Annotated in this window: 57 protein-coding genes (2 of these 57 only partly in view); 33 read left to right on the top strand and 24 right to left on the bottom strand. The window is 65.6% G+C overall.

Annotation, left to right across the window (positions count from 1 at the left end; all coding sequences use genetic code 11):
- On the bottom strand, positions 1–2,636 hold the 5' portion of the coding sequence (topA, locus tag HNR60_RS06330; protein ID WP_184255475.1) for a type I DNA topoisomerase. Its footprint begins 133 nt before the window's first position; the window shows 2,636 of its 2,769 coding nt (coding positions 1–2,636); it begins with the start codon at positions 2,634–2,636; its stop codon lies beyond the left edge, outside the window.
- Between the two features lie 231 nt (positions 2,637–2,867).
- Here topA and HNR60_RS06325 point away from each other — a divergent pair, with 231 nt between their 5' ends.
- Together HNR60_RS06325 and HNR60_RS06320 are read left to right on the top strand one after the other, a co-directional pair.
- Complete coding sequence (locus HNR60_RS06325) at positions 2,868–3,095, top strand: hypothetical protein (RefSeq protein WP_184255474.1); 228 nt, start codon at positions 2,868–2,870, stop codon at positions 3,093–3,095.
- Between the two features lie 247 nt (positions 3,096–3,342).
- Positions 3,343–3,501 (top strand): hypothetical protein, encoded by a 159-nt coding sequence (locus tag HNR60_RS06320; RefSeq protein WP_184255472.1) that lies wholly within the window; start codon positions 3,343–3,345, stop codon positions 3,499–3,501.
- A gap of 93 nt (positions 3,502–3,594) precedes the next feature.
- Here the strand turns inward: HNR60_RS06320 and HNR60_RS06315 are convergent, their stop codons facing one another.
- A complete protein-coding gene (locus HNR60_RS06315; protein ID WP_184255470.1) occupies positions 3,595–4,203 on the bottom strand; it encodes an FMN-dependent NADH-azoreductase in 609 nt (202 codons plus the stop codon).
- A gap of 75 nt (positions 4,204–4,278) precedes the next feature.
- Between HNR60_RS06315 and HNR60_RS06310 the strand changes: the two genes are divergently transcribed.
- Entirely contained in the window at positions 4,279–4,689 is a 411-nt protein-coding gene (locus tag HNR60_RS06310) for a winged helix-turn-helix transcriptional regulator (protein ID WP_210313285.1), read from the top strand.
- 1 nt (position 4,690) lies between these two features.
- Here HNR60_RS06310 and dprA read toward each other — a convergent pair whose 3' ends face one another.
- On the bottom strand, positions 4,691–5,812 hold the full coding sequence (gene dprA, locus HNR60_RS06305; RefSeq protein ID WP_184255466.1) for a DNA-processing protein DprA: 1,122 nt from the start codon (positions 5,810–5,812) through the stop codon (positions 4,691–4,693).
- Between the two features lie 143 nt (positions 5,813–5,955).
- Here dprA and HNR60_RS06300 point away from each other — a divergent pair, with 143 nt between their 5' ends.
- A complete protein-coding gene (locus HNR60_RS06300) occupies positions 5,956–6,492 on the top strand; it encodes a hypothetical protein (RefSeq protein ID WP_184255464.1) in 537 nt (178 codons plus the stop codon).
- Positions 6,493–6,790: 298 nt separating this feature from the next.
- Here the strand turns inward: HNR60_RS06300 and plsY are convergent, their stop codons facing one another.
- The 3 genes from plsY to HNR60_RS06285 are packed head-to-tail and all read right to left on the bottom strand — an operon-like array spanning position 6,791 to position 9,670.
- Positions 6,791–7,381, bottom strand: coding sequence for a glycerol-3-phosphate 1-O-acyltransferase PlsY (gene plsY / locus HNR60_RS06295; RefSeq protein ID WP_184255462.1), 591 nt, complete (start codon positions 7,379–7,381; stop codon positions 6,791–6,793).
- A 29-nt stretch (positions 7,382–7,410) separates the two neighbouring features.
- The gene (locus HNR60_RS06290; protein ID WP_184255460.1) at positions 7,411–8,712 is read right to left on the bottom strand and encodes a dihydroorotase; all 1,302 of its coding nucleotides are present in this window, start codon (positions 8,710–8,712) and stop codon (positions 7,411–7,413) included.
- Between the two features lie 4 nt (positions 8,713–8,716).
- Positions 8,717–9,670, bottom strand: coding sequence for an aspartate carbamoyltransferase catalytic subunit (locus HNR60_RS06285; protein WP_184255458.1), 954 nt, complete (start codon positions 9,668–9,670; stop codon positions 8,717–8,719).
- Positions 9,671–9,783: 113 nt separating this feature from the next.
- On the opposite strand from HNR60_RS06285, the gene HNR60_RS06280 reads away from it, so the two are divergent.
- The 3 genes from HNR60_RS06280 to HNR60_RS06270 all read left to right on the top strand — a co-directional run bounded on the left by HNR60_RS06280 (position 9,784) and on the right by HNR60_RS06270 (position 12,773).
- On the top strand, positions 9,784–10,563 hold the full coding sequence (locus HNR60_RS06280) for a M15 family metallopeptidase (RefSeq protein ID WP_184255456.1): 780 nt from the start codon (positions 9,784–9,786) through the stop codon (positions 10,561–10,563).
- A 64-nt stretch (positions 10,564–10,627) separates the two neighbouring features.
- Positions 10,628–12,277 carry an isovaleryl-CoA dehydrogenase gene (locus HNR60_RS06275; protein WP_184255454.1) on the top strand — a complete coding sequence of 550 codons (1,650 nt, stop codon included), beginning with the start codon at positions 10,628–10,630 and terminating at the stop codon, positions 12,275–12,277.
- A 115-nt stretch (positions 12,278–12,392) separates the two neighbouring features.
- Positions 12,393–12,773 (top strand): host attachment family protein, encoded by a 381-nt coding sequence (locus HNR60_RS06270; protein WP_347339311.1) that lies wholly within the window; start codon positions 12,393–12,395, stop codon positions 12,771–12,773.
- Between the two features lies 1 nt (position 12,774).
- Here the strand turns inward: HNR60_RS06270 and HNR60_RS06265 are convergent, their stop codons facing one another.
- Positions 12,775–13,701 (bottom strand): AEC family transporter, encoded by a 927-nt coding sequence (locus tag HNR60_RS06265; RefSeq protein WP_184255444.1) that lies wholly within the window; start codon positions 13,699–13,701, stop codon positions 12,775–12,777.
- A 2-nt stretch (positions 13,702–13,703) separates the two neighbouring features.
- Positions 13,704–14,192, bottom strand: a complete 489-nt coding sequence (gene ruvX, locus HNR60_RS06260; RefSeq protein WP_184255442.1) for a Holliday junction resolvase RuvX — start codon at positions 14,190–14,192, stop codon at positions 13,704–13,706.
- Positions 14,193–14,500: 308 nt separating this feature from the next.
- Between ruvX and HNR60_RS06255 the strand changes: the two genes are divergently transcribed.
- The 6 genes from HNR60_RS06255 to HNR60_RS06230 all read left to right on the top strand — a co-directional run bounded on the left by HNR60_RS06255 (position 14,501) and on the right by HNR60_RS06230 (position 19,289).
- A complete protein-coding gene (locus HNR60_RS06255; protein ID WP_184255440.1) occupies positions 14,501–16,480 on the top strand; it encodes an oleate hydratase in 1,980 nt (659 codons plus the stop codon).
- Positions 16,481–16,546: 66 nt separating this feature from the next.
- Positions 16,547–17,155: a TetR/AcrR family transcriptional regulator gene (locus HNR60_RS06250; RefSeq protein WP_184255438.1), complete on the top strand. Its 609-nt coding sequence runs from the start codon at positions 16,547–16,549 to the stop codon at positions 17,153–17,155.
- A gap of 133 nt (positions 17,156–17,288) precedes the next feature.
- A complete protein-coding gene (locus HNR60_RS06245) occupies positions 17,289–17,525 on the top strand; it encodes a hypothetical protein (protein WP_184255436.1) in 237 nt (78 codons plus the stop codon).
- 97 nt (positions 17,526–17,622) lie between these two features.
- Complete coding sequence (locus HNR60_RS06240) at positions 17,623–18,738, top strand: NAD(P)H-dependent flavin oxidoreductase (protein ID WP_184255434.1); 1,116 nt, start codon at positions 17,623–17,625, stop codon at positions 18,736–18,738.
- A 34-nt stretch (positions 18,739–18,772) separates the two neighbouring features.
- The gene (gatC, locus tag HNR60_RS06235; RefSeq protein ID WP_184255432.1) at positions 18,773–19,060 is read left to right on the top strand and encodes an Asp-tRNA(Asn)/Glu-tRNA(Gln) amidotransferase subunit GatC; all 288 of its coding nucleotides are present in this window, start codon (positions 18,773–18,775) and stop codon (positions 19,058–19,060) included.
- Positions 19,061–19,082: 22 nt separating this feature from the next.
- Positions 19,083–19,289: a hypothetical protein gene (locus HNR60_RS06230; protein ID WP_184255430.1), complete on the top strand. Its 207-nt coding sequence runs from the start codon at positions 19,083–19,085 to the stop codon at positions 19,287–19,289.
- Between the two features lie 49 nt (positions 19,290–19,338).
- On the opposite strand, the gene HNR60_RS06225 is transcribed toward HNR60_RS06230, so the two are convergent.
- Both HNR60_RS06225 and HNR60_RS06220 read right to left on the bottom strand, forming a co-directional pair.
- Positions 19,339–19,626, bottom strand: a complete 288-nt coding sequence (locus HNR60_RS06225) for a BrnA antitoxin family protein (protein ID WP_184255428.1) — start codon at positions 19,624–19,626, stop codon at positions 19,339–19,341.
- Positions 19,580–19,861, bottom strand: coding sequence for a BrnT family toxin (locus HNR60_RS06220; protein WP_184255426.1), 282 nt, complete (start codon positions 19,859–19,861; stop codon positions 19,580–19,582). The genes HNR60_RS06225 and HNR60_RS06220 overlap by 47 nt, the downstream gene beginning before the upstream one ends.
- 188 nt (positions 19,862–20,049) lie before the next feature.
- Here HNR60_RS06220 and gatA point away from each other — a divergent pair, with 188 nt between their 5' ends.
- The 15 genes from gatA (at position 20,050) to HNR60_RS06145 (ending at position 35,676) form a co-directional block, all read left to right on the top strand.
- A complete protein-coding gene (gatA, locus tag HNR60_RS06215; protein ID WP_184255424.1) occupies positions 20,050–21,528 on the top strand; it encodes an Asp-tRNA(Asn)/Glu-tRNA(Gln) amidotransferase subunit GatA in 1,479 nt (492 codons plus the stop codon).
- 73 nt (positions 21,529–21,601) lie between these two features.
- Entirely contained in the window at positions 21,602–22,699 is a 1,098-nt protein-coding gene (locus tag HNR60_RS06210; protein ID WP_184255422.1) for a sensor histidine kinase, read from the top strand.
- 185 nt (positions 22,700–22,884) lie between these two features.
- Positions 22,885–24,267: a patatin-like phospholipase family protein gene (locus HNR60_RS06205; RefSeq protein WP_184255420.1), complete on the top strand. Its 1,383-nt coding sequence runs from the start codon at positions 22,885–22,887 to the stop codon at positions 24,265–24,267.
- 83 nt (positions 24,268–24,350) lie between these two features.
- A complete protein-coding gene (locus HNR60_RS06200) occupies positions 24,351–24,746 on the top strand; it encodes a DUF7662 domain-containing protein (RefSeq protein ID WP_184255418.1) in 396 nt (131 codons plus the stop codon).
- Entirely contained in the window at positions 24,724–25,140 is a 417-nt protein-coding gene (locus tag HNR60_RS06195) for a PIN domain-containing protein (RefSeq protein WP_184255416.1), read from the top strand. Before HNR60_RS06200 ends, HNR60_RS06195 begins: the two co-directional genes overlap by 23 nt.
- 24 nt (positions 25,141–25,164) lie before the next feature.
- The gene (gene gatB, locus HNR60_RS06190; RefSeq protein ID WP_184255414.1) at positions 25,165–26,649 is read left to right on the top strand and encodes an Asp-tRNA(Asn)/Glu-tRNA(Gln) amidotransferase subunit GatB; all 1,485 of its coding nucleotides are present in this window, start codon (positions 25,165–25,167) and stop codon (positions 26,647–26,649) included.
- An 824-nt stretch (positions 26,650–27,473) separates the two neighbouring features.
- Entirely contained in the window at positions 27,474–27,884 is a 411-nt protein-coding gene (locus tag HNR60_RS06185) for a hypothetical protein (protein ID WP_184255412.1), read from the top strand.
- Between the two features lie 122 nt (positions 27,885–28,006).
- Positions 28,007–28,273, top strand: a complete 267-nt coding sequence (locus tag HNR60_RS06180) for a sel1 repeat family protein (RefSeq protein WP_184255410.1) — start codon at positions 28,007–28,009, stop codon at positions 28,271–28,273.
- Between the two features lie 505 nt (positions 28,274–28,778).
- Positions 28,779–29,225, top strand: a complete 447-nt coding sequence (locus HNR60_RS06175; RefSeq protein ID WP_184255408.1) for a cache domain-containing protein — start codon at positions 28,779–28,781, stop codon at positions 29,223–29,225.
- Positions 29,226–29,654: 429 nt separating this feature from the next.
- On the top strand, positions 29,655–30,242 hold the full coding sequence (locus HNR60_RS06170) for an NnrU family protein (RefSeq protein ID WP_184255406.1): 588 nt from the start codon (positions 29,655–29,657) through the stop codon (positions 30,240–30,242).
- A gap of 1 nt (position 30,243) precedes the next feature.
- A complete protein-coding gene (gene panB, locus HNR60_RS06165; RefSeq protein WP_184255404.1) occupies positions 30,244–31,068 on the top strand; it encodes a 3-methyl-2-oxobutanoate hydroxymethyltransferase in 825 nt (274 codons plus the stop codon).
- A gap of 161 nt (positions 31,069–31,229) precedes the next feature.
- Positions 31,230–31,883: a tetratricopeptide repeat protein gene (locus HNR60_RS06160; protein WP_184255402.1), complete on the top strand. Its 654-nt coding sequence runs from the start codon at positions 31,230–31,232 to the stop codon at positions 31,881–31,883.
- Between the two features lie 74 nt (positions 31,884–31,957).
- The gene (locus HNR60_RS06155) at positions 31,958–32,476 is read left to right on the top strand and encodes a hypothetical protein (protein WP_184255400.1); all 519 of its coding nucleotides are present in this window, start codon (positions 31,958–31,960) and stop codon (positions 32,474–32,476) included.
- 60 nt (positions 32,477–32,536) lie between these two features.
- Complete coding sequence (gene der / locus HNR60_RS06150; protein WP_184255515.1) at positions 32,537–33,919, top strand: ribosome biogenesis GTPase Der; 1,383 nt, start codon at positions 32,537–32,539, stop codon at positions 33,917–33,919.
- A 518-nt stretch (positions 33,920–34,437) separates the two neighbouring features.
- Positions 34,438–35,676 carry a TCR/Tet family MFS transporter gene (locus HNR60_RS06145; RefSeq protein ID WP_184255398.1) on the top strand — a complete coding sequence of 413 codons (1,239 nt, stop codon included), beginning with the start codon at positions 34,438–34,440 and terminating at the stop codon, positions 35,674–35,676.
- A gap of 214 nt (positions 35,677–35,890) precedes the next feature.
- Here HNR60_RS06145 and HNR60_RS06140 read toward each other — a convergent pair whose 3' ends face one another.
- From HNR60_RS06140 to HNR60_RS24445, 6 genes are all read right to left on the bottom strand, one after another.
- Positions 35,891–36,634: an SDR family NAD(P)-dependent oxidoreductase gene (locus HNR60_RS06140; RefSeq protein ID WP_184255396.1), complete on the bottom strand. Its 744-nt coding sequence runs from the start codon at positions 36,632–36,634 to the stop codon at positions 35,891–35,893.
- A gap of 185 nt (positions 36,635–36,819) precedes the next feature.
- Positions 36,820–38,328 (bottom strand): amidophosphoribosyltransferase, encoded by a 1,509-nt coding sequence (purF, locus tag HNR60_RS06135; RefSeq protein WP_184255394.1) that lies wholly within the window; start codon positions 38,326–38,328, stop codon positions 36,820–36,822.
- A gap of 40 nt (positions 38,329–38,368) precedes the next feature.
- Positions 38,369–39,001: a CvpA family protein gene (locus tag HNR60_RS06130; RefSeq protein ID WP_184255392.1), complete on the bottom strand. Its 633-nt coding sequence runs from the start codon at positions 38,999–39,001 to the stop codon at positions 38,369–38,371.
- Positions 39,002–39,218: 217 nt separating this feature from the next.
- A complete protein-coding gene (radA, locus tag HNR60_RS06125) occupies positions 39,219–40,682 on the bottom strand; it encodes a DNA repair protein RadA (protein ID WP_184255390.1) in 1,464 nt (487 codons plus the stop codon).
- Positions 40,683–40,915: 233 nt separating this feature from the next.
- Positions 40,916–41,797 carry a hypothetical protein gene (locus HNR60_RS06120; RefSeq protein WP_184255388.1) on the bottom strand — a complete coding sequence of 294 codons (882 nt, stop codon included), beginning with the start codon at positions 41,795–41,797 and terminating at the stop codon, positions 40,916–40,918.
- Positions 41,749–41,868, bottom strand: a complete 120-nt coding sequence (locus tag HNR60_RS24445; RefSeq protein ID WP_430694885.1) for a DUF6471 domain-containing protein — start codon at positions 41,866–41,868, stop codon at positions 41,749–41,751. The genes HNR60_RS06120 and HNR60_RS24445 overlap by 49 nt, the downstream gene beginning before the upstream one ends.
- 343 nt (positions 41,869–42,211) lie before the next feature.
- Here HNR60_RS24445 and HNR60_RS06115 point away from each other — a divergent pair, with 343 nt between their 5' ends.
- Entirely contained in the window at positions 42,212–42,469 is a 258-nt protein-coding gene (locus tag HNR60_RS06115) for a hypothetical protein (RefSeq protein ID WP_184255386.1), read from the top strand.
- Between the two features lie 182 nt (positions 42,470–42,651).
- Here the strand turns inward: HNR60_RS06115 and HNR60_RS06110 are convergent, their stop codons facing one another.
- The 3 genes from HNR60_RS06110 to HNR60_RS06100 form a co-directional block, all read right to left on the bottom strand.
- Positions 42,652–43,806 (bottom strand): sensor histidine kinase, encoded by a 1,155-nt coding sequence (locus HNR60_RS06110; RefSeq protein WP_246432827.1) that lies wholly within the window; start codon positions 43,804–43,806, stop codon positions 42,652–42,654.
- A 100-nt stretch (positions 43,807–43,906) separates the two neighbouring features.
- Positions 43,907–45,115 (bottom strand): alanine racemase, encoded by a 1,209-nt coding sequence (gene alr, locus HNR60_RS06105; protein ID WP_184255382.1) that lies wholly within the window; start codon positions 45,113–45,115, stop codon positions 43,907–43,909.
- A gap of 128 nt (positions 45,116–45,243) precedes the next feature.
- Complete coding sequence (locus tag HNR60_RS06100) at positions 45,244–46,740, bottom strand: replicative DNA helicase (protein ID WP_184255380.1); 1,497 nt, start codon at positions 46,738–46,740, stop codon at positions 45,244–45,246.
- A 386-nt stretch (positions 46,741–47,126) separates the two neighbouring features.
- Here HNR60_RS06100 and HNR60_RS06095 point away from each other — a divergent pair, with 386 nt between their 5' ends.
- Both HNR60_RS06095 and HNR60_RS06090 read left to right on the top strand, forming a co-directional pair.
- Positions 47,127–47,387: a hypothetical protein gene (locus HNR60_RS06095; RefSeq protein WP_184255378.1), complete on the top strand. Its 261-nt coding sequence runs from the start codon at positions 47,127–47,129 to the stop codon at positions 47,385–47,387.
- 241 nt (positions 47,388–47,628) lie between these two features.
- Positions 47,629–48,585, top strand: a complete 957-nt coding sequence (locus HNR60_RS06090) for a hypothetical protein (RefSeq protein WP_184255376.1) — start codon at positions 47,629–47,631, stop codon at positions 48,583–48,585.
- Between the two features lie 469 nt (positions 48,586–49,054).
- Here the strand turns inward: HNR60_RS06090 and rplI are convergent, their stop codons facing one another.
- The 4 genes from rplI to rpsF all read right to left on the bottom strand — a co-directional run bounded on the left by rplI (position 49,055) and on the right by rpsF (position 51,566).
- Positions 49,055–49,651, bottom strand: a complete 597-nt coding sequence (gene rplI, locus HNR60_RS06085) for a 50S ribosomal protein L9 (RefSeq protein WP_184255374.1) — start codon at positions 49,649–49,651, stop codon at positions 49,055–49,057.
- Between the two features lie 48 nt (positions 49,652–49,699).
- The gene (locus tag HNR60_RS06080; protein WP_184255372.1) at positions 49,700–50,668 is read right to left on the bottom strand and encodes a YybS family protein; all 969 of its coding nucleotides are present in this window, start codon (positions 50,666–50,668) and stop codon (positions 49,700–49,702) included.
- 146 nt (positions 50,669–50,814) lie between these two features.
- A complete protein-coding gene (gene rpsR / locus HNR60_RS06075; protein WP_002711478.1) occupies positions 50,815–51,054 on the bottom strand; it encodes a 30S ribosomal protein S18 in 240 nt (79 codons plus the stop codon).
- A gap of 5 nt (positions 51,055–51,059) precedes the next feature.
- Positions 51,060–51,566 (bottom strand): 30S ribosomal protein S6, encoded by a 507-nt coding sequence (gene rpsF, locus HNR60_RS06070; protein WP_184255370.1) that lies wholly within the window; start codon positions 51,564–51,566, stop codon positions 51,060–51,062.
- Positions 51,567–52,034: 468 nt separating this feature from the next.
- Here rpsF and fabD point away from each other — a divergent pair, with 468 nt between their 5' ends.
- Positions 52,035–52,994, top strand: coding sequence for an ACP S-malonyltransferase (fabD, locus tag HNR60_RS06065; RefSeq protein WP_184255368.1), 960 nt, complete (start codon positions 52,035–52,037; stop codon positions 52,992–52,994).
- A 36-nt stretch (positions 52,995–53,030) separates the two neighbouring features.
- Here the strand turns inward: fabD and eat are convergent, their stop codons facing one another.
- Complete coding sequence (gene eat, locus HNR60_RS06060; protein WP_184255366.1) at positions 53,031–54,422, bottom strand: ethanolamine permease; 1,392 nt, start codon at positions 54,420–54,422, stop codon at positions 53,031–53,033.
- 236 nt (positions 54,423–54,658) lie between these two features.
- Between eat and fabG the strand changes: the two genes are divergently transcribed.
- Positions 54,659–55,152 carry the 5' portion of a 3-oxoacyl-[acyl-carrier-protein] reductase gene (fabG, locus tag HNR60_RS06055; RefSeq protein ID WP_184255364.1) on the top strand. It continues 244 nt past the right edge of the window, so the window shows 494 of its 738 coding nt (coding positions 1–494); the start codon lies at positions 54,659–54,661; the stop codon falls past the right edge of the window.

Below are 55,152 nucleotides of genomic sequence, written 5' to 3'. Positions count from 1 at the left end.
TTGGTCACCGATTTCTTCGCCGCGGCTTTCTTGGCGGGTTTTTTCTTCTCGGCCGCTGCGTCGGTGTCGGGTTTGGCGACTTTCTTGGCGGGCGCTTTCTTCGCGGCTTTCTTCGGCTTGCCGCCGCCCTTGGCGGCGCGCTCGTCGATCAGCGCGATGGCTTCCGGCAGGGTGATGCTTTCCTGCGTCTTGTCGCTCGGAATCGTGGCGTTGACGCCGCCGGCGGTGACGTAAGCGCCATAGCGGCCGCCCTTCACCGCGACGGTGCCGAGCGAGGGATGCTCGCCGAGCGGCTTGCCGGGATCGGCGCCGAAGCGTCGCTTGCTCGGGCCTTTGAGAATCTTCTCGGCGATCAGCGTCACCGCGCGGTTCAACCCGATGTCGAACACCTCGTCGCCGGCCTCCAGGCTGGCATAGGTCTTTTCATGCTGCACATAGGGCCCGAACCGGCCGATGCCGGCCTTGATCGGCTCGCCGGTCTCCGGATGCTTGCCGACTTCGCGCGGCAGCGACAACAGCTTCAGCGCCAGCTCGAGCTCCATGTCGCCGGGCGAGGAGTTCTTCGGAATCCCGGCGCGTTTCGGCTTCTCGCCTTCGGCGTAATCCTTGGCGTCGCCGAGCTGGATATAGGGACCGAACCGGCCGGCCTTCACCGCGACTTCGAGGCCGGACACCGGGTCCTTGCCGAGAATGCGGTCGCCGTCGCCGCCGCCATCTGCGGCCAAGGGGCGGGTGTAGCGGCATTCCGGATAGTTGCTGCAGCCGACGAAGGCGCCGAATTTGCCGGCCTTGAGGTTCAATTTGCCGGTGCCGCAGCTCGGGCACTGCCGCGGATCGCCGCCGTCGTCGCGCGGCGCGTAGATGTGCGAGCCGAGCATGTCGTCGAGCGCGTCCAGCACCTGGGCGACGCGCAGATCCTTGATGTCGTTGACCGCGCCGATGAAGTCGGTCCAGAAATCGCGCAGCACCTGTTGCCAGGAAATCTCGTTGTTCGAGATCCGGTCGAGGTTTTCTTCCAGCGCCGCGGTGAAGTCGTATTCGACGTAGCGGGCGAAGAAGTTCTCCAGGAACGCGACCACGACGCGGCCCTTGTCCTCGGCATGCAGCCGCTTCTTCTCGAGCTTGACGTAGCCGCGATCCTTCAACACCTGCAGGATCGACGCGTAGGTCGAGGGCCGGCCGATGCCGAGCTCTTCCATCCGCTTCACCAAGGAGGCTTCGGAGAAACGCGGCGGCGGCTCGGTGAAATGTTGGGTGACGGCGAGGTCCTTGCGCTTGAGGTCTTCACCCTGGTTGATGATCGGCAGCCGGCGGGAATCCTCGTCGTCGCCGTCGTCGTCGCGGCCTTCCTGATAGACCGCGAGGAAGCCGTCGAACTTCACCACCTGGCCGGTGGCGCGCAGTTCCAGCACGCGCGAGCCAGCCTTGGCGGCGATTTCCACGGTGGTGCGTTCCAACTCGGCGGATTCCATTTGGCTCGCGATGGTGCGGATCCAGATCAGCTCGTAGAGCCGGATTTGGTCGTTGTCGAGCCGGGCACGCAGGGCGGACGGGCGACGCGACAGGTCGGTCGGCCGGATCGCTTCATGGGCTTCCTGGGCGTTCTTCGCCTTGGCGGTGTATTGCCGCGGCGCATCCGGAACATATTGCTTGCCGTAGTCCTCGCCGATCACCTGGCGGGCCTGGGTGATGGCGGAGGAGTCGATCTGCACGCCGTCGGTACGCATATAAGTAATGAGGCCGGTGGTCTCGCCGCCGATGTCGATGCCCTCATACAACCGTTGCGCGATCCGCATGGTGTGCGCCGGGGCGAAGCCGAGCTTGCGGCTGGCTTCCTGCTGCAGCGTGGACGTTGTGAACGGCGCGTAGGGGTTGCGCCGCGCCGGCTTGGCTTCGACGCTGGCGACGTTGAAAAGCGCCGCCTCGATCGCCTTTTTGAAATCCTCGGCTTCGGCGCCGGTGCCGATGTCGAGCCGCTGGATCTTCTTGCCGTCGGCGCCGGTGAGCCGGGCTTCGAAGCTCTCGCCGCGCGGCGTGGTCAAGGTCGCAACCAGCGACCAATATTCCCGCGGCACGAATTTCTCGATCTCGAGTTCGCGGTCGCAGACCAGCCGCAGCGCCACCGATTGCACACGGCCGGCGGAGCGGGCACCAGGCAGTTTTCGCCACAGCACCGGAGAGAGGGTGAAGCCGACCAGATAGTCCAGCGCGCGGCGCGCCATATAGGCGTCGACCAGCGCGCCGTCGATCTGGCGCGGGTTCTTCATCGCTTCGGTCACCGCCTGTTTGGTGATGGCGTTGAACACCACGCGCTCGATGGTGTGGTCCTTGATCGCGCGCTTCTCCTTCAACACCTCCAGCACGTGCCAGGAGATCGCTTCCCCCTCGCGATCAGGGTCGGTTGCGAGGATCAGCTTGTCGGCGCCCTTCAGCGCCTTGGCGATGTCGTTGAGCCGGCCGGCGGCCTTGGGATCGATCTCCCAGATCATCTGGAAATTGGCGTCGGGATCCACCGAGCCATTCTTCGCCGGAAGGTCGCGGACGTGCCCGAACGAGGCCAGCACCTCGTAGGAACTGCCCAGATATTTGTTGATCGTCTTGGCCTTCGCAGGCGACTCGACAATGACGATATTCATGTCATTCCAGGTGTTTACAGGGATTTCTGCGGTCTGATTCCGCGAGAGTCGCGCCGACCGGTTGGGGGCGAACATGGGTGCAGCGGACCGCGCTGTCAAATCGCCGCGAGCCGGGGCATGAACTTATGGGTGAATCGATCAAATTTATACACTCTAGGTTGCACACGTATAAGTAGCAGGTTTATAAGATGCTCGCGGAACCAGTGTGGCTTCCGGCAAGAGGAATGACCCATGGCCTCCAGCGGCGGAAGCGATCGCCTGCCATCTCGTCCCCGAAGCGGTGATGGCGGCCCGGACGAGGCCGCGCATTATCTGGCCACGGCGGTCGGTGAGCTGGCCCGGCTGGCGCGCCGCCACCAGCTCGACATGCTGGGGTACCTGTTGGAAATGGCGCATCTGGAGGCGACCGAACTGGTGCGGCAGCGCCGCCGGCATAATGGCGGTGAGCATCCTCGATAGCGCCGAGCGGCTGCGTTGCGATGGACGGGTGCGTGCGCCACGGACGGGTCCGGTTGGTCGCTTCGCTGCACTGCGAAATCAGAGTACAGCCGTGCTGCGCGCGCATATCCTTGTGGCTTGCACTCGGCCGGCGCCGGCGTTACCTGCGGTATTATCAGCAATCAGCCATCGAGCTGAACCAAGCGGCACAAGCGCCGCGGATTTCCATTGGGCGGAAGCGCGACCAGGACGCACAATGGAGACTGATATGTCACACACCGCTCGTCCCGCCCTGACCCGCAGCGTCGCCAAGGCGATCGCGCATGACCGCGACGAATTGCTGCCGCTGGCGCTGTTCTGCGGCAGCGGCCTGTTGATTTCGGTGATGCTGCTGATCGCCGAGAAGCTGATGTTCGCCGCCGGCTAGAACTCTACCGGCCGCCGCCGGTTTTGGCGGCGGCTTCGATAAGCCTGTATGACTCGCCGCCGCCGCCTGGCCGCGGAGGCGGCGTTTGTCAGCTCAGGCCGCCTGCAGGGTGGTGACAGCCGCCAGCGCCGATGCGATCGCCTTTTCGCGATGTTCCGGGCTGAATTTGATGCCGTCCGCCGCGATGATCTCCGGCGCGGTAATCCCGATGAACCCGAACACGAAGCGCAGATAGCTTTCCAGATGCTCGCCGACCGCCATCGGCGTGTCGGGGCCGTAGAAGCCGCCCCGCGATATTGCGATGATCACCCGCTTGCCGCCCGCCAGACCTTGTACGGCGCCGCCGCTGTAACTGAACGTCTTTCTGGCCACCAGGATGCGGTCGATCCAGGCCTTGAGCTGGGTCGGAATGGTGAAGTTGTACATCGGCGCCCCGATCACCACGATGTCGGCAGCCAGAAATTCCTCCAGCACGTGCTGTCCGGCGGCCAAATCGTCCTGCAGCTCGGGCGCAGCCGGCGCGCCCTGGGCGACGGCCAGATGCGCGCCGGACAGATGCGCGAGCGGGCTATCGTCGAGGTCGCGATAGGTGACCTCCAGCCCGGGGCTGGCCTCGCGCAGCCGGGCGACGATGGCGGCGGAGACCTGGCGGCTCACCGAATGCGGCCCGAGCACGCTGGAATCGATATGGAGCAGTTTCATCGGCGTCATCCTTGGTATAGGTTTGTAACTGACGCACTATGAGTGACTGAAAGAACCGCACAAGAAGGCACTATTTTGAAACTCGAGCACAGCGATCTGCCTGGGCACAGCGATGTAACCGCGTCGCCCGACGCGCTTCACAACGACTGCCGCGGCGTTGCCACGGTGCTGTCGCGGGTCGGCGACAAATGGAGCGTGCTGGTGATCATGATGCTGGGCGAGCGGCCGCGGCGCTTCAACGAACTGAAGCGGATGATCGGCGGCATCTCGCAACGGATGCTGACGCTGACCTTGCGCGGGCTGGAGCGCGACGGCCTGGTCACCCGCACGGTGTTTCCGACCGTGCCGCCGCGCGTCGACTACGAACTCACCGATCTGGGCCGCGGCCTCAGCACGACGGTCAAGGAGCTCGGCGAATGGGCCAAGCAGCATCTGCCCGATATCGAGGCGGCCCGGCAGAGCTTCGACCGCCGTTCGGCCGAGTAGTTCAGATCAGCGACACCAGCCCGCCGCCGTGCCGCTCCAGCCGGCCGGCAAGCTCCAATTCCAACAGCACGGTGCGCGCCACTGCCGGTGAGACGTTGGCGAGCCGCACCAGATCGTCGAGGCCGATCTGGCTCGGGCCGAGCAGAGCGGTGACGCGGGCGCGGTCGTCCCAGCCGGGCTCGTCGATCGCGGCGGGTTCGTCGGGCTCGCGGCTCGGCAATTCGATCGGCCGCTCCTGGATCGGTGCCACCGCGTTGACGATATCGGCGGCCTCGGTGATCAGCTGGGCGCCTTGCTTGATCAGGTCGTTGGTGCCGGCGGCGCGCGGATCGAGCGGCGAGCCCGGCACCGCGAACACTTCGCGGCCCTGTTCGGCGGCGATCCGGGCGGTGATCAGCGAGCCCGAGCGATACGCCGCCTCGATCACCGCGACGCCGAGCGCCACGCCGGAGATCAGCCGGTTGCGGCGCGGAAAATCCCGCGCCCGCGGCACGTGGCCGAGCGGCATTTCCGAAATTGCAGCCCCACCCTGGTCGAGGATCGCGGCCAGCAACTCATCGTGCTCAGGCGGATAGACCTTGTCGTGACCGCCGGCCAGCGCCGCCAGCGTGCCGCTGCCAAGACTGGCGCGATGCGCCGCCTGATCGATGCCGCGGGCCAGCCCCGAGGCGATCACGAAGCCGGCGTTGCCGAGCTCGCGGGCCAGTTGGCCTGCGAACTTCAACCCCGCGCCGGATGCGTTGCGGGAGCCGACGATGGCGATCATCGGCCGCATCAGGGCGTCCGCCGCGCCGCGGATGCCGAGCAGCGGCGGCGCGTCGTCGATCAGGGCGAGTCGTGGCGGATAGCCGATTTCGCCCGGCGCCACCAGGCTGACGCCCAGCCGCTTGCTGGCGGTGAGTTCGAGGTGGGCCTCATGCTCGCTGACGATGCGGCCGGGACGGGCGGCGCCGCCGCGCCGCGCCAGATCCGGCAGCCGCTCCAGCGCGGCGCGCGCCGAGCCGAAGTGATTGATCAGCGAACGAAAGGTGCGCGGCCCGACATTGTCGGAACGGATCAGCCGCAGCCAATCCAGCCGCTGCGCGTCGGTCAAGCGAGTCGTCTGGTTGTCGGCAGCGTCCACGGCAGGTCCCCCACCGGAAACATTGCGCAACTTTTAGCTGTATGCAATCTTCCGGGCAGACTTCACGATGCGTCAGTCCGGCGATGCCCCCGGGTTTCGAGTACCTATTTTGTGCTTATATGAGGGGGCATAAGGGTCGTTCCATGGTTACCGCCGCCCATAGTTTCGAACATATCTTCACCGCAGCGCCGTCGGTCGACTTTGCCGCGCTGCTTGTCGGCGACGATGTGAAGCGGCTTGAGAAGGCCGTTGATCAGTTCGAAATCGCCGCCGCTACATGGCGCGCGAACGCGATCTCGAGGCTCTCAAATCTGGAGCGGTTTCCGGTTGTCTCAGGACAAGCCGTTGGCGAACCATTAGCCCCCTCAGGAGTGGGGGCCCTCTCTGCAGCCATGAAAGCTGTGGAAGAAGGAATCGAAGCATTCAGCAAACCGCTGCACAGCAATTCAGGCGTCGCGCAGAAAATTGAACAGATTGCCAAGCTGTCGGCGAGCACCGGGAGGTTTGTGAGGAAATTATTGCGCAGAATTGAGAAGATCCGAGTGGCGCAACATGCCGCTCACGTCGATATCTATTACGGCCTACTGGCCTTGCATTCCGAGCTCGAACAAACAAAACCGACAGAGTCGTTTAGCGATCCAGAAAAACTAGGGGCATTTCTCCGCAGCCAACTTGCGTAGTGCCTATGCGCGTAAGGCCAACTGGAGCATTCCTGCGTTCGCTTAAGCGTCTCTCAAAATCGGATGCCGAAGATGCGACTTCGGCACTTGAGCGTTTCCTCGTGGACCCACAGCAGAAATCTCTCAACTTTGAGCGAGTGAAGAGCCGAAAAGGCTATTTTACCATCCGGGCAAACTACTCGATAAGGGTGCTGCTTCGGCAAGTCGCCCCGCAGGAATTCGAAATTGTTGCAGTGGGCAATCACGACTACATCTACGAACGCTATTTCTGAAGCCTGCTCGAACGGTCCTACGGCTCCTACTTCTTCTCGCCGATCTTGCCTTCCGTCCCCGCCATCAGCCGCTTGATATTGTCGCGGTGCATCCAGAACAACAGCAGAGTCAAGATCGCGAACAGCGACGCCATTTGCAGGTGGCCGAACCACCACAGGAAAATCGGGGTGATGAAGGCGGCGACCAGCGCCGACAGCGATGAGTAGCGCGCGGTGAAGGCGGTGGCGAGCCACAGCACGCAGAACACGATCGCGCCGGGCCAGAACAGCCCGAGCAGCACGCCGATATAGACCGCGACGCCTTTGCCGCCCTTGAATTTCAGCCACACCGGAAACAGGTGGCCGAGGAAGGCGCCGAGCGCGGCCAGCATCGCCGCCTCCGGACCGCCGAACGCGCCGGCGATCAGCACCGCGACGGTGCCTTTCAAGGCGTCGCCGAGCAGGGTGGCGGCGGCGAGGCCCTTGCGGCCGGTGCGCAGCACGTTGGTGGCGCCGATATTGCCGGAGCCGATCGAACGCAGATCCTGGGTGCCGGCGAGCCGGGTGAGGATCAGCCCGAACGGGATCGAGCCGAGCAGGTAGCCGATCAGCAGCGCGGCGATGTCAATCAGGATCATCGGTGTTCACCTTTGGGTGTGCGGCGCGCTCAGACGTGTTCGTACACGGTGCGGCCGGCGACGATGGTGCGGGCGACGCGTCCGGTGAATTTGGCCGCGTCGAACGGGGTGTTCTTGCACTTCGATTTCAGTTCGTTGGGATCGACCACCCAGGGCACGTCGGCGTCGATCACGATGATGTCGGCGGGGCTACCGGCGCGCAGCGTGCCGCCGGGCAGGCCGAGCAATTCCGCAGGCTTGGTCGACATCGCCCGGATCAGCGTCAGGTAATCCAGTTCGCCGGCGTGGATCAGCCGCAGGCCCGCGGGCAGCATGGTCTCGAGGCCGATGGCGCCGGCGGCGGCCTCGGCGAACGGCAGCCGCTTCACCTCGACGTCCTGCGGATTGTGGTCGGACATGATGACGTCGATAAGACCCGACGCGACCGCGGCGACCAGCGCCCGGCGGTCGTCCTCGCTGCGCAGCGGCGGCGACAGTTTCAGGAACGAGCGATAGGGGCCGATGTCGTTTTCGTTCAGCGTCAGATGGTTGATCGAGACCGAGGCGGTGACCCTGAGCCCGGCGTCGCGTGCGCGGCGCAGGATGTCGATGGATTCCACGCAAGTGATCGAGGCGGCGTGGTAGCGGCCGCCGGTCAAGGCGACGAGGCGCATGTCGCGCTCCAGCACCACCGCTTCGGCGATGTTAGGCACCCCGATCAGCCCGAGCCGCGAGGCGAGTTCGCCCTCGTTCATCACGCCTTCGCCGACCAGATTGGGGTCTTCGGTGTGATGCACGATCAGCGCGTCGAAGTCGCGCGCATAGGTCAGCGCGCGGCGCATCACCTGGGCGTCCATCACGCTTCTGACGCCATCGGTGAAGGCGACTGCGCCGGCGGCTTTCAGCAGCCCGATCTCGGTCATCTCGTGGCCGGCAAGATCCTTGGTCAGCGCCGCCATCGGATGGATGTTGACGATCGCGGTATCGCGGGCGCGCCGCAGCACGAAGTCCACGGTGGCGGAATTGTCGATCGCCGGCGAGGTGTCGGGCTGGCAGATGATGGTGGTGATGCCGCCGGCGGCGGCGGCCTGGCTCGCCGAGGCGAAGGTCTCGCGGTGGCCGGCGCCGGGCTCGCCGACGAAGGCGCGCATGTCGATCAGGCCGGGCGCCACGATCTTGCCGGCGCAATTGATGATGTCGGTGCCTTCCGGCACGCCGGCGGCGCCGATGCCGCGGCGCGCCTCGCGAATGGTGCCGTCGGCGATCAGCACGTCGCCGATGCCGTCGTGGTCGCGCGAGGGATCGATCAGGCGGGCGTTGGCGAGCAGGATCGGGCGGCGGTCTGTCAGCATGTCATTACGCATTGGGCAAATTGCGCGCGAGCGCTTCCAGCACGGCCATGCGGACCGCTACGCCCATCTCGACTTGTTCGCGGATCAGGGATTGCGCGCCGTCGGCGACGATGGAGTCGATCTCCACGCCGCGGTTCATCGGCCCCGGATGCATCACCAGCGCGTCCGGCTTGGCGTAGCCGAGCTTCTTCTGGTCGAGGCCGAAATATTGGAAATATTCCTGCGAGGAGGGCACGAACGAGCCGTTCATGCGCTCGCGCTGCAATCGCAACATCATCACGATGTCGGCGCCGTTGAGGCCCTCGCGCATGTCGCGCGCCACCTCGACGCCCATCCGCTCGATGCCGGGCGGCAGCAGCGTCGACGGCGCCACCACGCGGACCCGGGCGCCCATGAGATTCAGCAGCAGGATGTTGGAGCGGGCGACGCGCGAATGCATCACGTCGCCGCAAATCGCGATGGTCAGGCCTTCCAGCCGGCCCTTGTTGCGGCGGATGGTCAGCGCGTCGAGCAGCGCCTGCGTCGGATGTTCGTGGGCGCCATCGCCGGCGTTGACCACCGATCCGTCGACCTTGCGCGCCAACAGTTCCACCGCGCCCGAGGCGTGATGCCGCACCACCAACAGGTCGGGGTGCATCGCGTTCAGCGTCACCGCGGTGTCGACCAAAGTCTCGCCCTTGCGCATCGAGGACGACGCCACCGACATGTTCATGACGTCGGCGCCGAGCCGTTTACCGGCGATCTCGAACGAGGACTGCGTCCGGGTCGAGGCCTCGAAGAACAGATTGACCTGGGTGCGGCCGCGCAAACTGGTGCGCTTTTTGTCGATCTGGCGGTTCAGCTCGACATATTCTTCGGAAAGGTCGAGCAGGCCGGTGATATCGGCGGCGGAAAGTCCCTCGATGCCCAGCAGATGCCGGTGCGCAAGGACGAAGCTGGATTTCGGTGCAGGGGTCATTAAAGCGAGAGCTATAGGCAGAGACCCCAGAGGGGGCAAGCGCGATTTGCGCGGCTTCGAGTTTTCCCCCGGTCAGTCAGGCATCGGGATTTTGAGCCGGCCGAGCGCAATTGATGGAAAGGCGTGTCGTGAGCAAATTGACGCGGATTGGAGTGGGACTGCTTGCAGCCATCGCCGCGGTTCCGGCGGTGGCGCAGCCGCTGCCGGGCGACTTCGTCTTCTTGCGCGAGGTCGATCCCAGCATTCAGCAGGACATCCGCTATGCCGGGGCGAACAATTTCATGGGCCGGCGGATCGAGGGCTATGACGGCGCCGAATGCATCGTCAAGCGCGCGGTTGGTTTGGCGTTGCGCGAGGTGCAGCGTGGTCTGCGGGCGCAAAATCTGTCGCTGAAAATGCTGGACTGCTACCGCCCGGCGCGAGCCTCGCGCGACATGGTGGCGTGGGCGCAGGACGGCCGCGAGACAGCCGCCGAGCGTCGCTACAATCCGGGCTTCTCCAAGCAGGAGTTGTTTCGGCTGGGCTACATCGCCGAGCGTTCCGGGCACTCCACCGGCGCCGCGGTCGATCTGACGCTGGTCGATCTTGCCGCACCGCGCGGGCCGGCGTTCGATCCCGGCAAAGCCTATGCGGATTGCACCGCGCCGGCGGCGCTACGCGCGCCGGAAGCCAGCGTCGACATGGGCACCGGCTATGATTGCTCCGATGCCAAGGCGCACACCGCGTCGCGCGCGATCTCGCCGCAGCAACGCCGTTGGCGCGAGACCCTGAACGCGGCGATGTCGCGACAGGGCTTCGTCAACTACGCCAAGGAATGGTGGCATTTTTCGCGGCCCGGGATGAGCGGACTTTCGGCGTATGATTTTCCGGTGCCGCGGCATCGCGGGGACTAGACGGCCGCGCCGGGAGCGTGACAGATCAGCTTCGCTACCAATAAGAAACGCCAGGCAGGAAATGATGGCCATGACCAGCTTCGCCACCCATGACGTCTACAATCAGTCACCGCCGTTCGAGGACGTCGATCTCTACGCGCTCGACCGGCCGCTTGCCGATGCCGTGGCGGCAAATGGTGGGGCATCGGCTACTGCGGAGTTGTCGGAGTTCGGTCGCGAATGGGGCTCGGCCGAGATGGCGGCGCGCGGCCGGCTCGCCAACGAGAACACGCCGAAGCTGAAAAGCTTCGACGCCCGCGGCGTGCGGCGCGACGAGGTCGAGTTTCATCCGGCCTATCACGAGGTGATGGCGGCCAGCATGCGCGCCGGCCTGCACAACTCGACCTGGACGGCCGAGGGCAAGCCCGCCGGCGGCGCCTCCGAAGTGATCCGCGCGGCGAAGTTCTACATGGCGGCGCCGGTGGAGTCCGGGCATCTGTGCCCGATCACCATGACCCGCGCCGCGGTCGGCGCGCTCGCCGCGCAGCCCGATCTGCTGCAGCAGCTGATGCCGGTGCTCGCGACGCGTAGTTACGATGCGAGCTTCAAGCCGTGGCACGAGAAGCGCGGCATGACGCTCGGCATGGGGATGACCGAGAAGCAGGGCGGCACCGACGTGCGCTCCAACTCGACGCGCGCCGAGCGCGACGGCGACGCCTATCGGCTGGTCGGCCACAAATGGTTCATGTCGGCGCCGATGAGCGACGCCTTCCTGGTGCTGGCGCAGGCCGAGGGCGGATTGACCTGCTTCTTCACACCGCGCTTTACGCCCGACGGTTCGGTCAACGCGCTGCATTTCCAGCGGCTGAAGGACAAGCTCGGCAATCGTTCCAACGCCTCCTCCGAGGTCGAGTTCACCGGCGCTTACGCGCAGCGCGTCGGCGGCGAGGGCCGCGGCATCCGCACCATCATCGAGATGGTGCAGTTGACCCGGCAGGACTGCGCGATCTCGTCGGTCGGCTTCATGCGCGCCGGCTTGGCGCAGGCGCTGCATCACGCGCGGCATCGCAGCGTATTCCAGAAGCGGCTCGCCGATCAGCCGCTGATGCAGGCGGTGCTCGCCGACATGGCGCTGCAGGTCGAGGCCTCGGTGGCGCTGGTGATGCGGCTGTGCGCCGCGTTCGATCGCGCCGGCAGCGACGAGGTCGCCGCGGCCTGGATGCGGCTGCTGACGCCGGCGATCAAATACTGGATCTGCAAGAGCGCGCCGCCGTTCATTTATGAGGCGATGGAGTGCCTCGGCGGCAACGGCTACGTCGAGGAGGGTGTCTTGGCGCGGCTCTACCGCGAGGCGCCGGTCAACGCGATCTGGGAAGGCTCCGGCAATGTGATGTGCCTCGACGTGCTGCGCGCATTGTCGCGGGAGCCGGATCTCGCCGCCGTCGTGCTGCAGAATCTGGTGGAGGAAACCCGCGGCCTTTCGGGCGCGCAGCAGGCGGCCGCCTTCATCGCAAAGACTTTCCAGCGCCCGGACGGCGAACGCGTCGCAAGATTGTCGGTGGAGATGCTGGCGAAGCTCGCCGCCGCTGCCGCCTTGAACGGCGTGAACCCCGCGCACGCCGAGCTTTTTGCTGCGACGCGGCTATCGCCGTCGCACGGCGCCATGTACGGCGCGGTCGATTTGGACGCCGCGCAGGCGCGCCGGCTGTTGGAGCGGGCGTTGCCGGTCGCGTAGGCGGCGTCGGGTCGCAGCGGCGGAACGAAACGCGCGGTGAGCGATTGGTGCTGCGCCTGACTGACGGGCCCTTCCGACATTGGAGAATTCGAGGCTACTTCCCCAGGGAACAATCGTGGCTGTGGCCGACGGCGAGAAGTTCAATCTGTTTCAAAACACCGGCGACGAGGCCAATCCGGCGCTGACCGCGCTGCCGGAGACCGACGTCGAAAGCGCAAACAAGGGATCAGGCTCGAACCATCAGAATAGCTCGTCCAACCCGGACCAGAGCCAGGCCGCCGAGGACGGCTTTGCCGGCGGCATCGCCGATCTGCTCAATAAGCGGGTGCTGGACGGCAAGATCGCCGATCTGGTGATCATCGCCGCACCTCGCACGCTCGGCGAATTGCGCAAGAGCTATCACAAGAAGCTGTCCGAGGTGCTGCGCGGCGAGATCTCCAAGGACCTCACCGGCCATCCGCTGCAGGACATCGAAAAGACCATCGCGGCGGCGTAACTCACGCCACCAGCGCGATGAACAGGGGCATGGTGAACACCGCGAGGCTGGTCTGCAGGGTGAGTATCTGCGCCAGCAGCGGTGCGTCACCGCCCATCTGCCGCGCCAGCACGTAGCCGTTCGAGGCGCTCGGCACCGAGGCGCAGCACGCCACCACCGCGAGGTTGGTGCCGGACAGGCCGAACGCGAGCCCGAAACCGATCGCGATCAACGGCATCACCGCCAGTTTCAGCGCCACCGTAATCAGCGCCGCCGGCTGCGGCCGGCGCAGCCCGTCGAGCTGCAATCCGGCGCCCACCACCAACAGCCCCAGCGCCAGCGAGCAGCGCCCGAGCGCGTCGGCGAACTCATGCAGCGGCCGCGGGATCGGAAGGCCCACGAGATTGATCGCGAGCCCGAGCACGCACGCCCAGATCAACGGATTGCGCGCGATGGTCAACAGGATGGTCGGCCACGGCAGCCGCATCGGCGCGGCGTAATGCGCCAGCACGCCGACGCTGAACACGTTGAGCAGCGGGATCATCGCCACCATCGCCACCGAGGCCAGCGTGATGCCGACGTCGTCATAGAGATTGCCGGCGACCGAGAGCGCGACGAAGGTCTGCCATCTGGTCGCGCCTTGAAACACCGAGGAGAACGCTGGCCCGTCGACGCCAAGCCGCGACGCCAGCAATGGCCGCAGCAAGAGGCATAGCGTCGACATCGCGACCACCGCCAGCAACAGCGCGCCGCCGACGCCGGCGACCGGCACCGCCGAGAGGTTAGCCCGCGACAGCGTATCGATCAGCAGCGCGGGAAACAGCACGTAGTAGACCAGCTGCTCGATGCCGCTCCACGGCTTGTCCTCGGTGAGCAGCACCCGCCGCAGCACATGGCCGAGCACGATCAACAGGAAGACAGGCATCAGCGCGCCGAACACCGTCAGCATGGTCAGGTCCGAACGGCTGCGTTGAGCACGGTGAGCCGATCGAGCGCGCCCTGCAGGATGAAGATCGCGGCGTGCTCGTCGATCACCTTCGCGCGCTTGGCGCGGCTGACGTCGTTGGCGATCAATTCCCGCTCCACCGCCGCGGTCGAGAGCCGTTCGTCCCACAGCCCGATCGGCAAGTCGGTGAGTCGGGCGAAATTGCGCGCGAAGGCGCGGGTCGATTGCGCGCGCGGGCCTTCGCTGCCGTCCATGTTGATCGGCAGGCCGAGCACGAAGCCGACCGCGTTGCGCTGCCCGGCGAGCAGCAACAGTCGCGCGGCATTGGCCTTGAACGCAGTGTGGATGATGGTCTCGACGCCGGTGGCGAGCCGGCGATCGGGGTCGGACACCGCAACCCCGATGGTCTTGGTGCCGAGGTCGAGGCCGATCAGCGCGCCGCGGAGGGGCCACAGCGTGGCGGCTTCGATCAGGGGGAGAATGGGAGCGGGCATCGCTTCGCATAGCAGCCCGGGGCCGGGGCGGAAAGCTGATCCCGCAATGGCATCGCGCCGTCGGTCCCGACGTCGCTTTCTTGTAAAACGGCGCGGCAATGACGCCGGGCAGCCAGCGCCCGGTCATCGACGGGTTGGCGGTAAACTTGATGGGCCGCGGTCCCTAACTGAGGGGCAGAGGTGCTATAGCACCTCCCAAGATTCGTCCGCAGGCCGCCATCTTTCGAACGATATCACGTGTCATTTGGATAACAGTTGATATTTCGGCTGCATCCGCCTCAGGATGCCGATCGATGGAAGGAAACCTCATGACCGAACCCACCTCCACGACAATCCGGACGGCTTCCGGCAAGCCCCCGGTCGAGGCCGACGCCACCGCAGGTTTCTGGCGCAAAGGGCCGAGCGATACGCTGCCGCCGCCGGACATGGTGGGGCCGTACATGCGCAACCGTCCCGTGCCGGCGGAGCCGGTGGAGGGCCGCAAGGCCTGGATCATCGGCAGCGGCATCGCCGGGCTGTCGGCTGCGTTCTACTTGATGCGTGACGGCGGCATGAAAGCCGAGGACATCACCATCCTCGACACAATGCAGATCGCCGGCGGCTCGCTCGACGGCGCAGGCAATGCCGACGAGGGCTACATCATCCGCGGCGGCCGCGAGATGAACTTCAACTACGACAATTTCTGGGACGTGTTTCAGGACGTTCCGGCGCTGGAATTGCCCGCGGGCTTTAGCGTTCTCGACGAATACCGGCTGGTCAACGACAACGATCCGAACTGGTCGAAGGCGCGGCTGATGCACAAGCAGGGCCAGATCCGCGATTTCTCGACGCTGGGCCTGAGCAAGCTGCACCAGTGGGAAATCGTCAAGCTGTTGCTCAAGCGCAAGGAAGACCTCGACGACATCACCATCGAGCAATATTTCAGCGAGAGCTTTCTTGAGACCAATTTCTGGTATCTGTGGCGCTCGATGTTCGCCTTCGAAAACTGGCAGAGCCTGCTGGAAATGAAGCTCTACATGCATCGCTTCCTCGATGCGATCGACGGCCTGACCGATCTGTCGGCCTTGGTGTTTCCGAAATACAATCAGTACGACAGCTTCGTGGTGCCGCTGACCCGCATGCTGAAAGAGAAGGGCGTCAAGGTGCAGTTCGGCACCCGCGCCTACGATCTCGCCATGGTCGAGGAGGGCGGCCGTCGCACCGTGACGGCGATCCGCTGCAAGCAGGACGGCAAGGACGACAGCATCGCCGTCGGCCCGAAAGATGTCGTGTTCGCGCTGACCGGCTCGATGACCGAAGGAACGGCCTATGGCGACATCGACACCGCCCCCGTACTGGCCCGCGGCAATGCCGATCCCGGCGAGGACAGCGACTGGATGCTGTGGAAGAATCTCGCCAAGAAATCGCCGGTGTTCGGCAAGCCGGAAAAATTCTACGGCAATGTGGCCGGTTCGATGTGGGAATCGGCGACGCTGACCTGCAAGCCGTCGCCCTTGGTCGACAAGCTGAAAGAACTCTCAGTCAATGATCCCGCGTCCGGCAAGACCGTCACCGGCGGCATCATCACCTTCACCGATTCGAACTGGGTGCTGAGCTTCACCTGCAACCGCCAGCCGCATTTTCCGACCCAGCCCAAGGATGTGCTGGTGCTGTGGGTCTATGCGCTGCTGATGGACAAGGATGGCAACTACGTCAAGAAGCCGATGCCCGCTTGCACAGGGCGCGAGATTTTGGCGGAGCTCTGCTATCACCTCGGCATCGTCGACCAGCTCGACGCGGTTGCGGCCAACACCAAGGTTCGCCTGGCGTTGATGCCCTATATCACCGCGCAGTTCATGCCGCGGGCTGCCGGCGATCGCCCCCGCGTCGTGCCCGAGGGCTGCACCAATCTGGCATTGCTGGGGCAGTTCGTCGAGACCAGCAACGACATCATCTTTACCATGGAGGCCTCGGTGCGCACCGCGCGGATCGGCGTCTATACCTTGCTCGGTCTGCCCAAGCAGGTTGCCGATATCAGCCCGACGCAATACGACATCCGCAACCTGATGAAGGGCGCGCGGGCGTTGAACAACAACGAGCCGTTCCCCGGCGAACGGTTGTTGCATCGGCTGCTCGACAACACCTACTACGCCCACATTCTTCCGCCGCTTCCCGAGCAGGACGACAGCTTGCGCGAGCGGGCCGAAGCCGAATTGTCTGCGTTGCTCGGCAAGGGAAGCCAGGCGCTCGGCGCGGTGTATGGCTGGCTCGACCGATTGCGGGATGGCAGCAGGGACACATCGAAATAACCAAGCAGCGGAAGCAGGCGGCGCGCGCCGCTTGCTTCCGCTCGGGACTTTTCACTGGGACACACCATGCGCAAGACGCGGGAACAGAGCCGGCTTGAAACCCGGGAACGGCTGATCTCCTCGGCCCACGCGGCGATCAGGCGGGAGGGCATCGGCGGCTTGTCGCTGCGCCGGCTGTGCGACGAGGCCGGGTATTCGCAAGGCGCGTTCTACTCGAACTTCGCCAGTCGCGACGATCTGCTGCTGGCGTTGATGGAGCGCCATGTGCTCGCCGAAGTGGAAACGCTGCGGCGGCTCGTCGAGGACACCCACGGCAAGGTGCTGGACGACGTGCTGGAAACGGTGGCGGCGCGCCTTGCCGATCTCGCCAAGGAAACCGAATGGTCGCTGCTGGCGATCGAACTGCAGCTGCATGCGCAGCGCGATGCGCATTTCGCCGACGCCTACAACGCGGCAAAGATCGCCTATCACGCCGAATTCGCCCTGCTGGTCGACGAGATCCTGCGACGCCATCATCTGACGCCGGCCCTGCCGCCGCTGCAGATCGCGATCGGCCTCTACGCGCTGTGGTCGGGGCTCGCCGTTCAGGGCACCGTCCCCGGCGCCGGACCGCGAGACGAAATCTTTCTTGCCTTTCTGCGCGCCATCATCGGCGGATCGCCGTCGCAGCGTTGACGCGGGCGACATCGTTCGCGACGGGAGCGCCGGTGGCCTCGACCATTCCGGCGCAACGGGTTTGAGAATGGCAGGGGAATCTGGCTATTGTCGGCCAGCCGATTCCGTTTCGCAACGCCCTCAAGGACGCGCCATGGATGCCCTGACGCTGTTCGGATTAGTCGCGGTGACCGCGATGCTGGTCTGCTATGCGATGGAAGAGCGCAGCCACTGGTACGTGCTGGGCTTCGCGGTCGCCTGCGGGTTGGGCTCGATCTACGGCTTCCTGCAAGGCGCCTGGCCGTTCGGGCTGGTCGAGGCGATCTGGGCCGGAGTGGCGTTGCGGCGCTGGATGCTGAAGCCGCGGGTCTTGCAGGCCGATCGCGGATAGCCGGCCGGGCTCGCGCCGTGTTAGGCTGGTTCCGGCCCCGGCAACGACGCCCGCGCCTCTCTCCCAGCCGACTCCCTCAGCAAGCGAGCAGACCTGCATGTGGCCGAACCGTCGACTTCTCGAGCTTCTCAACATCGAACTGCCGATCGTGCAGGCGCCGATGGCCGGCGCGCAGGACGCCGACATCATGATCGGCGCGGCCAGTGTCGGCGCGTTGCCGTCGCTGCCCTGCGCGATGCTGTCGGTGGAGAAGATCCGCGAGCAGGTCGGCGTGGTGCGGCAGCGGCTGAACACGCCGATCAATCTGAATTTCTTCTGCCACACCGCGGTCGATGCCGATCCGCAGCGCGAGGCCGGCTGGAAGCAGCGGCTCGCCGCCTATTACCATGAATACGGCGTCGATCCGGCGGCGCCGCTCGCCGCCGCCAACCGCGCGCCGTTCGATGCGGCGATGTGCGCGCTGGTCGAGGAGCTGAGGCCCGAAGTGGTCAGCTTCCATTTCGGGCTGCCCGCGCCAGCATTGCTCGACCGCGTCAAGGCGACCGGCGCCAAGGTGATCGCCTCGGCGACCATCGTGCGCGAGGCGATCTGGCTCGAGGAGCGCGGCGTCGACGCGATCATCGCGCAAGGCGCCGAGGCCGGTGGCCATCGCGGCATGTTTCTGACGCAGTCGATCGCCGAACAGCCGGGACTGTTCGCGCTGTTGCCGCAGCTGGTCGACGCGGTGCATGTTCCAGTGATTGCCGCCGGCGGCATCGCCGATGGCCGCGGGATTGCCGCAGCCTTTGCGTTGGGGGCCGCGGGGGTGCAGATCGGCACCGCTTTTCTGCGCTGCCCGGAATCCAAATTGAGCGCCTTGGCGCGTGCCGCGCTCGGGCGGGCCGGCGACGATTCGACCGTGATCACCAATGTGATGACCGGGCGGCCGGCCCGCGGCATCGTCAATCGGCTGATGCGCGAGATCGGGCCGGTTTCGCCGGATGCGCCATCGTTCCCGCATGCCGCCACCGCCTTGGCGCCGTTGAAGGCGGCCGCGGAACAACAGGGCAAAGTCGACTTCACCAATCTATGGGCCGGGCAGGCGGCGCGGCTCGGCCACGATTTGCCGGCGGCGGAACTGACGCGGGCGCTGGCCGGCGCAGCCTTACTGCGGCTCAGCCAACTCGCCGGGCATGCCTCCCCGGTTGCGGCGCAAAACCCGGCTCTGCTATAGGGCGGGCTGCAATCTTGCGGGAAGGCCTTATATAATGTCCGTCGACGCCACCACCGTCCGCCGTATCGCGCATCTGGCGCGCATCGCCGTGACCGATGCCGAGGTCCCGCATCTGCAGGGCGAGCTCAATGCGATGCTGGCCTTCGTCGAGCAGCTGAGCGAGGTGGATGTTGACGACGTCGAGCCGATGACCTCGGTGACGCCGATGCAGATGAAGAAGCGCGCCGACGTGGTCAACGACGGCGAGATCGCCGATCAGGTGGTCGCCAACGCGCCCGCGACTGAGGATCATTTCTTTCTGGTGCCGAAGGTCGTCGAATAGCCGCGACGAGACGGGAAATCCGATGTGCCTGCTCTGCAACGATGAATCGGCCTATCTGGCTTACATGAACTACCTCGACGCGATGCAGCGCCAGGGCGAAACCGCCGATCCCGAAAAGGCGATGGGCGCGGTGCTCGACCAGCTCGAGAAGGTCGCCGCGGCAAAGCCGGTCGCGCCGGAAGACGACAAGACGCTGTCGCCATTCTTCTGCAGCCCGGTCAATAAATAACGCGTCCCGTTGCCGCACCAATTGACGGGCTGTGGCCGCAGCGCGCGTCTTACGCCTTCTTCAGCTTGCGGACGCGGCGCAGGTCGGCGTTGATCTGGGTCTGCCAGCCGGCGCCGAGCGCGCGATAGGCCTCCAGCACATCCACATCGAGCCGCAGCGTCACCGAGCTTTTCGGCTTGTCGCCGAGCGGTGGCCGTCCGCGGCGGATCACCTTGTCGCCGTCGCGGAACACCGCGCGATCCAGCATGGCGTCGGTCAATTCCGGTCCGTCGTCCGGATCGACCCATGGCCTACGTTTGCCTGAAATGATCGAGGAGCTTTTTTTCCTCTCGGGCATGACAGTACCTCATCGAAATGACGTGGCGGTTTTCGCCGCGTTGGGTCCAGACCATCATCACCATGCGGCGATCGAGCCATCCGACGGTGATTTCGCGGGTCTCGCCGTGGCCGATCTGATCACTGGTGAAGGTTGCGGTCTTGCCGGCGAACACCTTGGCCGCATCGGTGGCGAAGTCGATGCCGCGTTCCTTCAGGGTGATCTTGCGTTTGGCCGGATCGAAGGTGATCGCCATCGTCTATATATGTAGTTACAGAAATCGGTGCGGTCAACACATATGTCACTACAGAAACATCGCCGGCACAATTGCTTCATTTTCGACGGGCGCTGTGCTAGCCAGCCGGCTTGGCCGATACCCGGTTGGTTCACCGCGCTCGCGGGTCTCGTTCCAATGAAATCAATCACCTAGGTTGTATCCTTGCAATGACCGACCTGACATCGCTGACGCTCGCCGAGGCCCGTGACGGGCTCGTGGCCAAATCCTTCAGCTCGCTGCAATTGACCGACGCCCATCTCGCGGCGATCGAAGCCGCGCGGGTGCTGAACGCCTATGTGCTGGAAACGCCCGAGCAGGCGCGCAACATGGCGAAGGCGGCCGACGATCGGATCGCCAAAGGCGAGGCGGGGCCGCTGGAAGGCCTGCCGCTCGGCATCAAGGATCTGTTCGCGACCAAGGGCGTGCGAACCACCGCGTGTTCAAAAATCCTCGACGGCTTCACGCCGCCGTACGAGTCGACGGTGACCTCGCAGCTGTGGCGCGACGGCGCGGTGCTGCTCGGCAAGTTGAACAACGACGAATTCGCGATGGGCTCCTCGAACGAGACCTCGTGCTTCGGCCCGGTGGTCAATCCGTGGCGGCGCGACGGCTCGGATACCAAGCTGGTGCCCGGCGGCTCGTCGGGCGGTTCGGCCTCGGCGGTCGCCGCCGGCCTTTGCCTTGGCGCCACCGCGACCGACACCGGCGGCTCGATCCGGCAGCCCGCGGCGTTCACCGGCACCGTCGGCATCAAGCCGACCTATGGCCGCTGCTCGCGCTGGGGCATCGTCGCGTTCGCGTCCTCGCTCGACCAGGCCGGCCCGATCGCCCGCACCGTGCGCGACAGCGCGATCCTGTTGCGCTCGATGGCCGGCCACGATCCGAAGGACACCACGTCGGTGGACCGCGCGGTGCCGGACTACGAGAGCGCCGTTGGCCGCTCGGTCAAGGGCATGAAGATCGGCATTCCGAAGGAGTACCGCATCGACGGCATGCCGGCGGAGATCGAGGCGCTGTGGAAGCAGGGCGCGGACTGGCTGAAAGCCGCCGGCGCGGAACTGGTCGAAGTGTCGCTGCCGCACACCAAATACGCGCTGCCGGCCTATTATATCGTAGCCCCCGCGGAAGCCTCGTCGAATCTCGCGCGCTATGACGGCGTGCGCTACGGCGCCCGGGTCAACGGTCGCAACATCACCGAGATGTATGAGAACACCCGGGCGCAGGGCTTCGGCGCCGAGGTCCGCCGTCGCATCATGATCGGCACCTATGTGCTGTCGGCCGGCTATTACGACGCCTACTATCTTCGCGCGCAGAAGGTGCGCACGCTGATCAAGCGCGATTTCGAAGATTGTTTCGCGCAGGGCGTCTCGGCGATCCTGACCCCGGCGACGCCGTCGGCGGCGTTCGGCATCGGCGAAAAGGGTGGTGCCGATCCGGTAGAAATGTACCTCAACGACATCTTCACGGTGACGGTGAATATGGCCGGGCTGCCCGGCATTGCGGTTCCCGCCGGCAAGGATGCGCAGGGCCTGCCGCTTGGGCTGCAGTTGATTGGACGGCCATTCGACGAGGAAACGCTGTTTTCCCTCGGCGAGGTGATCGAGCAGGCGGCGGGCCGTTTCACCGCGGCAAAATGGTGGATTTGACCCCCGGGCATGGTTCTTGCGTTGCTTTTGACAATATGGTTGGTCATGCTTTCTCGATGAGAATGGGCCGCGGATGAGCGCTGACGAAGGACTGCCAGCTTCCGAACAGGTCGATCAGATCCTGGGGTCGTCGAAGCTCGTCTCGGCGATCGAGAACGACAAATACAAACATCTGCTGGACGCGGCCCCTGTGGCGGTCGCGGTGTCGCGCGGCTCCGGCGACGAGCAGCGCATGGTTTACGCCAACCGGGCGTTCGAGCAGCTGTTGTCGCTGCCGCATGCCGAGGTCGAGGGGCAAGTCTGGGCGTTTCTCGACGGCTTCCGCGACGAGGACAATCCGAACCGGACGCTGGGCCAGGCGATTCGCGACAGCGAGGATTTCATCGGCGTGTTTCGCCCGGTCACGCCGGCCGAACGTTTGGTGATCGTGCAGGCCTACGCCTCGGTGATCGAGAGCGACGACGGCGTGGAGAATTTCCGCATCGCCGCTTTGGTCGACGTCGCCGGCCGCGAGCGGGCGCAGATCGAGCAATTCGAAAACCAGATCCGCGATCGCGACATGCTGATGCGCGAATTGCAGCACCGGGTGAAGAACAATCTGCAGCTGATCACCGCGCTGGTGCGGCTCGAAGCCCGCTCGGCCGCGGAAGGCGAATCGGTGGCGCTGGCGCGGCTGGCGAGCCGGATCGATTCTCTGACTGTGCTGTACCGCATCCTGTCGGCGGAAAATGCCGTCGGCGACATCGATCTCGGCCAGTATCTGTCCGATATCGCCGACGCGGTGATGCAGGCCAACGCCATGCCCGGGATCGAGATCAACGTGCAGGCCGGCTATTGCCCGCTGTCGATCAACATCGCGATGCCGGCCGGCTTGCTGGTCAACGAGATGCTGACCAACGCGCTGAAATACGCCTTCGTCGGCCGCAGCGGCGGCAAGATCAAGCTGATCTGTACGTTGGAAGCAGGACGCGTCACCGTCATCGTCGCCGATGACGGCGTCGGGCTCGGCGACAACGTCGCGTGGCCGTCGCCGCGCAAGCTCGGCGCGCTGATCCTGCAGACGCTGAAGGAGAACGCCAAGAACGTCAGCTTCCGCGCCGAAAGCATCCGCGGCCAGGGCACGTTCTTCACCTTCGGCTTCGACCTCGGCGCCGCGCCGGCGCCGAATTGAGCGGCTCGGCCTTGCTCAGGCCTTGTTGCGGGCGCCGATCAGCGCGGCACAACGCTTCATTAAGGTGAACTGAACCTTTCGCCCGCACAGTCCTGGCTTCGCTAGGCTGCAGCGCGGCCGAACCCACATGCGGCGCTTCGCCTGAAGCCACGCCCGGATAGGAACGCGCGAGCGTTGGATCCTCGATGAATTGGCTGCGTTCCGTTTTCATACTGACGGCGACCTGCGCGGCGCTCGCCGGCTGCGCGTCGGTGCACAATCTTCCGGTGAACGTGCCGCTCGGCGCCGGCGCTGCGGAGAATACGCCGGTCTCGTTCGAGGCCGGCAAAGAGAGCGACGATGTCGTGGTGGGGCTGTCGTTCTCCGGCGGCGGTACCCGCGCCGCAGCGTTTTCGTTCGGCGTGTTGCAGGAGATGGACCGCAGTCCGGTGCGCGGCGCCAGCGGCTCGATGTTGGATCGAATCGATTTCGTTTCCGGAGTGTCCGGCGGCTCGGTCACGGCGGCTTATTTCGGCCTGAAGAAGCGCGCCGCGCTGGACGATTTCCGCGAGCGCTTCCTGTTGCGCAACGCCGAGGAGGGGCTGCAAACCTCGCTGACGCTCGACACCATCGGCCGCGCCTTCTCCGGCGGCGTCAACGATTCGCTCGGCTTCACCAAATGGCTCGACGCCAACCTGTTTGACGGCGCCACCTTCGCCCGGTTCCGCGAGTCCCGCCCGCAGATCTGGATCAACGCATCGGACATCTACAATCGGGTGCCGTTCGTGTTCGGCTCGGTGGCATTCACCGCGATCTGCAGCGACCTGTCGCGCTATCCGATATCGAGCGCGGTGGCGGCCTCGGCCGCGGTGCCGATCGCCTTCGCGCCCGCCGTGGTGCAGGCGTTTCCCGGCACCTGCAACGATCCGCTGCCGCCGTGGATCCTGCGCGCCGCCGCCGATCGCGACGCGGCGCCGATGCTCGGCTCGTTCGCCAAGGCGATCGTGCGCTATCGCGAGGGCCAGGTGCCGTTCATCAAGTTGCTCGACGGCGGGCTGGTGGACAATTACGGCATCTCCGGCTTCACCATCGAGCGGCAGTCGTCGACGACGCCCTACGGGCCGCTGACCCCGCAACAGGCGGTCAGGCTGCGGCGCGGCATGTTCCTGGTGGTCGATGCCAAAGCCGGCATCGCCGGCGACTGGGTGCAGAACGTCGAGGGCCCGAGCGGGGTCGAACTGATCAAGGCCGCGGTCAACACCACGATGGACGCCAGCGTCGGCGCCAGCTATTCGGCGTTCGACCGCACTATGTCGGATTGGCAGGCTTCGCTGGTGCGCTGGCGCTGCGGGCTGTCGGCGGCGGAGCGCCAACGCTACGGCGTGCGGCCGGGCTGGAATTGCAAGGACGTAAAGTTCTTCATCGGCCGGCTCGGCTTCGATCAGCTCGATGCGGCGCGCGCCACCCAGCTCGAAGCGGTGCCGACGCGGTTTCAGCTGCCGCCGCAGCAGGTCGACGACGTGATCGCCGCCGGTCGCGACGTGCTGCGCGCCAGCCCGACCTTCCGGGCCTTCGCCGCGAGCCTGTGAGCGATAACACCCAACGTCCACGCCGAGCTTGAACAGAGCTGCGAAAATAGTTACTGTGTAACTATTAATCGTTAGGAGGGGCGGTGGGTAAGTATGAGCCTTTGACGGAGTTTTTGCGGAAGCAAGCGACGCTCGAAGTTCGCATGAGCTTCGCGCAAGTCGAGCGCGTGCTTGGCTTCAAATTGCCGCCGGTCGCGCAGCGTCACCGGGCATGGTGGAGCAATTCACCAACCAACAATGTCATGACGAAGGCCTGGCTTGATGCGGGTTTCCGCAGCGAGCAAGTGGATATGGCGGCGGGCAAACTGGTGTTTCGGCGTCAAGAGGCGGGCAACCGCGCGGCGGTGCCGTCCGGTCGCCATCCATTATTCGGATGGATGAAAGGAACAGTCACATTTGCACCAGGGGTGGATCTGACCGAGCCGGCCGATCCAGAATGGGCAGATCGGATCGAACGTGAACTCCCCACTTCTGCTTGATACATGCGCGGCGATATGGATCGCCGAGGATCAACCCATCGCCGCCGAGGCCGCCGAGGTCATGGACCGCGCGATTGCTTGCAATGAACCCGTGTATATTTCACCGATTACGGGCTGGGAACTCGGCTTGCTGGTGTCGCGCGGCCGCATGAACTTGCTGGTCAGCCCGCAACGTTGGTTCGGTCGACTGTTGCAAGCTCCCGGGATCACCTTGGCAGGGCTGTCTCCTGACATCTTGATCTCGTCGTCGTTTCTGCCAGGAAGCCCGCCGCGTGATCCCGCCGACCGGATTTTCGCGGCGACGGCGCGTGAGTACGGCTACCGCTTGGTGACGCGGGACCGGATCTTATTGGCATATGCGCGTGAAGGGCATATTCAGGCATTGGCTTGTTGAGAGTACTATCGGGAAAGGCTCGCCATGAACGCACCTGTCAAACCATCGAAGCTGATCAAGGGCGCCACCGGCGACTGGGAGATCGTGATCGGGCTGGAGGTCCACGCCCAGGTCAGTTCGAAGTCGAAGTTGTTCTCCGCCGCCGCGACCGAATTCGGCGGCGACCCCAACGCCCATGTCTCGCTGGTCGACGCGGCGATGCCGGGGATGTTGCCGGTGATCAACGAGGAATGCGTCAAGCAGGCGGTACGGACCGGGCTCGGCCTCAACGCGCAGATCAACCTGCGCTCGACCTTCGACCGCAAGAACTATTTCTATCCCGATCTGCCGCAGGGCTATCAGATCAGCCAGTACAAGTCGCCGATCGTGGGCGAGGGCGTGATCCAAGTCGACGTGGAAGACGGTGAGGGCGTCAGCGTCGGCATCGAGCGGCTGCATCTGGAACAGGACGCCGGCAAGTTGCTGCACGACCAGAACCCGACGATGTCGCTGGTCGATCTCAACCGCTCCGGCGTGGCGCTGATGGAGATCGTCTCCAAGCCGGACATCCGCTCGGCCGAACAGGCCAAGGCCTACGTCAGCAAGCTGCGCACCATCCTGCGCTATCTCGGCACCTGCGACGGCGACATGGAGAAGGGCAGCCTGCGCGCCGACGTCAACGTCTCGGTGCGCAAGCCCGGCGGCCCGCTCGGCACCCGCTGCGAAATCAAGAACGTCAATTCGATCCGCTTCGTTGGCCAGGCGGTCGACTACGAAGCCCGGCGCCAGATCGGCATTCTCGAGGACGGCGGCACGATCAACCAGGAGACTCGGCTGTTCGACGCCGGCCGTGGCGAGACCCGGTCGATGCGATCGAAGGAAGAGGCGCACGACTATCGCTACTTCCCGGATCCCGATCTGCTGCCGCTGGAGTTCGATCAAGCTTTCGTCGACGCGCTGAAGGCGGAACTGCCGGAACTGCCGGACGCCAAGAAGGCGCGCTTCATCGCTGACTTCGGGCTGTCGGCCGACGACGCTGGCGTGCTGGTCAGCGAGCGCGAGAGCGCCGAGTTTTATGAAGCGGTTCTCGGCGAACTCGCCAATCCGCTCCGCGATGGCAAGCTCGCCGCCAATTGGGTGATCAACGAATTGTTCGGCCGGCTCAACAAGGAAGGCGTGGCGATCGAAGCCTCACCGGTGTCGGCGGCGCAGTTGGCCGCGATCGTCGATCTGATCGGCGAAGCAACCATCTCCGGCAAGATCGCCAAGGAACTGTTCGAGATCGTCTGGCAGCAGGGCGGCGACCCGCGCGCCATCGTGGACGCGCGCGGCATGAAGCAAGTCACCGACAGCGGTGCGATCGAGAAGGTGGTCGACGACATCGTCAACGCCAACCCCGACAAGGTCGCGCAGGCGCAAGCCAAGCCGGCATTGATCGGCTGGTTCGTCGGCCAGGTGATGAAGTCGTCGGGCGGTAAGGCCAATCCGCAGACCGTCAACGACCTCCTGAAGCGCAAGCTCGGCCTCTGAACGCGGCGGCGCGGCGGCTCGCCGCCGCCGATTTGCACCGACGGCGACGCGTCGATCGCGTCGCCATGACGCGATGCGGAGTGCCGACGCGCAGCTCCGGATCGCGAATCACCTTCGCCGATTCGCCGAAAACGCCCGGTTTTGCGAGGCTGTTGGCGACATGAAGGTGGAAAACCCGAAAATTTTTTCGTTGCCAAACATCCCGACTCAGAGTCCGGAAGCGGCGATTCCAACGCATCAGCGCAACTCGCGGCGAAGCGCGCCGTTATTACTTCGCTCAACTTGCAAATTACAAAAATACCTGTGGCACAAGGGCTTTCTGCAATCTTGACATTCGTCGACGTAGCTTTTTAGCGCACTATTTGCATCGCTCGGTGCGCGCGCGACGGCGATGTGAAGCAACGTAAGGCGCGCGCGGCGACATAGCGCCATCAACACTTCCTTAAGTGGGACACTGTTTTTTCTAATGTGTTGGTGTATTCGGGTTGTAGTGCATTTCGATTCCCGAGTGCACGCAGCGTTGAAGCCATCTCACTTATCGGAGGGCAACATGGCCAAGAAAGCTAAGAAGGCAGCGAAGAAGACCGTGAAGAAGACGGCGAAGAGCGCGGTGAAGAAGACCGCGAAGAAGACCAAGAAGGTCGCCAAGAAGAAGTAACCTCGCCGCAGATAATTGCCGGCGGCTTTGACGCCGGCGACGTCACACGAGCCGGCGGACCAGTTCGCTTCAGCTATGACATTCTTGAAGAGAGCGAACTTCAACCACGGCTCTGGTCGACGAAAGAGGGTGTCGGCGAGACATCAGGTCAAACGGCCGGATCGAGATGATCACCGGGGTGTCCCGGGTCGAGAACCGGTTCGGCGGAAGAAACAGTTTCTTCATGCGGTGCGGATCTTTGCGTCCGCGGTTTCACCGGCGGGTCACCGCAGCAGTGAAATTTGACCCTGACGTGTTCGCCGACGCCCTCGTCTTTGTTCCGCCGCGGATCGCCGCCCGGCGTTTGAACACACTTTCTCCCCTAAGCCAATGTGATCGTCCGCCGCCGCGCCGCTCGGCTGCCGCAGCGCTGTCCGACGCGATCTCGCGTGATCGCCGCGATGGTTATCGATGTCGCAACGCCGAAGGTAAACCAAACCTGGGCGGTCGGCACAAAGCGCTGCGCCGCAATGGTTTCTTGAATCGCAGCGAATTCGAAACCATGCCGCGTTCAGATTCGATTCATCGCGATACTTAAACTGCTCTTCAAATGTGATCGGCATGCTCCTCCCAACGCGCCGGGAAACGGCGGGGGGATGGGTTGGACGATTGGACAGGACGCCGCACCGGAAGACCGGGCCGGCTGAGATGGAGAGACAGATGTTTCAGGGCAATTTCAATCTGGATGGCGCAACGCCCGTCGAAGCGGGCGGCAATCCCGACGTGCTGTTCGAGCTCGGCTTGCTGTATGCCTGCGGCCGCTCGGTCGGCCTCGACCTGATCGCGGCGCACAAATGGTTCAACCTCGCGGCGCTGAAGGGCCGGGTCGACGCCATCGCGCTCCGTCGCGAGGTCGCCGAACTGATGACGGAAAGCGAAATCGCGCGGGCGCAGCGCGAGGCACGGGCCTGGATGGCCGCGCACTGATCGTCGTCGCCATGAACCGCTGATTTCTGTCAGCGAGCCGTCATCCGCGATGGCTTTCGGCTACGACCGGCCGCTTCGCGAGAAGACGTTCCGCCGGTCAGCTCGCCAAGCGTGATCTCGGTAGCGCGACATCTGATGATGCTGTTCCGCCACGGCGCTGCGAGCGGCCGTGTTGTCACTCGCCGGCGTGTCCGCCGAGTTGAAGCGGCGCAGCGGCGCCCCGGTGGCGGCGACGTCGAGAGGCGAAGTCTCCGACGCCCGGCGGTCCGACGCCGGCAGGGGCGTCCTGCGCGACCTCTGGTAACTGCCGAAATCCTTACCGACGGAATGACGTGACGATTTGTCGATCGAGCCCCTCGCCCGAGGCGGTGGGGTTTTTCGTCGCAGCGCACAACAAGCGGTAACAGCGTATCGGGATTAGTCATAAGTCGCGCAGACCGCGCCGCTACGGCAAATGTAGTCTCCCCGCAGCTCCGAAACAGGAGCCTACAAGGAGGAAACTGCCATGAAAAGGAAGACACTGTTCTGCCTCGCCGCCATGGTTGGCGCGCTCACCGTCTCGGCCGCGTCGGCCGCCGAATTCGGCACGGCTGACGAAGCCAAGGCGATGCTCAACAAGGCCGCCGCCGCGGTGAAGGCCGACAAGGCCACCGCGCTCGCGCAGTTCGCCAAGGGCGAAGGCGGCTTCAAGGACCGCGACCTCTATCCGTTCTGCGGCGGTCCCGACGGCCTGTTCACCGCGCATCCGACGCTGACCGGCAAGAGCCTCAAGGAACTCAAGGACAAGACCGGCAAGGCGCTCGGCGAAGAGATCTACGCCACCGCCAAGGAAGGCGACGTCAAGGAAGTCAGCTACATGTGGCCGCGTCCCGGCCAGACCGACCCGGTGCAGAAGGTGTCCTTCGTCACCAAGGTCGGCGACCAGACCTGCGCGGTCGGCTACTACAAGTAAGTCTATTCGAGCGGCGGCGAGGAGTCTCGCCGCCGCACTTCTCGGCTGGCATCGGCACCGCAGAGTTCCGTTCGGCGCGATCGTTGGTGACGCGCCGCCGATCCAACACCCGTCTCTCCACGGCCGCGACCTCGCCCTAAAAGCATCGACGCCTGTCGCGGCCATGCGGGTCCGCTGGACGTCGTAAACCTGGAGCGCTCGCCCGGGTACGCACGATTGGAGAGGTCAACGGCGCAACTCGGCGCGCTGATCGAGAACGGCGAAAGCCGGGCCGGGCCGACAGGCCGGCCATGCGCCCCGCGCAGCATTGCCTCGTTCCTATAAAGAATGTTACGCGGAACAGCTTGCGCGCTGCGGCGACGACCTGCCGAAGGCGCGGATCAGAGTTGAAATTGGCCGGCGCGGGCGGGCAGCGCCAAGGGGAGAGCCATGGGACTTGCGATCATGATCCTGGGGTTGGCGCTGTTCGTCGGCGTCCACGTCGTGACCACGCGGCGCGATCTGCGCGCGCGGTTGATCGGATTTGGCGGCGAGGCGGTCTACAAGATCGGCTATGCGATCCTCGCCATCATCGGCATCGGGCTGATCTCCTACGGCTTTGGCGACTATCGCGCCGCCGGCATGATCGACATCTGGCACCCGCCGGTCTGGACCAAGCATCTCGCCGCCGCCTTGATGCTGCCCGCCGTGATCATGGTGGTGTCGGCCTATCTGCGCGGCCGCATCTACACCGCGCTGAAACATCCGATGCTGACCGGGGTGAAGACCTGGGCGGTGGCGCATCTGATCGCCAATGGCGATCTCGGCTCGATCATCCTGTTCGGCTCGATCCTGGGCTGGGCGGTGTTCGACCGCATCTCGCTGAAGCGTCGCAGCGATCCCGGCGCCCCGCCGATCCCGGTGGGCGGGCCGAAGAACGACCTGATCGCGATCGCGGTCGGCATCGTGGCTTATCTGGCATTGGCCTTCGCCTTCCACCCGGTGGTGATCGGCGTTCCCGTATTCGGAGCTGCCTAAGATGTCCGTGCAATCCACGATCAAGCGCAAGACCGCCCCGGAGATCCGCGCCCGCAAGGGCGGCGATCCGGTGGTGATGCTGACCTCGTACCACGCCCACACCGCCGCCCTGGTCGATCGCTATTGCGATGTCATCCTGGTCGGCGATTCGCTCGGCAATGTGATGCACGGCTTCGAGACCACGGTGCCGGTGACGCTCGACATGATGATTCTGCAGGGTCGCGCGGTGATGCGCGGCTCCAAGGAAGCGATGGTGGTGGTCGACATGCCGTTCGGCTCCTACGAGGCGTCGAAGGAGCAGGCGTTCCACTCCGCGGTGCGGATCATGAAGGAAAGCCTGTGCGGCGGGGTGAAGCTGGAGGGCGGCGTGAAGATGGCCGAGACCATCCGCTTCCTCACCGAGCGCGGCGTGCCGGTGATGGGCCATATCGGGCTGACGCCGCAGTCGATCAACACGCTGGGCTCGTTCCGCGCGCAGGGCCGCGAGGAGAGCGACTGGGCGCCGATCGAGGCCGACGCCCGCGCGGTCGCCGAGGCCGGCGCGTTCTCGGTGGTGATCGAAGCGGTGGCCGAGCCGCTGGCGGCCAAGATCACCAAGGACATCGCGATTCCGACCATCGGCATCGGCGCCAGCGCGGCCTGCGACGGCCAGGTGCTGGTGTTGGAAGACATGCTCGGGCTGTCGCCGTGGGCGCCGAAATTCGTCAAGCGGTTCGGCGATCTCGGCCCCGGCATCGAAGCCGCGATCAGGGACTACGCCAGCGAGGTTCGCTCCCGCGCGTTTCCGGGACCGCAGCACGTCTACGGCATGAAGGCGAAAAGCTGAACCGCGGCGGCACGTCGCAGCCTTCGCTTAGTCAACACGTTGGCTGGGCTTGCTTTGCCTTGCCGTCGCCATATCGCTAGGGTATCGCCGCCGCGGGATCGCGGGCGGCGCACGCCGGCGCGCCGAGGCGCTGCCGCCATTCGGGGATGGGATAGATTTAAGTGTCTGAATTATTTAACGAAGTCGACGAAGACCTGCGCCGCGAACAGCTCAAGCGGCTGTGGGATCGTTACTCGCTGTTGATCATCGCGCTCGCGATTCTGATCATCGTCGGAGTCGGCGGTTGGCGCGGGTATCAGTATTTCGAGGCCAAGAAGGCCGCCGAGGCCGGCGCTGCGTTCAATCAGGCGTCCGACCTGTCCGAACAGAACAAGCACGCCGAGGCCGAAGCCGCGTTCGCCAAGATCGCCGCCACCGCGCCGGCCGGCTATCGCACCCTGGCGCGGCTGCGCGCTGCCGCTGAGATCGCCGCGCGTGATACGCAGGCCGCCGCCAAGGCCTTCGACGCGATTGCGGCCGATGCCGCGGTGCCCGCCGTCGATCGCGACCTGGCAAAAGTCCGCGCTGCTGGCCTGCTTCTTGAAACCGCGAGCTACCCTGACATGCTGCAGCGACTGGAGCCGGCGACCACGACGGCGGGCACCTATCGCCACACCGCGCGCGAACTGCTGGCGCTGTCGGCCTGGCGCACCGGCGACGCCACCGCGGCGCGCAAATGGCTCGAGCTGATTTCCACCGATGCCGAGACGCCGTCGAGCCTGCGCAGCCGCGCCGACGTGCTGCAGGCGCTGCTGCCGCCGGCCGCCAAAAGCTGACGCGAAAAGCTTGTGGCAAACCCAAGGCAAGCAAAACGACACCGACAAGTCGCCCCGAGTTGAGTGAGACCCCCATGCGCCGTACCTCTCGTCTGATTTCTGCCGCCGTGCTGATCGCGCTCGCGAGTGCGCTGACCGGCTGCGGCAGCACCACGGGCTGGGACCCCACCGACCTGCTCGACTTCCTCGACACCAAGAAGAAGCTGCCGGGCGATCGCAAGCCGGTGTTCCCCGAAGGCGTCCCGGGGCTCGAGCAGGGCGTGCCGAAGAACCTCTACCGCGGCGCGGTCGAGGAGCCGCAGCCGGAGGCCACGCCGGCGCCGGTCGAGGAAGCCAAGCCGAAGCGCGCTTCGAAGCCGAAGGCCCGCAGCAAGCCCGCGGTCGCCCGCGCCCCGGCGCAAGAGGCCGAACCGGCGCCCGAAGAAGACGGCAGCCTGTCGGCGGCCCCGCCGGCGCCGAAGCCCGCCAAACAATCGCGCCGCCGCACCACCGCGCCGCCGCCGGACGAACCCGCCGCGGCGACCACCACCACCGCGCCGGCGCCGTCCTCGGCCTTCCCGGCGCCGCTGCCGGGCGGCAGTTTCCAGCGCTGAGCGGGCCGCTTCGCGCGCCCGACATTGACATGTCGCCGGGAATGAGTGCACGCATCAGCGATGTCGTTCACCTTTGCTATTATCGGCCGGCCCAACGTCGGCAAATCCACGCTGTTCAACCGTCTGGTTGGGCAGAAGCTCGCGCTGGTCGATGACACGCCGGGGGTGACCCGCGATCGTCGCGAAGGCCAGGGCAAGCTCGGCGACCTCGAATTCACCATCATCGACACTGCCGGCCTCGACGAGGGCGCCAAGGGCTCGCTGGTGGCGCGGATGCAGGAGCAGACCGAGGCGGCGATCGCCTTGGCGGATGCGCTGATGTTCGTGATCGACGCCCGCGCCGGGCTCACGCCGAACGACCGCGCCTTCGCCGACTTCGCCCGCCGCGCCAACAAGCCGGTGATCCTGGTCGCCAACAAGAGCGAGGGCCGGCACGGCGAGATCGGCGCGATGGAATCCTACGCGCTCGGGCTCGGCGATCCGATCCAGATTTCCGCCGAGCACGGCGAGGGTCTCAGCGATCTCTACGACGCGTTGCGCGCGGTGATGCCGGAGCCCGACGTGTTGTTCGACGAGGACGACGAGGTCGAGGGCGTCAGCGAGGAAGATTTCTCCACCCGGCCGATCCGGGTCGCGATCGTCGGCCGGCCGAACGCCGGCAAGTCGACCATGATCAACCATCTGCTCGGCGAGGAGCGGCTGTTGACCAGCGCCGAAGCCGGCACCACGCGGGATTCGATCTCGGTCGAGGTCGACTACAAGGGCCGCCAATTCCGGATCTTCGACACCGCCGGCTTACGCCGCCGCTCGCGGATCGAGGAGAAGCTGGAGAAGCTTTCGGTTGCGGATGCGCTGCGCGCCATCCGTTTCGCCGAAGTCGTCGTGCTGATGATGGATTCGCAGAACAAGTTCGAGGAGCAGGACCTGCGGATCGCCGACCTGATCGAGCGCGAGGGCCGCGCGCTGGTGATCGCGGTCAACAAATGGGATCTGATGGGCAAGCAGGCGAGCCTCGTGGCGGGGCTGCGCGCCGACGTCGATCACCTGCTGCCGCAGGTCAAGGGCGTGCCGATCGTCGCGGTGTCCGGACTGATGGGCGAGGGCATCGACCGGCTGATGAAGGCGATCGAGGATTCTTACGCAGTGTGGAACCGGCGGGTGCCGACCGCCTCGCTCAATCGCTGGTTCGAACAGGCAGTCGAGACCAACCCGCCGCCGGCGGTGTCGGGCCGTCGGCTGAAGCTGAACTACGTGACGCAGGCCAAGGCGCGGCCGCCGAGCTTCATCGTATTCTGCTCGCGCGCCGACGCGGTGCCGGAATCGTACCTGCGTTATCTCGTGAATAGCCTGCGGGCGTTCTTCGATCTGCCCGGCACGCCGGTGCGCATCACGCTGCGCGAAAAGGCCAACCCGTTCGCGCATAAGCGCCGGCGGCCGAACTAGCCGAGTCCTCATGGTGAGGAGCGCGCCCGCTTCGGCGCGCGTCTCGAAGGATGAGGAAGACCTCGCGCCGCTCGCGTCAACGTTGCCGGAATAGCTTTTGCGATCCCGTGCCCCGGACGCGGTGCAACGCGCCGCTCTTGCGGCGTGGTGCGCCGCAGAGCCGGGGCCGTTACGACGGCTGCGCTTGGAACGGTCCCGGCTCGCCTCGCAGCGCAAGCGCGCTGCTCGGCGTCCGGGACACGATGTCCGGGATGACGGCGGTGCGAGTGGCAGGGGCAGAGGCTTCCGCGTCGCGATCACCAGCAGTGACCGCCATTTTGCGAATTGCCCGGGTTGCCGCGAGGCATTAGCTTGCGGAATGCGCCGGCCCTTGGCGCAGGGGCGCAGCGCAATCCATGACTGTCGAACAGCCTGACGCGGAAGCCCACGCGACGCCTCCGGCCGAGATGGCTTCGGCGGTGACGCCTGTAGGCGAGACAGCCGCGGCGCCTGCAGCCGAGACAGCCGCAACGCCTCCGATGGAAGGGCCGCGCCGCGCCGCGGTCGGCTTCATCTTCATCACCATCCTGCTCGACATGCTGTCGATCGGCATGATCCTGCCGATTCTGCCGAAGCTGGTGGAGAGCTTCGCCGACAACAACACCGCGGACGCCGCCAAGATCTACGGCCTGTTCGGCACCGCCTGGGCGCTGATGCAGTTCTTTGCCTCGCCGGTGCTCGGCGCGCTGAGCGATCGGTTCGGCCGCCGCCCGGTGATCCTGCTGTCGAATTTCGGGCTCGGGCTCGACTACATCATGATGGCGCTGGCGCCGTCGCTGGGCTGGCTGTTCGTCGGCCGGATGATTTCCGGCGTCACCTCGGCCAGCATTTCCACCTCGTTCGCCTATATCGCCGACGTCACGGCGCCGGAGAAACGCGCCGCGGTGTTCGGCAAGATCGGCGCGGCGTTCGGGCTGGGATTCATCTTCGGGCCTGCGATCGGCGGGCTGCTCGGCGGCGTCGACCCGCGGCTGCCGTTCTGGGTGGCGGCGGGCTTGAGCCTCGCCAACGCGATGTACGGCTACTTCGTGCTGCCGGAATCGCTGCCGAAGGAGCGCCGCTCGGCGTTCAAATGGCGCAGCGCCAATCCGCTCGGCGCGCTGCGGCTATTACGCTCCAACGCCACGCTGGCGGCGCTCGCGGTGGTGACGTTCTGCGCCGAGGTGGCGCATGTCGCGCTGCCGGCGACTTTCGTGCTGTACACCACCTATCGCTACGGCTGGGACCAGACCACGGTCGGGCTGGCGCTGGCCTTCGTCGGGCTGTGCACCACGATCGTGCAGGGCGGGCTGGTTGGGCCGGCGCTGAAGCTGCTCGGCGAGCGCTGGGCGATGATTCTTGGCTATGGCGGCGGCGCGCTCGGCTTTGCGATCTACGCGTTCGCGCCGAACGGGCCGCTGTTCTGGATCGGCATCCCGGTGATGACGATCTGGGGCATCGCCGGACCCGCGACCTCAAGCCTGATGACGCGGCTGGTGCCGGCGGATCAGCAGGGCCAGTTGCAGGGCGCCAACACCAGCGTCAACAGCGTCGCCGAACTGGTCGGCCCGTCGCTGTTCACGCTGATCTTCGCGTACTTCATCGCCGACGGCACGCCGCTGCATCTGCCCGGCGCGCCGTTCATCGTGGCGGGTGCGCTGTTGCTGGTGTCGATGCTGATCGCCGGCAGCGCGGTGGCGGCGATGCGGCGCGAGCAGGCGGCGGCGCAAGAGCGCTGACGCGCGAGAGAACTGAGCAGCGGTTAGTCTTGTCCGGCGACCCAACCCCCCGTCATTCCGGGGCGCGAGCCCGCTTGGGCGAGCGAACCCGGAATCTTGCCACGGGGTCAGGTGTCAGTGCGTGTCGCAAGATTCCGGGTTCGCTCGAGCTGGCGCTCTCGCGCCCCGGAATGACGCCGTGGTTGATGTCGCAGCTACGTGCGGCGAGCGAGCGCTACACCGCCGCGGCAAAGTCCTTCAGCGTGCGGCTCTTGTAGTCATAGAGCTTGCCGTTGTCGCTGCACGACGGCAGGCACAGCGGGAGCAGCAACTCGGCGACTTCGTCGGCGGTGGGCAGCGTTTCCGGGTCTTCCCCCGGCATGATGGTGGCGCGCAGCTTGGTGCGGACCGGACCGGGATCGAACAGGTTGACGCGCAGCGCGGTGGTGGCGTTCTCCGCCGCCCACACCCGCGTCAAGGTTTCCAGCGCGGCTTTCGAGGCCGCCGCGGGGCCGCGATAGGCCGGCGCGCGACGCGCCTCGTCGCAGCTGATCATCACCGCGCGGCCGGCGTCGGAGGCGCGCAGCAGCGGCTCCATGCAGCGGATCAGCTGGAAATTGGCGTTGAGGTTGATCGCCATCACGTCGCCCCACGGCTTCGGCGCGATATGGCCGAGCGGCGACGACGGCCCGGCGATGCCGGCATTGCTGACGAAGATGTCGAGCTTGCCGTGGCGCTCGTGCAAGACGCCGCCGAGCCGGGCGATGGCTTCGAGATCGGTGAGGTCGAGCGGCACCAGCGTGGCGCCTTCGCCGGTGTCGCGGCGGATCTCGTCGTCGAGCTCTTCCAGCCCGCCCTGGGTGCGCGCCACCGCGATGACATGGGCACCGGCTCGGGCCAGCGCACGGGCGGTGGCGTAGCCGAGGCCGCGCGAGGCGCCGGTGACGAGAGCGAGGCGGGAGGCGAGGGGCAGGGTCATGGCGCGTTGTGATCCGTCACAGCCGGGCGGAGGCCGGCGATTCACAGCGTCTTTTAAAGACGTTGCCGCCCGGCACAAGGCCGGGCGCGACGAACTTTAGAGCATGATCCCGAAAAGTGGATCGCGGTTTTCGGATAAGATCATGCTCAATCAAAAAGCCAGTGAGGGCGCGGCCGATGGGGGCGTCAGCTGGCTTCGGCCAGCAACGACAATTGCCGCGGCTGCGCTTCGGTCTGGTTGTGGTCGGTCAGCGGCGTCGGATAGTCGCCGGTGAAGCAATGGTCGGTGAACTTCGGATGCGCCGGATCGCGGCCGGGCTCGCCCATCGCGCGGTAGATGCCGTCGACCGACAGGAACGCCAGCGAATCGGCGCCGATCAGTTCGCGCATCTCTTCCAGATTATGCGTGGCGGCGAGCAGGCCGGCGCGGTCCGGGGTGTCGATGCCGTAGTAATCCGGATGGGTGATCGGCGGCGAGGCGATGCGGAAATGCACCTCGCTGGCGCCGGCGTCGCGCATCATCTTGACGATCTTCTTCGAGGTGGTGCCGCGCACCAGGCTGTCGTCGATCAAGACGATGCGCTTGCCTTCGATCGCGGCGCGGTTGGCGGAGTGCTTCATCCGCACGCCGAGTTCGCGCACGCTCTGGGTCGGCTGGATGAAGGTGCGGCCGACATAGTGATTGCGGATGATGCCGAGCTCGAACGGCACGCCGGACTGTCGCGAATAGCCGATCGCGGCGGGCACGCCGGAATCCGGCACCGGCACCACGACGTCGGCCTCGACATGGCTTTCGCGGGCGAGCTGGGCGCCGAACGCCTTGCGCACGTCGTACACCGAACGGCCGCCGACCACGGAGTCGGGCCGGGCGAAATAGATGTATTCGAAGATGCAGGGCCGCGCCGGCATCGGCGGGAACGGCTTGTGGCTGGTGACGCCGTGGCGGTCGAACACGATGACTTCGCCGGGCTCGACGTCGCGGACGTATTTCGCGCCGATGATGTCGAGCGCGCAGGTCTCCGACGCCAGAATCGGGCAGTCGTCGAGTTCGCCGAGCACCAGGGGGCGGATGCCGAGCGGATCGCGGGCGCCGATCAGCTTCTTGTTGGTCAACGACACCAGCGAATAGGCGCCCTCGATGGCGCGCAGCGCCTCGATGAAACGATCGACGAAGCGGGTGCGCTTGGAATGCGCCACCAGATGCAGAATCACCTCGGTGTCGGTGGTCGACTGCATCATCGCGCCGCCGCGCACCAGTTCGCGGCGCAGCGTCAGGCCGTTGGTGAGATTGCCGTTGTGGCCGATCGCGAAGCCGCCGGCGTTGAGCTCGGCGAACAGCGGCTGGACGTTGCGCAGGATGGTCTCGCCGGTGGTGGAATAGCGCACATGGCCGACCGCGGCGGTGCCGGGCAGCCGCGCGATCACGTCGGCGCGCGAGAAGGTGTCGCCGACCAGGCCGAGCCGGCGTTCGGAGTGAAACCGGCCGCCCTCGAAGGAAACGATGCCGGCGGCTTCCTGGCCGCGATGCTGCAGGGCGTGCAGCCCGAGTGCGGTGATGGCGGCGGCGTCGGGGTGACCGAAGATGCCGAATACGCCGCACTCCTCGCGCAACGTGTCGCCGTCCATGTCGAAATCCAGCTGCGGATCCAATTCGGGCGAGGTTGCTGCTTCGGAACGGCTCTGCATTTCGTTCATCACGCCTCTATCCTCGTTCAAACCGGCATTCCCGCCCAAACTAGCGTTTGGCCGGCTTGCCTTCGATCAGCTTCTTCAAATCGTCGCGGGCGTTCTTCGGGTAGCCCTCGGCTGCCGGCGGGGTCGCCTGATCAGTCTCGGTCTGATCGTCTTCCGGCTTGGTCTTCTTGAACCTCTTCAAGATGGTATTTTCAGGGTCATCCGGCAAGAGCGCCATCAACCAATCCCCGGTTCCCTGCAGCACGGTGCGGGATTTCGCGGCCGTCACCCAGTCGGGACGCTGTTTGTCGGGAACCAGCCAGATGAAGAACTGATAGGCCACCACCACGATCAGCAACCCACGCGCGAGTCCGAACAGGAAGCCCAGCGTGCGATCGAGCGCGCCGATTCGCGAATCCAGGATCATGTCGGAGATCCGCACGGTGATGATCGAGACGATCACCAGCGTGCCGATGAACACGCCGGCGATCACCACCACCGAGGCGACGGTGTCGCTGCTGAAATAGGTTTTCGCGGTGGGGAGCAGCTTTTGATAGGCGTACAGCGTCACCAGCGCGGCGGCGCCCCAGGCGGCGATCGACAGGATTTCGCGCATGAAGCCGCGGACCATCGCCAGCAGGCCCGAAATCAACATCACCGCGAGCAGGACGAGATCGAGAATGGTAATCGGCATCGGCTGGTCAGGTCCGCTCGTAAATCGAAACCGCGAATCGGCGTGGCGCCGGGTGGCCTTCAGTGACGGTCATAGGGCACGGGTCGCAAGACTGCAAAATCGCAATGAAGTCATCGGCACAACATTGGTCCGATGGCTTAATGGTCCGTGTCACAACTCGCTCGGATGCCGCGCCGCCGGGGTTATAGCGGTGGCGTCGCTTAAGGTCACGCGGGCATTAGCCCTCCTGGCGGCGGAATCGCGCAGGGGTGGCGTTTTTCTCCGGCGCTGTGCTTTTACCGTTGTCGCGGCCGGGCTTCGGCGAGCCCCGCGCGGCAATATCGGCGACCAGGCTGGATAATCCGCCCACGGTGTTGAGGGTGAGCCCGGCATCGCCGCCGCCGTCGCCGCGCGCCGACTCGGGCAGCACCGCACGGGCAAACCCCAGTTTGGCGGCTTCCTTCAGCCGCGCCGAGCTCTGCGCCACCGGCCGCACCGCGCCGGACAGCGAGATCTCGCCGAAATACACAGCATCAGTGGGCAACGGCGCGTTGGCGAGCGACGACACCAGGGCGGCGGCGGCGGCCAGATCAGCCGCCGGCTCGTTGATGCGCAGGCCGCCGGCGACGTTGAAATAGACGTCGTAGCCCGAGAGCTTGACGCCGCAATGCGCCTCCAGCACCGCCAGCACCATCGACAATCGCGAGGAATCCCAGCCCACCACCGCGCGCCGCGGCGTGCCGAGCGTGGTCGGCACAACCAGCGCCTGCAATTCCACCAGCACCGGGCGGGTGCCCTCCATGCCGGCGAACACCGCAGTGCCCGGCGAGCCCAAATCGCGCTCCGACAGAAACAGCTCGGAGGGATTGGAGACTTCGCGAAGCCCGAGGCCCGTCATCTCGAACACGCCGATCTCGTCGGTCGGGCCGAAGCGGTTTTTCACCGCGCGCAGAATCCGGAACTGCTGCGAGCCTTCGCCCTCGAACGACAACACCGCGTCGACCATGTGCTCGACCACGCGGGGCCCGGCGATCTGGCCGTCCTTGGTGACGTGGCCGACCAGGATGATCGCCGCACCGGATTTCTTGGCGAAGCGGATCAGCGCCTGCGCCGAGGCGCGCACCTGGGTCACCGTGCCGGGCGCGGATTCCACGGTGTCGGTCCACATCGTCTGAATCGAATCGATCACGATCAGCCGCGGCACCGCGCCTTCCGACAGCGTGGTGATGATGTCCTCGACCGAGGTCTCGGCGGCGAGCTGCACCGGCGCGTCAGCCAGCCCGAGACGAGCGGCGCGCAACCGGACCTGCGCCACCGCCTCTTCGCCGGAGATATAGACGATGCGGTGGCCTTCGCGCGCCATCAGGCTGGTGGCCTGGGTCAGCAGCGTCGACTTGCCGATCCCGGGATCGCCGCCGACCAAGAGCACCGAGCCGCGGACAAAACCGCCGCCGGTGACGCGATCGAGTTCGCCCAAGCCCGACGACAGCCGCGGCGCCTGTTCGCTGGTGCCGGTGAGGCTCTCCAGCTTGAAGGCGCGGCCGCGCCGCTTGGAGCGGATCGACGCCGGCATCGAGGCCGCCCCGGTCAGATCCTCCTCGGCCAGCGTGTTCCACTCGCCGCAGGATTCGCACTTGCCCTGCCAGCGGTTATAGGCGGCGCCGCAGTTCTGGCAGACGAAGGAGAGGGTGGCTTTGGCCATGGGAATCGCTGAGTGGTTAACGCGCTGATTCGCGACAATGCTGGAATTCTTGTTCGCTATTTGTTCGGGTGTCGCATACGAAGTCAAGCTGGCTTCGAAGGCCATCGTCATGAAGGGCCAAAAGGCGCGATCACCCCGGCGTCGCATTCCACGCCAGGTAGCCAGCATGAGCGCAGCGACATGCGGGGCCTGGCGTTAGGGAGCAAACCATCAAGCGGGCCGCGTCTCGTGACTCATGTTGTCTTGTTGTGTCGTTCTGCCCAACGAAAAGTTAGGGGGATCGTTTTCGGCCCTGGGGAAAGGTCCATGATAAGGTCGGACTGATCGATATATCCGCAGAACCAAGTTTCACGCTCCGCGTCGAAGGCATCTTTGTACAGCACCAACCCGATGAAGTAGAGCTTCTGCCCAGGCAGGAGTCTCTGCTTCTCAACGGGGATTGCCTTGCTGCCGCCCGCCTCCTGAAACCGGTTCGGAGATATGGAGTTCTCGTATCTGAGGACGTTATCTTTGGGGCGCTCCATATCCTTCATGAGGGGCTGTTCGGCGACACGAAAATCCACATTTGTCCTAACATCATAAGCCGGTGTCTGACCGTCATTCCTGATGTTGAAACCTGCTTTGCAGATGAGTGTTCTGTTGGGATCGCGGTCGAAATTGAAGCCTGTTATCTCCACCGACAGATAAGCGCGCAACTGCCTTTCTGCAGTGCTTTTCATGGTTCTGACGGTCAAGTACGTCGCGGCCGCCGCTATGCCGGTGAAGATGAGCGTCCCGAACAAAAACCACGTCCCCAGCCTGTTGAGGCTAACTTGGGCTTCCGCAGCTACAGCGGCGCGCCATTGCTCACAGAGTTGCGCATCATTGGAGTCCTTGGGTTTTTCGCAGGCCCGCTTATAAATTTCGGCCTTAGTTTTGTTCTGCTCGGCAGTTGGCTGCTTCCCACTAGGTTCGACATCCGCGCCGCGGGACTGGTCTTTCTTGACGCCGGTCTGTTGTTGCTGTTCTGAGGGAACGGATTGATCCAATTCCCCTTGGGGAATTTGGGGTAATGCCAACCACGCTACTAGACATCCTCCAAGCGCAACGATGAATAACCGACCGCTGTAAGACATTGGATCAGAAACACCCCTGTGAACCCGTCATGGCTGATCTTACTAGCGATGTTCTGTTCTGTCTCAGGAATTCAGGTAGCGAGTAGCGAGTAGTCCGCATGAGCGCAGCGATATGCGGGTGGCAATGACAAGACCCGGATGGCGCTTCGCTTATCCGGGCTACAGACGGGTCAACGACCAAGCGTCGGCCTGCTGGGACGTCACCGACGTCGAGCATAGAGCCCGAGCGAGGAAGTCGCCCCGGTGGTGAGCGAGGCGCCCGCGGGCGAGGCGGTCGGCCAGCAACAGGCAACCGGCCGACGGCGCGGACGAAGGGGGCATTCCTGGCCATTCCGGGCGGCGGGAGGCTTGGCTGCGACCGCGTTTTGATGGCAGACTGGCCGGCAGGGCCGGAGCAACCACAGAGCACCCACCATGCCGTCGAAGCCGTACAAGCGCAAAGAGCAGTACATCCTGCGGCAGCTCGCGGGGCAGTTCGCGTTCGGCGCGGCGCTCGGCGCGGCGTTCGCGCTGGTGTTGCTGTTCAAGAACATGTTCGGCCTGCACGGCATGATCGAAAACAGCGTCGCACCGCGCACGCTGGAAGCGTGGTTCGTGGTCGGCGTCTCGGTGCATCTCGGGCTCGGTGCTGCGGTCACCGCGTTCCTGATGCTCGCCGCCGACGACGAGTGAGGCCGCGCGGGCGTGCCTGCGAACTGGCGCGCCGACGATCATCGCTGGACGTCAATCGCTGGACGTCAATCGCAGCAGGCAGCCCGCGTCAGCGCAGCGTTATGCCGGGCGCGGCTCGACGCGCAACACCCGGATGTCGCTACGCTCATCCGGGCTACCCCGTGGGCGTCGATGGCGTGGCTTCAATTAACCGGAAGAATCGGCAGGTCGAGCACGAAGCGGGCGCCGCCCGCAGCACTACTTTCGACCTTGAGTTGACCATCGACCTGGCGAGCCAGACCATTGATCACCTTGAAGCCGAGGCTGGCGCGCGGCTCATCGATATCGAATCCCGGCGGCAGGCCGACACCGTAATCGACCACCGTGAGTTGCAGATGGCCGTCGATCTCGCGCGAGATGACCTCGATCACGCCATGACCGTCGGGATAGGCATATTTCACCGCGTTGGTGACCAGCTCGTTGATCATCAGGCCGAGCGGGATGGCATGGTCGGCGGAGATCGACATCGGGTCGACGTCGCAGCGCAGCACATGGCCCACCGCGTTGGCCTGCAGATTCTTGCACAGCTCGGTCATGAAATTGGTCAGCTCGACGAAGCCGATCCTGCTGCCGCGCCACAGATGATCGTGGACCTGCGCGATGGTGGCGACGCGCGAGCTGGCGTCTTCCAGCGCATCTCTGACGTCCTGAGACACCGCGCCGCGCGCCTGCACCCGCAACAGCCCGACCACCGAGGTCAGACTGTTCTTGACGCGGTGGCTCATCTCCCGGGTCAGCAGCGCCTGGTGCTCCAGCGCGCGCTGCAGCTCGGCGTCGGCTTGCTGACGCTCGATGGCGATGCCGAGAAGTCCCGCAAACGCGTCCAGATAGTAGGCGTCGCCCTGGTCGAATTGGCCGGGCTCGGCGCTGTCAACCTCGAGAACCCCGAACGGCTCGTTGCCTTCGCCGCCTTGTGGGATCAGCACGTTGATGGCGCGTTTGATGCCGTGATCGGCGAGCAATCGTGGCGTGCGGAAGAGGGTTTCGCTCTCCAGATGGTTGGAAATCACGGTCTTGCCGGTCTGATAGGCAAAGCCGGCGGGCGATTCAACGTCTGCGCCGAGCGACACAATGCCGACCGTTCCTGCTGACCATCCCACGCCAGCGCGGACCAGCAGGCGCTTGTCCTCCGGGATGTACTCCAGCACTTTTGCGAATTTCGTCTCCAGTCCCTGCGCGCTGAGCTCGGTCGCGCGTTGCAGGATTTGACCGAAGTCGCGGGTTTGCATGGCGGCGCGGCCAAACTCCACCAGCAGCGACTGCTGCCGCACCCGGTAGCGCACTTCATCGCGCCGCATCGCCGGAGGATGATCTAATGCTTGGTCCGATTTAACACACATAACTGGGTCCATAGAAGACGCGCCGAGGCATCCCCATACGGCACCCTCGGAGCGCTGTCTATTTCATCATTGGTTCGGTCGGGGTGAGGTTTGCGGCGCCGCCTTTGTACTGCCGGGCGTAGCGCTTGCCGAGGCTGGTCAAGACCTCGTAGCCGATGCTGCCGAAATGATGCGCGAGCTCGTCGACGGTGATGCCGTCGCCGATCAGCGTCGCCAGGTGGCCGCGCCGCGCGGCGTTCGGCGCGAGGTCAGTGATGTCGACCGCCAAAAGATCCATCGAGATCCGCCCGGCCACCGGGCAGCGTTGGCCCGCAATGATCACGTCGGCGCCGCGGGTGCCGTCGCTGGAGCCGGCGGCGCGGAAGTAGCCGTCGGCATAGCCCGCGGCGACCACCGCGATCCGTGTCGGCCGCCGCGCCGTCCAGGTCGCGCCATAGCCCACGGTGTCGCCGCGCGCGACCTCGCGGACCTGCAGGATGCGCGACTTCAAGGTGACCACCGGCTGCATCGGATTGTCGGCCTCCGGCGTCGGGTTGATGCCGTAGAGCGCAGCACCCGGCCGCACCAGGTCGAAGTGGAATTGCGGGCCGAGATAGATCCCCGACGACGCCGACAGCGACGACGGCACGCCGGAAAACGCGCCGGCGATGGCGCGGAAATTGGTCGCCTGTTTGGCGTTGAGCGGATGGTTCAGCGTCTCGGCGCAGGCCAGATGGCTGATCACCAGGGTGATGCCGTGATCGCCCGCGGTGATCCGCGGCACGATGCCTTCGGCCTCGGCGATGCCGAGCCCGAGCCGGTTCATGCCGGTGTCGATATGGATCGCGGCGCCGCCCTTCCAGAAGCTGCGGCGGCAGAACGAATCCCATTCGGCGAGTTCGTCGAGGCTGCCGATCACCGGCTTGCAGTCGAGCTCGGCATAGGCGTCGCCGCAGTTCGGCAAGAACCCGTCGAGCACGTAGATCGCGGCGGAAGGCGCCGCGCCGCGCAGCTCGCGGGCTTCCTCCAGCGTGGCGACGAAGAAGGTCTTGCAGCCGGCGGACAATAGCGCGCGCGACACCGGGCCGACGCCGCAGCCATAGGCGTCGGCCTTGACCACGCCGGCGCATTCCGAAGGCACCGCGGTCTTTTCCAGCTTGCGCCAGTTCGCCACCAGCGCGTCGAGGTCGATGCTGAGCACGCCGGTGGCGGCGGCCTCGGCCGGCCCCGCTGACGCGGCGACGGGAGACTCGGGAGCGATCGACTTCGGATTGGGGACGACGTTCATGATTGTAACGGATTCCTGCGCTGGCATCGCACAGCCGCGGTGGTCGCGCGAGCCGCGGCAGCATGGCTGGCGAACGCGGCAACATTACGCACGGCGGAACCGCGGTTCAACACCGCGCGCCGAAGGGCTCACATGCGGTCGGGCAGGTGAGCGTCGTTGGTGAGGTCGCTGAAGCGGGTGAACTGGCCCTCGAACTGCAGTTCGACGGTGCCGGTGGGGCCGTGGCGCTGCTTGCCGATGATGACTTCGGCCTTGCCGTGGACCAGATCCATGTCGGTGGTCCATTTTTCGTGCTCCGGCGTGCCGGGGCGCGGCTCCTTGTTCTGCAGATAATATTCTTCGCGATACACGAACATCACCACGTCGGCGTCCTGCTCGATCGAGCCGGATTCACGCAAGTCGGACAATTGCGGCCGCTTGTCGTCGCGGCTCTCCACCTGACGCGACAGCTGCGACAGCCCGATCACCGGGACGTTGAGCTCTTTGGCCAGCGCCTTCAGGCTGGTGGTGATCTCGGTGACTTCCTGCACGCGGTTGTCGGAGCGTTTGCCGCTTCCCTGCAACAGCTGGATATAGTCGACGATGATCAGGTCGAGGCCCTTCTGCCGCTTCAAGCGCCGCGCCCGCGCGGTGAGCTGCGAAATCGACAGGCCGCCGGTTTCGTCGACATAGAGCGGCAGCGACTGCAGCTCGATCGAGTAGTCGCGGATCTTGTCGAAATCGCTCTCGGTGATGCCGCCGCGGCGGATCGAGGCCGAGGAAATCCCGGTCTGCTCGGCGAGAATACGGGTGGCGAGCTGTTCGGCCGACATTTCGCAGGAGAAGAACCCGACGATGCCGCCATTGACGGTCTTGTTGCTGCCGTCGGCCTGGATCTCGCCGCGATAGGCGCGGGCGATGTTGTAGGCGATGTTGGTGGCGAGCGCGGTCTTGCCCATGCCAGGGCGGCCGGCGACGATGATCAAGTCGGAGTGCTGCAGCCCGCCCATCTTGTTGTCGAGGTCGCGCAGCCCGGTGGCGATGCCGGACAACCGGCCGTCGCGCTGGAACGCCGCCGCCGCCATGTCGACCGCGGTGGTCAGCGCCTGGGAGAATTTCTGGAAGCCGCCGTCATAGCGGCCGGATTCCGCGAGTTCGTACAGCCGGCGCTCGGCGTCCTCGATCTGCGCCTTCGGGGCGAAATCCACCGGAGCGTCATAGGCGACGTTGACCATGTCGGTGCCGATGCCGATCAGGTCGCGGCGCAGCGCCAGTTCGTAGATGGTGCGGCCGTAATCATGGGCGTTGATGATGGTGGTGGCTTCGGCGGCGAGCCGGGCCAGATATTGCCCGACGGTGATGCCGCCGAGATCGGTGTCGGCGGGCAGGAAGGTTTTCAGCGTCACCGGGGTGGCGACCTTGCCGGCGCGGATCAGGCTCGCCGCGGTGTCGTAGATGGTCTGGTGGATCGGCTCGAAGAAATGTTCCTGCTTGAGGAAATCCGAGACCCGGTAGAACGCGTCGTTGTTGATCAGGATGGCGCCGAGAACGCTCTGTTCCGCCTCGATGTTGTGCGGCGCCATGCGGTAGGCGGGCGTGCCCGGTTCCGGCGCGAGCTTCAGAACGTTCGAATCGATGGCTGCCATGGTCTATAGGTCTATCGGAATTTGACGTGAGCGGGGCGGGACTAAAGCGCCATTCCCCGGCGGTGTGAAAGCGTCATACAGGCTTATGCCCGATTCACACATCGGGGAATCACGGGGCTGCCGCGACCCTCATAGGGCTTGACGTGCGCCGCTTGGCCGCAGCGCGGTGTTGCCGAATGAACCATTTGCGCCGTTCCGCCGACGCATTGTTGCCGCGACCGGACGGTCCACTCCGAAGTTCAGGCGTGCAGGCGGTCAAGACAATTGCACCGATCGGTTTAAGCGTTCCGAGAACCGGGTCGGGTAAAAAAACAGAAGAGGCGGCCGGACATTCAGGAACCGATTTGCTAAGATCGGGTTAATGTCCGGGAAACCGAGGGCAGACCATGACCCAGCAGGTGCAGTTGCAGAATCGTCGAGACGGCTCCTGGCTGGTCGGCTTGCTCGAAGCCATCGAAGCGGTCTCATCCCCCGCTGCCCAGGCGCTGCCCTGCAATCCCGCCCTGCTTGCCGCCGCCGAGGAATTTCTGGCGCGGCCCTGCGCGATCGATCCGCGAGCGCCGCTCGCCTCGGTCATTCGCCAGCCGGCTGAAACCGTGGACGCCGACGTCGTTCGGTCGCGGGAAGTCGAGTTTCTTCACGCGTAATGTCGTCGCGGCTATTCAGCGTCACGGCATCCTGACTGAGTAGCAGGCCGCACGCTTTCCTCGTGTCGATTGCGACACGCCGATGATCCGGCGAATTCTCCCAGCGGCCATGCTGTAGTGCGGGGCGGCAACATACCCTCCATGTCGAAGCAGATACGTCATCTGCGTGCTTCCATTCACGGCTCAATCCGCTAAAAGGTGACCGCCGCGCAGCCGGCGCTACCCACTTCAGGAGGATTGCATGTCGAGCCGAGCGCTCAGTTTAGCGACGGTTGTGCTGCTGATCGGTGCAGCCGCGGCCGCGCCCACGCAGGCTCAGAACCTCGAAGCCGGAAAGAGCCCGTCGCAGATTTTCGCCGGCGCCTGCACGGTGTGCCACAAGAGCCCGCGCGGGCTGTTGCGCACGGTGCCGCCGGGGTCGCTGCCAGGCTATCTGCGCCAGCACTACACCACCAGCAGCGACATGGCGGGGCTGCTGAGTTCCTACCTGATTTCCAACGGCGCGACCGATACGCGCCACGGCGTCGCCCCGGCCAAGCCGGAGCAGGCCGAGACCCGGCCGAGCCGCCGGCAGCGCCAGGAGGCGCAACAGCCGGACGCCGCGAGGCCCGCCGACGCCGAAGGTTTGCCGCCGCAGGAGGCCGCGCCCGGCCGCCGCAAACGCAACGCCAAGCGCCAAGCCAAGCCGGAGCAGGAAAAGCCGGCGGTCGCCGCGCCCGCCATCGAAGGCGAAGCGCCCGCGGTGGTCGAGGAGAAGCCGGCGCCGCGGCAGAAGGGCAAGAAGGGCAAGCAGCGTCGCGAACAGCCGGCGAGCCCGGCCGATGCTTCCAAGAGCGAACCCGCGAAGTCCGAACCCGCGAAGTCCGAACCCGCGAAGTCTGAGGCACCGAAGGCTGAGACGCCGAAGTCCGAGGCTCCCAAGTCCGAGGCTCCGAAGTCCGAGGCTCCCAAGTCCGAACCGGTCAGGTCCGAACCGGCCAAGCCGGCCGAGCCGGCGGCGTCCGAACCCGCCAAGGGCGAGGGCGCCGTGCCGCTGCGCTCCGATCCGGTGCCGGCGGTGACGCCGGCGCCGAAGGCTGACAGCGAGCCCGCGGCGAGCCCGCGCTCTTCGGTTTCCGAGCAGCCGGCCGCGCCGGCCCCGTCGTCGCCTGCACCGGCGCCTGCGCCGGCGGACGACGCGGTGCCGCCGCTGAAGTAGCGCCACGGCGCGACGGACCGGCGAGCGTAAGCCGGATCCGCTGCTATCAGTGACCATCGATACAGAAAAGCCCGGCCTGATACTGATCAGGCCGGGCTTTTTGTTGTGAGTTCGGCAGCGGCCTCACTGCCTCACGAAGTGGATGAGACGTTGAGGCTGACGACTGAGGCGATCTCGATCGAAGCGGTGCGGCAAGTTTCCCTCGCCCCGCTTGCGGGGAGAGGGTGGCGTGACAAGCGAAGCTTGTCGCGCCGGGTGAGGGGGCGCCGCGTTCTGCCGAGGCGCCCCCTCACCCGACCCGGCTTCGCTGGCGCTACGCCGGGTCGACCTCTCCCCGCAAGCGGGGAGAGGTGAGGCTGTGCTTGTGACGGTCCCGGTTCTGCGGAGCAGCGCCAGAGGCACTGCTCCGCGCCCGGGACGCGGCCGTCTTCCTGATGGGCGCGTGTAGCTTAAGCGAAGCGCGCCGCGCTTACTTCTCGTCCGACGCTTCTTCCGGCTCGCCGTCGTGCTGGGCGTCCGGATCGAAGAACTCGCCGGCGGCGGCCAGCGCTTCGGCGGCGGCGTCCTGGTCTTCCTGGCGGGTCGAGATGTCTTCGCCGCGGTTGATGCGCTCGGCTTCCATCGCGCTGCGCGCCACCGTCACCGACACCGACACCACGACTTCCGGATGCACGGCGATCGAGATGCTGTGCTTGCCGATGGTCTTGACCGGGTGGTCGAGCAGCACCTGGCTGCGGTCGATGTGAACGCCGTCGGCGGTGAACTGGGCGATGATGTCGCGCACCGTGACCGAGCCGAACAGCTGGCCGGTTTCCGAGGCCTGGCGCAGCACCACGACATTGCGACCGTCGATCTTCTCGGCGACCTTGGTGGCTTCGGCCTTGGCTTCGATGTTGCGGGCCTCGAGGTCGGCCTTCATGTGCTCGAACTTGGCGCGGTTATCCGCGGTGGCGCGCAGCGCCTTGCCGCGCGGCAACAGGAAGTTGCGCGCGAAGCCGTGCTTGACCTTCACGACTTCGCCCATATGACCGAGCTTGGCGACGCGTTCCAGCAAAATGACTTCCATGGTGTTCTCCTGTTGGGTTGAATAGCAAAAGGTTGCGGGTTGTTGGGTTCAGGGCAGCGGCACCGGCGGCGGCGGGGCGCGCCGCAGGTAGCGCTGGCGAAGGTTGAAGACGGCGTCGGCGAGGCCCAGCGCGATCAGCAGCAACACCGGCCAGCCGAACACGGTGACCAGCGCGTAGGTCGAGCTCAGCCAGAAGCCGCGATGCTTGATCGCGCGGGTCAGGGTATGCAGCGTCGCAAAGCCGTTCAGCGCGTAGGCCATCATCAGCGCGGTGGTGGCGGTCTGCGCGATCATGCCGACGAGGCCGCCCAGGAAACTCAATCCGATCGCCAGCGACAGCACCGCCAGCGTCATCGGCGGCAGCGTGGCGGCGTTGAGGTCGGGCCAGGACCGCTGCAGCCGCCCCGATAGCGCGGTGATCTTGCCGGCGAGGAACAGGTTGAGCGTCAGCGTCATCATCGCGACGATCGCGGCGGCGCCCGGCGCGATCCGCACCAGCGCATCGACGATCTGCTCGACGTCGCCGGCGGGGGTGTTGTCGCGGGTGCCGATCACCCGCAGCATGCCGCTCCGCAGCGCGCCGTTGATGCTGTCGGCGTCGGTGCCGAGCGTGAACATCGCCGCCATGGTGGTGAGCACGGCGAGGCCGGCGGTCCAGGCGATGATGCGGCCGACCGGATACCATTCCATCGCAGGCGGTGCGCCGGCGGCGGGCGCGACACCGGCTGCGGCGGGGCGGCCGAGCAGCGCGAGGTGACCGAGCCAGCAGGCCGGCAGCACCACGGTGAGGAGAAAGGCGGCGAAGTAGGGAAAGCCGACCAGCGTGCCGAGCGCGGCGCCGGCGACCACGCCGCCGAGCGCGGCGCCCGCGGCGCTCCAGCCCAAGGCGGCGACCATCAGGGGCAACGGGGCGAGGTAGAACAACAGCAGCGAGATCAGCGCGCCCGAAATGATCGAGGCGAACATCAGCGCCGACGCAGAGCCGGCCGCAAGCGTGATCAGGGCGGTGAAAATCATCAGCTGTCCCGCTCCTTTCGAGCGGTTAGAGGCCTGTTCGACCCCAACCATCGGCGCGCGGAACGACCCGACGCCTTATGAAAACTGAACCAGCAAGGTAGCAAGCAAAAGGCCCGCGGCGCGAACGCCGCGGGCCGAAACGCGTCTTAGCGAATAACGTAGGGCAACAGACCGAGGAAACGCGAGCGCTTGATGGCGCGGGCGAGTTCACGCTGCTTCTTGGCGGAGACGGCGGTGATGCGGCTCGGCACGATCTTGCCGCGCTCGGAGACGTAACGCATCAACAGCTTGGAATCCTTGTAGTCGATCTTCGGCGCGTTCGGACCCGTAAACGGGCAGGTCTTGCGGCGGCGGAAAAACGGACGGCGGGCACCTGCTTCAGCCATGATTCTTACTCCTCAGTCGCTGCGGCGGGGGCGGGGGCGGCATCGTCACGCGGACGGCGCGGACCACGGTCACCACGGAAACCGCCGCCTTCACGGTCGCCGCCACGGAAGCCGCCTTCACGATCGCCACGGAAGCCGCCTTCGCGGTCGCCACGGAAACCGCCACGGTCGTCGCGATCGCGATCGCGGTCGGCCTTGCGCATCATCGCCGACGGACCTTCTTCGAGTTCATCGACGCGGACGGTCAGATAACGGATGACGTCTTCGTTGATGCGCTCCTGGCGCTCGACTTCGGCGACCACCGCGGAGGGGCCGTCGATGTTCAACAGCACGAAATGCGCCTTGCGGTTCTTGTGCATGCGGTAGGTAAGCGAGCGCACGCCCCAGGATTCCATCTTGACGACTTTGCCGCCGAGACCTTCGATCACGCCGGTGATCTGGGTTGTCAGTTCTTCCACCTGCTGGGCGCTCGCGTCCTGACGCGCGAGAAAAACATGCTCATAAAGAGGCATGGCTGTCCTTTCCAAGGTTAGCGCGGGTCCCGGCGGCAAGCCCTTCGAGGCCTCCGGAAAGGACTCGAGAATGCTCAGAAGGCGGAAGCACGGGACGACGGACCTACTGGCCCTGCCGCATCAAGATCGCCATACCAAAATGAGCAGGTGAAATTGCTGAGACCGTCCGTTCAGCTCCCGGCCGGGATCTGCGGATGCGCGGTTTATACGGATTTTGCGCGCAATGGCAAGCGAAGGTAGGCCGGGAACCGTCCCATGCGAAGGGCTGAGACCGGCCGCGGGCCGTCCGCTTGACAGACCCGCCCGGGCCGGTGTCTTACGGCCGGATTGTCGCGCGTCGGGCAGATCCAGCGGGTTTGCAGGGAAAATGCGCAGATTTTGACCGGACCATGTCGGTCGCGCGCCGCAGATCGGGCCTGAGCCCGGGCGGCCGGGCGGCGACGTGCTCCCAGCCTCGGGGATTCTCAGATGACCGCCGCTTTCACTTTTCCTGGCCAGGGATCCCAAGCCGTCGGCATGGGCAAGGCTTTGGCCGAGGCCTTTCCGGCGGCGCGCGCGGTGTTCGACGAGGTCGATTCGGCGCTCGGCGAAAAGCTCACCGCGACGATCTGGGACGGCCCGGCCGAGACGCTACAATTGACCGAGAACGCCCAGCCGGCGCTGATGGCGGTGTCGCTGGCGACCTTGCGGGTGCTGGAGAGCGAGGCGGGATTTTCGGTGGCGCGGCACGCCGCCTTCGTCGCAGGCCACTCGCTCGGGGAATATTCCGCGCTCGCCGCAGCCGGCAGCCTGACCATCAGCGATACCGCGCGGCTGTTGCGCACCCGCGGCCTCGCCATGCAGAAGGCGGTGCCGGTCGGGGTTGGCGCGATGGCGGCGCTGCTTGGGCTCGATTTCGACACCGCGGTGGCGGTGGCGGAGGAGGCGGCGCAGGGCCAGGTGTGCCAGGCCGCCAACGACAATGGCGGCGGCCAGGTGGTGGTGTCGGGCGACAAGGCCGCGGTCGAACGCGCGCTCGAGATCGCCAAGACCAAGGGCGCCAAGCGCGCGCTGCTGCTGCCGGTCTCCGCCCCCTTCCATTGCACGCTGATGCAGCCCGCCGCCGACGCGATGGCGCAGGCGCTGGCGGATGTCACCATTTTGGCGCCGGCGGCGCCTTTGGTCGCCAACGTGCTGGCGTCGCCGGTCACCGCGCCGGACGAGATCCGTCGGCTGCTGGTCGAGCAGGTCACCGGCACGGTGCGCTGGCGCGAATCGGTGGCCTACATGGCCGGCCAGGGCGTGACGCATTTCTTCGAGATCGGCGCCGGCAAGGTGCTGAGCGGCCTGGTCAAGCGCATCGCCGACGGCGCGATCGGCATCGCGGTCGGCGGCCCCAACGACATCGAACCGGCGAAGCAGGCATTGGCGGCCTCCGACGCCGCGTGAGCCCAACGGCTCACGCGGCTTGCTCAGAGCCGTTGCTCAGACCGTCGCCAGCATCTCGTCGGGGGCGGCGCTGTGGCGCTGGTGCGCGGTGAAGCGGAAGTAACCGTAGGCCAGCCCCATCAGCACCACGAACAGCAGCGTCAGCATCGGGTTGAACCACACCATCGCGCCGAGGCAGACCAGCGCCAGCGCGAAGGCGATCGCCGGAAACACCGGATAGAACGGCGCGCGGTACGGCCGGGGCATCGACGGCTCGCTGCGCCGCAGTTTGAACAGCGCCGCCATCGAGGTCAGATACATCACGATGGCGCCGAGTACCGACATCGTCACGATGTTGGCGGTGAGCGTCTGGCCGCCGAACTGCACCCATTCGTCGCTGAAGATCGCCACGATGCCGATCACGCCGCCGGCGAGCAGCGCGCGGTGCGGGGTGTTGAAGCGCGGACTGAGGGCGGCGAACATCGCCGGCAGGTAGCCCGCCCGCGACAGCGCGAAGATCTGCCGCGAATAGCCCATGATGATGCCGTGGAACGAGGCGACCAGTCCGAACAGCCCGATCCACACCAGCATGTGCAGCCAGCCCGAATTGTCGCCGACCACCACCTTCATCGCCTGCGGCAACGGATCGTTGATGTTGGACAGCTTGCTCCAGTCGCCGACGCCGCCGGCGAAGATCATCACGCCGAATGCCAGCAGCACCAAGGTGAGGATGCCGCCGATATAGGCGCGCGGAATGGTGCGCTGCGGATCGTGCGCCTCTTCGGCCGCCATCGCGGCGCCTTCGATCGCGAGGAAGAACCAGATCGCGAACGGGATCGAGGCGAAGATCCCGGAGATCGCCGCGCCATTGAACGTGCTGTTGCCGGCCCAGCCATTGGCGACGAAATTCGACAGCGACCAGCCCGGCAACACCACGCCCATGAACACCAGCAGTTCGAAGATCGCCAGCACGGTGACGAACAGCTCAAAGGCCGCGGCGATGCCGATGCCGATCCAGTTCAGGCCGATGAAGATCACATAGGCGCCGAGCGCGAACCATTTCGGGTTGATGCCGGGGAATTGCACGTTGAGGTACGCGCCGATCGCCAAGGCGATCGCCGGCGGCGCGAACACGAATTCCACCAAGGTGGCGAAGCCGGCGATGAAGCCGCCGGTCGGGCCGAAGGCGCGCCGCGCATAGGCGAACGGCCCGCCGGCATGCGGGATCGCGGTGGACAATTCGGTGAAGCTGAAAATGAAAGTCGTGTACATCGTCGCCACCAGCACGGTGGCGACCAGAAAGCCCAAGGTGCCGGCGCTGGCCCAGCCGAAGCTCCAGCCGAAATATTCCCCTGATATCACCAGCCCCACCGCGATCCCCCAGAGCTGGACGGGACCGAGCACCTTCTTCAGGCCCGGGGCGGATGGCGTGCTCGCGCTGATCGTCATGAAAGGCCTCCTGTTGCCAGTCGCTTGGCCAGCGCGTTCGCGCCGTGTTGTACAAATGTCATGCAAGACAGGTGCCATGCCGGTGCGAGGTGATCAGTGCTTTCCGCCGCGCGAAATGAATCCAACTGTCAAGCGCGTGGATCATTGACGGCGGCCGGTTTGTCGCGGCATTTCGCGCTGATCTTCGGCCGGGCCGAGACGGCGGCCTGGCCCGCCGATGCTGCAAGGAGACGAGAATGTTCGATTTAACAGGCAGGACCGCGCTGGTGACCGGCGCGACCGGAGGCATCGGCGGTGCGATCGCGAAGGCGCTGCACGCGCAGGGCGCCACCGTGGCGATCTCCGGGACGCGGCGCGAAGCGCTGGACGAACTCGCGGCCAAGTTGGGCGAGCGGGTTCACGTGCTGCCCTGCAATCTGTCCGACATAGCCGAGGTCGAGGCGCTGGTACCTTCGGCCGAGAAGGCGATGGGGCAGCTCGACATCCTAGTCAGCAACGCCGGTATTACCCGCGACAATCTGTTCGTGCAGTTGCGCGACGAGGACTGGGACGAAGTGATCAAGGTCAATCTGACCGCGACGTTCCGGCTGGCGCGCGCCGCCACCAAGCTGATGATGCGCAAGCGCTTCGGCCGGATTATCGCGATCACCTCGGTGGTCGGGGTGACTGGTAATGCCGGGCAGGGCAATTACACCGCCTCCAAAGCCGGTCTGATCGGCATGATCAAGAC

This window comes from Rhodopseudomonas rhenobacensis, from assembly GCF_014203125.1.
Taxonomy (GTDB): Bacteria; Pseudomonadota; Alphaproteobacteria; order Rhizobiales; family Xanthobacteraceae; genus Rhodopseudomonas_A; species Rhodopseudomonas_A rhenobacensis.
This window is presented reverse-complemented; position numbering and strand designations above follow the sequence as displayed.

Excerpts from the sequence above, each read along its gene's own strand:
- HNR60_RS06325 (WP_184255474.1), top strand. The coding sequence starts at position 2,868 with ATGGCCTCCAGCGGCGGAAGCGATCGCCTGCCATCTCGTCCCCGAAGC.
- HNR60_RS06320 (WP_184255472.1), top strand. The coding sequence starts at position 3,343 with ATGTCACACACCGCTCGTCCCGCCCTGACCCGCAGCGTCGCCAAGGCG.
- HNR60_RS06315 (WP_184255470.1), bottom strand. The coding sequence starts at position 4,203 with ATGAAACTGCTCCATATCGATTCCAGCGTGCTCGGGCCGCATTCGGTG.
- HNR60_RS06300 (WP_184255464.1), top strand. The coding sequence starts at position 5,956 with ATGGTTACCGCCGCCCATAGTTTCGAACATATCTTCACCGCAGCGCCG.
- plsY (WP_184255462.1), bottom strand. The coding sequence starts at position 7,381 with ATGATCCTGATTGACATCGCCGCGCTGCTGATCGGCTACCTGCTCGGC.
- HNR60_RS06290 (WP_184255460.1), bottom strand. The coding sequence starts at position 8,712 with ATGCTGACAGACCGCCGCCCGATCCTGCTCGCCAACGCCCGCCTGATC.
- HNR60_RS06285 (WP_184255458.1), bottom strand. The coding sequence starts at position 9,670 with ATGACCCCTGCACCGAAATCCAGCTTCGTCCTTGCGCACCGGCATCTG.
- HNR60_RS06280 (WP_184255456.1), top strand. The coding sequence starts at position 9,784 with ATGGAAAGGCGTGTCGTGAGCAAATTGACGCGGATTGGAGTGGGACTG.
- HNR60_RS06275 (WP_184255454.1), top strand. The coding sequence starts at position 10,628 with ATGGCCATGACCAGCTTCGCCACCCATGACGTCTACAATCAGTCACCG.
- HNR60_RS06265 (WP_184255444.1), bottom strand. The coding sequence starts at position 13,701 with ATGCTGACGGTGTTCGGCGCGCTGATGCCTGTCTTCCTGTTGATCGTG.
- ruvX (WP_184255442.1), bottom strand. The coding sequence starts at position 14,192 with ATGCCCGCTCCCATTCTCCCCCTGATCGAAGCCGCCACGCTGTGGCCC.
- HNR60_RS06255 (WP_184255440.1), top strand. The coding sequence starts at position 14,501 with ATGACCGAACCCACCTCCACGACAATCCGGACGGCTTCCGGCAAGCCC.
- HNR60_RS06250 (WP_184255438.1), top strand. The coding sequence starts at position 16,547 with ATGCGCAAGACGCGGGAACAGAGCCGGCTTGAAACCCGGGAACGGCTG.
- HNR60_RS06245 (WP_184255436.1), top strand. The coding sequence starts at position 17,289 with ATGGATGCCCTGACGCTGTTCGGATTAGTCGCGGTGACCGCGATGCTG.
- HNR60_RS06240 (WP_184255434.1), top strand. The coding sequence starts at position 17,623 with ATGTGGCCGAACCGTCGACTTCTCGAGCTTCTCAACATCGAACTGCCG.
- gatC (WP_184255432.1), top strand. The coding sequence starts at position 18,773 with ATGTCCGTCGACGCCACCACCGTCCGCCGTATCGCGCATCTGGCGCGC.
- HNR60_RS06230 (WP_184255430.1), top strand. The coding sequence starts at position 19,083 with ATGTGCCTGCTCTGCAACGATGAATCGGCCTATCTGGCTTACATGAAC.
- HNR60_RS06225 (WP_184255428.1), bottom strand. The coding sequence starts at position 19,626 with ATGCCCGAGAGGAAAAAAAGCTCCTCGATCATTTCAGGCAAACGTAGG.
- HNR60_RS06220 (WP_184255426.1), bottom strand. The coding sequence starts at position 19,861 with ATGGCGATCACCTTCGATCCGGCCAAACGCAAGATCACCCTGAAGGAA.
- gatA (WP_184255424.1), top strand. The coding sequence starts at position 20,050 with ATGACCGACCTGACATCGCTGACGCTCGCCGAGGCCCGTGACGGGCTC.
- HNR60_RS06210 (WP_184255422.1), top strand. The coding sequence starts at position 21,602 with ATGAGCGCTGACGAAGGACTGCCAGCTTCCGAACAGGTCGATCAGATC.
- HNR60_RS06205 (WP_184255420.1), top strand. The coding sequence starts at position 22,885 with ATGAATTGGCTGCGTTCCGTTTTCATACTGACGGCGACCTGCGCGGCG.
- gatB (WP_184255414.1), top strand. The coding sequence starts at position 25,165 with ATGAACGCACCTGTCAAACCATCGAAGCTGATCAAGGGCGCCACCGGC.
- HNR60_RS06185 (WP_184255412.1), top strand. The coding sequence starts at position 27,474 with ATGATCACCGGGGTGTCCCGGGTCGAGAACCGGTTCGGCGGAAGAAAC.
- HNR60_RS06180 (WP_184255410.1), top strand. The coding sequence starts at position 28,007 with ATGTTTCAGGGCAATTTCAATCTGGATGGCGCAACGCCCGTCGAAGCG.
- HNR60_RS06175 (WP_184255408.1), top strand. The coding sequence starts at position 28,779 with ATGAAAAGGAAGACACTGTTCTGCCTCGCCGCCATGGTTGGCGCGCTC.
- HNR60_RS06170 (WP_184255406.1), top strand. The coding sequence starts at position 29,655 with ATGGGACTTGCGATCATGATCCTGGGGTTGGCGCTGTTCGTCGGCGTC.
- panB (WP_184255404.1), top strand. The coding sequence starts at position 30,244 with ATGTCCGTGCAATCCACGATCAAGCGCAAGACCGCCCCGGAGATCCGC.
- HNR60_RS06155 (WP_184255400.1), top strand. The coding sequence starts at position 31,958 with ATGCGCCGTACCTCTCGTCTGATTTCTGCCGCCGTGCTGATCGCGCTC.
- der (WP_184255515.1), top strand. The coding sequence starts at position 32,537 with ATGTCGTTCACCTTTGCTATTATCGGCCGGCCCAACGTCGGCAAATCC.
- HNR60_RS06145 (WP_184255398.1), top strand. The coding sequence starts at position 34,438 with ATGGAAGGGCCGCGCCGCGCCGCGGTCGGCTTCATCTTCATCACCATC.
- HNR60_RS06140 (WP_184255396.1), bottom strand. The coding sequence starts at position 36,634 with ATGACCCTGCCCCTCGCCTCCCGCCTCGCTCTCGTCACCGGCGCCTCG.
- purF (WP_184255394.1), bottom strand. The coding sequence starts at position 38,328 with ATGAACGAAATGCAGAGCCGTTCCGAAGCAGCAACCTCGCCCGAATTG.
- HNR60_RS06130 (WP_184255392.1), bottom strand. The coding sequence starts at position 39,001 with ATGCCGATTACCATTCTCGATCTCGTCCTGCTCGCGGTGATGTTGATT.
- radA (WP_184255390.1), bottom strand. The coding sequence starts at position 40,682 with ATGGCCAAAGCCACCCTCTCCTTCGTCTGCCAGAACTGCGGCGCCGCC.
- HNR60_RS06120 (WP_184255388.1), bottom strand. The coding sequence starts at position 41,797 with ATGTCTTACAGCGGTCGGTTATTCATCGTTGCGCTTGGAGGATGTCTA.
- HNR60_RS06115 (WP_184255386.1), top strand. The coding sequence starts at position 42,212 with ATGCCGTCGAAGCCGTACAAGCGCAAAGAGCAGTACATCCTGCGGCAG.
- HNR60_RS06110 (WP_246432827.1), bottom strand. The coding sequence starts at position 43,806 with ATGCGGCGCGATGAAGTGCGCTACCGGGTGCGGCAGCAGTCGCTGCTG.
- alr (WP_184255382.1), bottom strand. The coding sequence starts at position 45,115 with ATGAACGTCGTCCCCAATCCGAAGTCGATCGCTCCCGAGTCTCCCGTC.
- HNR60_RS06100 (WP_184255380.1), bottom strand. The coding sequence starts at position 46,740 with ATGGCAGCCATCGATTCGAACGTTCTGAAGCTCGCGCCGGAACCGGGC.
- HNR60_RS06095 (WP_184255378.1), top strand. The coding sequence starts at position 47,127 with ATGACCCAGCAGGTGCAGTTGCAGAATCGTCGAGACGGCTCCTGGCTG.
- HNR60_RS06090 (WP_184255376.1), top strand. The coding sequence starts at position 47,629 with ATGTCGAGCCGAGCGCTCAGTTTAGCGACGGTTGTGCTGCTGATCGGT.
- rplI (WP_184255374.1), bottom strand. The coding sequence starts at position 49,651 with ATGGAAGTCATTTTGCTGGAACGCGTCGCCAAGCTCGGTCATATGGGC.
- HNR60_RS06080 (WP_184255372.1), bottom strand. The coding sequence starts at position 50,668 with ATGATTTTCACCGCCCTGATCACGCTTGCGGCCGGCTCTGCGTCGGCG.
- rpsR (WP_002711478.1), bottom strand. The coding sequence starts at position 51,054 with ATGGCTGAAGCAGGTGCCCGCCGTCCGTTTTTCCGCCGCCGCAAGACC.
- rpsF (WP_184255370.1), bottom strand. The coding sequence starts at position 51,566 with ATGCCTCTTTATGAGCATGTTTTTCTCGCGCGTCAGGACGCGAGCGCC.
- fabD (WP_184255368.1), top strand. The coding sequence starts at position 52,035 with ATGACCGCCGCTTTCACTTTTCCTGGCCAGGGATCCCAAGCCGTCGGC.
- eat (WP_184255366.1), bottom strand. The coding sequence starts at position 54,422 with ATGACGATCAGCGCGAGCACGCCATCCGCCCCGGGCCTGAAGAAGGTG.